This is a genomic window from Ruegeria sp. HKCCD6647-2, from assembly GCF_057221075.1.
The window spans coordinates 1-56,579 of the sequence record NZ_JBWVBD010000011.1 but is presented as its reverse complement, the minus strand read 5'-3'; the positions used below and the strand labels follow the sequence as shown (position 1 = coordinate 56,579).

55 protein-coding genes (1 of these 55 running past the window's edge) are annotated in these 56,579 nt (G+C 57.6%); 31 read left to right on the top strand and 24 right to left on the bottom strand.

What is annotated here, in order from left to right:
* From AC2TDJ_RS20175 to AC2TDJ_RS20160, 4 genes are all read left to right on the top strand, one after another.
* Positions 1-1,009, top strand: the 3' portion of a protein-coding gene (locus tag AC2TDJ_RS20175; protein WP_480844473.1) for an ABC transporter ATP-binding protein. Its footprint begins 65 nt before the window's first position; 1,009 of the gene's 1,074 nt are visible here — the last part of the coding sequence; the start codon falls outside the window, past its left edge; the stop codon is at positions 1,007-1,009.
* 18 nt (positions 1,010-1,027) lie between these two features.
* Positions 1,028-2,023, top strand: a complete 996-nt coding sequence (locus AC2TDJ_RS20170) for a zinc-binding dehydrogenase (RefSeq protein ID WP_480844472.1) — start codon at positions 1,028-1,030, stop codon at positions 2,021-2,023.
* 337 nt (positions 2,024-2,360) lie between these two features.
* Complete coding sequence (locus AC2TDJ_RS20165) at positions 2,361-2,930, top strand: flavodoxin family protein (RefSeq protein ID WP_480844471.1); 570 nt, start codon at positions 2,361-2,363, stop codon at positions 2,928-2,930.
* Positions 2,930-3,226 (top strand): putative quinol monooxygenase, encoded by a 297-nt coding sequence (locus tag AC2TDJ_RS20160; protein ID WP_480844470.1) that lies wholly within the window; start codon positions 2,930-2,932, stop codon positions 3,224-3,226. The genes AC2TDJ_RS20165 and AC2TDJ_RS20160 overlap by 1 nt, the downstream gene beginning before the upstream one ends.
* 171 nt (positions 3,227-3,397) lie before the next feature.
* Here AC2TDJ_RS20160 and AC2TDJ_RS20155 read toward each other — a convergent pair whose 3' ends face one another.
* The 5 genes from AC2TDJ_RS20155 to AC2TDJ_RS20135 form a co-directional block, all read right to left on the bottom strand.
* On the bottom strand, positions 3,398-4,513 hold the full coding sequence (locus AC2TDJ_RS20155) for an ABC transporter ATP-binding protein (protein ID WP_480844469.1): 1,116 nt from the start codon (positions 4,511-4,513) through the stop codon (positions 3,398-3,400).
* A 3-nt stretch (positions 4,514-4,516) separates the two neighbouring features.
* Complete coding sequence (locus AC2TDJ_RS20150; RefSeq protein WP_480844468.1) at positions 4,517-5,398, bottom strand: carbohydrate ABC transporter permease; 882 nt, start codon at positions 5,396-5,398, stop codon at positions 4,517-4,519.
* Positions 5,398-6,315 carry a carbohydrate ABC transporter permease gene (locus AC2TDJ_RS20145; RefSeq protein ID WP_480844467.1) on the bottom strand — a complete coding sequence of 306 codons (918 nt, stop codon included), beginning with the start codon at positions 6,313-6,315 and terminating at the stop codon, positions 5,398-5,400. The genes AC2TDJ_RS20150 and AC2TDJ_RS20145 overlap by 1 nt, the downstream gene beginning before the upstream one ends.
* A gap of 81 nt (positions 6,316-6,396) precedes the next feature.
* Positions 6,397-7,647, bottom strand: a complete 1,251-nt coding sequence (locus tag AC2TDJ_RS20140; RefSeq protein WP_480844466.1) for an ABC transporter substrate-binding protein — start codon at positions 7,645-7,647, stop codon at positions 6,397-6,399.
* A 178-nt stretch (positions 7,648-7,825) separates the two neighbouring features.
* The gene (locus AC2TDJ_RS20135; RefSeq protein WP_480844465.1) at positions 7,826-8,479 is read right to left on the bottom strand and encodes a TetR/AcrR family transcriptional regulator; all 654 of its coding nucleotides are present in this window, start codon (positions 8,477-8,479) and stop codon (positions 7,826-7,828) included.
* 266 nt (positions 8,480-8,745) lie between these two features.
* Here AC2TDJ_RS20135 and AC2TDJ_RS20130 point away from each other — a divergent pair, with 266 nt between their 5' ends.
* From AC2TDJ_RS20130 to AC2TDJ_RS20095, 8 genes are all read left to right on the top strand, one after another.
* Positions 8,746-9,849, top strand: a complete 1,104-nt coding sequence (locus AC2TDJ_RS20130; protein ID WP_480844464.1) for a sugar ABC transporter substrate-binding protein — start codon at positions 8,746-8,748, stop codon at positions 9,847-9,849.
* A 95-nt stretch (positions 9,850-9,944) separates the two neighbouring features.
* Positions 9,945-10,910: an ABC transporter permease gene (locus AC2TDJ_RS20125; RefSeq protein WP_480844463.1), complete on the top strand. Its 966-nt coding sequence runs from the start codon at positions 9,945-9,947 to the stop codon at positions 10,908-10,910.
* A gap of 9 nt (positions 10,911-10,919) precedes the next feature.
* On the top strand, positions 10,920-12,428 hold the full coding sequence (locus tag AC2TDJ_RS20120; RefSeq protein WP_480844462.1) for a sugar ABC transporter ATP-binding protein: 1,509 nt from the start codon (positions 10,920-10,922) through the stop codon (positions 12,426-12,428).
* Positions 12,429-12,438: 10 nt separating this feature from the next.
* Positions 12,439-13,380 (top strand): ABC transporter permease, encoded by a 942-nt coding sequence (locus AC2TDJ_RS20115; protein ID WP_480844461.1) that lies wholly within the window; start codon positions 12,439-12,441, stop codon positions 13,378-13,380.
* Positions 13,377-14,414 (top strand): zinc-dependent alcohol dehydrogenase, encoded by a 1,038-nt coding sequence (locus AC2TDJ_RS20110; RefSeq protein WP_480844460.1) that lies wholly within the window; start codon positions 13,377-13,379, stop codon positions 14,412-14,414. The genes AC2TDJ_RS20115 and AC2TDJ_RS20110 overlap by 4 nt, the downstream gene beginning before the upstream one ends.
* A 20-nt stretch (positions 14,415-14,434) precedes the next feature.
* Entirely contained in the window at positions 14,435-14,992 is a 558-nt protein-coding gene (locus AC2TDJ_RS20105; protein WP_480844459.1) for a hypothetical protein, read from the top strand.
* A gap of 28 nt (positions 14,993-15,020) precedes the next feature.
* Positions 15,021-16,523 (top strand): aldehyde dehydrogenase family protein, encoded by a 1,503-nt coding sequence (locus AC2TDJ_RS20100; RefSeq protein ID WP_480844458.1) that lies wholly within the window; start codon positions 15,021-15,023, stop codon positions 16,521-16,523.
* Positions 16,523-18,124, top strand: a complete 1,602-nt coding sequence (locus AC2TDJ_RS20095) for a GMC family oxidoreductase (RefSeq protein ID WP_480844485.1) — start codon at positions 16,523-16,525, stop codon at positions 18,122-18,124. The genes AC2TDJ_RS20100 and AC2TDJ_RS20095 overlap by 1 nt, the downstream gene beginning before the upstream one ends.
* Before the next feature lie 74 nt (positions 18,125-18,198).
* Here AC2TDJ_RS20095 and AC2TDJ_RS20090 read toward each other — a convergent pair whose 3' ends face one another.
* On the bottom strand, positions 18,199-19,017 hold the full coding sequence (locus tag AC2TDJ_RS20090) for an aldo/keto reductase (protein WP_480844457.1): 819 nt from the start codon (positions 19,015-19,017) through the stop codon (positions 18,199-18,201).
* 146 nt (positions 19,018-19,163) lie between these two features.
* On the opposite strand from AC2TDJ_RS20090, the gene AC2TDJ_RS20085 reads away from it, so the two are divergent.
* The 4 genes from AC2TDJ_RS20085 to AC2TDJ_RS20070 are packed head-to-tail and all read left to right on the top strand — an operon-like array spanning position 19,164 to position 23,102.
* Positions 19,164-20,735, top strand: a complete 1,572-nt coding sequence (locus AC2TDJ_RS20085; RefSeq protein ID WP_480844456.1) for an acyl CoA:acetate/3-ketoacid CoA transferase — start codon at positions 19,164-19,166, stop codon at positions 20,733-20,735.
* A gap of 5 nt (positions 20,736-20,740) precedes the next feature.
* A complete protein-coding gene (locus AC2TDJ_RS20080; protein ID WP_480844455.1) occupies positions 20,741-21,508 on the top strand; it encodes an enoyl-CoA hydratase/isomerase family protein in 768 nt (255 codons plus the stop codon).
* Positions 21,509-21,533: 25 nt separating this feature from the next.
* Positions 21,534-21,845, top strand: a complete 312-nt coding sequence (locus AC2TDJ_RS20075) for a Dabb family protein (RefSeq protein WP_480844453.1) — start codon at positions 21,534-21,536, stop codon at positions 21,843-21,845.
* Positions 21,846-23,102, top strand: a complete 1,257-nt coding sequence (locus AC2TDJ_RS20070; protein ID WP_480844452.1) for a glycerate kinase type-2 family protein — start codon at positions 21,846-21,848, stop codon at positions 23,100-23,102.
* Between the two features lie 21 nt (positions 23,103-23,123).
* Here AC2TDJ_RS20070 and AC2TDJ_RS20065 read toward each other — a convergent pair whose 3' ends face one another.
* The 4 genes from AC2TDJ_RS20065 to AC2TDJ_RS20050 are packed head-to-tail and all read right to left on the bottom strand — an operon-like array spanning position 23,124 to position 27,059.
* On the bottom strand, positions 23,124-23,984 hold the full coding sequence (locus AC2TDJ_RS20065) for a sugar phosphate isomerase/epimerase family protein (RefSeq protein WP_480844451.1): 861 nt from the start codon (positions 23,982-23,984) through the stop codon (positions 23,124-23,126).
* 4 nt (positions 23,985-23,988) lie between these two features.
* Positions 23,989-25,137 (bottom strand): dihydrodipicolinate synthase family protein, encoded by a 1,149-nt coding sequence (locus AC2TDJ_RS20060; RefSeq protein ID WP_480844450.1) that lies wholly within the window; start codon positions 25,135-25,137, stop codon positions 23,989-23,991.
* Between the two features lie 9 nt (positions 25,138-25,146).
* Positions 25,147-25,917, bottom strand: a complete 771-nt coding sequence (locus tag AC2TDJ_RS20055) for a 3-ketoacyl-ACP reductase (protein ID WP_480844449.1) — start codon at positions 25,915-25,917, stop codon at positions 25,147-25,149.
* Positions 25,914-27,059, bottom strand: a complete 1,146-nt coding sequence (locus tag AC2TDJ_RS20050; protein ID WP_480844448.1) for an acyl-CoA dehydrogenase family protein — start codon at positions 27,057-27,059, stop codon at positions 25,914-25,916. Before AC2TDJ_RS20050 ends, AC2TDJ_RS20055 begins: the two co-directional genes overlap by 4 nt.
* Positions 27,060-27,217: 158 nt before the next feature.
* On the opposite strand from AC2TDJ_RS20050, the gene AC2TDJ_RS20045 reads away from it, so the two are divergent.
* From AC2TDJ_RS20045 to AC2TDJ_RS19985, 13 genes are all read left to right on the top strand, one after another.
* The gene (locus tag AC2TDJ_RS20045) at positions 27,218-28,234 is read left to right on the top strand and encodes an aldo/keto reductase (protein ID WP_480844447.1); all 1,017 of its coding nucleotides are present in this window, start codon (positions 27,218-27,220) and stop codon (positions 28,232-28,234) included.
* Entirely contained in the window at positions 28,231-28,701 is a 471-nt protein-coding gene (locus tag AC2TDJ_RS20040; protein WP_480844446.1) for a MaoC family dehydratase, read from the top strand. Before AC2TDJ_RS20045 ends, AC2TDJ_RS20040 begins: the two co-directional genes overlap by 4 nt.
* Positions 28,702-28,711: 10 nt before the next feature.
* Positions 28,712-29,137, top strand: coding sequence for a GlcG/HbpS family heme-binding protein (locus AC2TDJ_RS20035; RefSeq protein ID WP_480844445.1), 426 nt, complete (start codon positions 28,712-28,714; stop codon positions 29,135-29,137).
* Positions 29,138-29,475: 338 nt separating this feature from the next.
* Complete coding sequence (locus tag AC2TDJ_RS20030) at positions 29,476-30,759, top strand: metal-dependent hydrolase family protein (RefSeq protein ID WP_480844444.1); 1,284 nt, start codon at positions 29,476-29,478, stop codon at positions 30,757-30,759.
* Between the two features lie 25 nt (positions 30,760-30,784).
* Entirely contained in the window at positions 30,785-31,915 is a 1,131-nt protein-coding gene (locus tag AC2TDJ_RS20025) for a substrate-binding domain-containing protein (RefSeq protein ID WP_480844443.1), read from the top strand.
* Positions 31,916-31,976: 61 nt separating this feature from the next.
* Complete coding sequence (locus AC2TDJ_RS20020) at positions 31,977-33,494, top strand: sugar ABC transporter ATP-binding protein (protein ID WP_480844442.1); 1,518 nt, start codon at positions 31,977-31,979, stop codon at positions 33,492-33,494.
* Complete coding sequence (locus tag AC2TDJ_RS20015; RefSeq protein ID WP_480844441.1) at positions 33,491-34,435, top strand: ABC transporter permease; 945 nt, start codon at positions 33,491-33,493, stop codon at positions 34,433-34,435. Before AC2TDJ_RS20020 ends, AC2TDJ_RS20015 begins: the two co-directional genes overlap by 4 nt.
* Entirely contained in the window at positions 34,432-35,403 is a 972-nt protein-coding gene (locus AC2TDJ_RS20010) for an ABC transporter permease (protein ID WP_480844440.1), read from the top strand. The genes AC2TDJ_RS20015 and AC2TDJ_RS20010 overlap by 4 nt, the downstream gene beginning before the upstream one ends.
* 15 nt (positions 35,404-35,418) lie before the next feature.
* A complete protein-coding gene (locus AC2TDJ_RS20005) occupies positions 35,419-36,768 on the top strand; it encodes a substrate-binding domain-containing protein (RefSeq protein WP_480844439.1) in 1,350 nt (449 codons plus the stop codon).
* Positions 36,765-37,388 (top strand): helix-turn-helix domain-containing protein, encoded by a 624-nt coding sequence (locus tag AC2TDJ_RS20000; protein ID WP_480844438.1) that lies wholly within the window; start codon positions 36,765-36,767, stop codon positions 37,386-37,388. Before AC2TDJ_RS20005 ends, AC2TDJ_RS20000 begins: the two co-directional genes overlap by 4 nt.
* A gap of 2 nt (positions 37,389-37,390) precedes the next feature.
* Positions 37,391-38,173: an alpha/beta hydrolase gene (locus AC2TDJ_RS19995; RefSeq protein ID WP_480844437.1), complete on the top strand. Its 783-nt coding sequence runs from the start codon at positions 37,391-37,393 to the stop codon at positions 38,171-38,173.
* Entirely contained in the window at positions 38,170-39,318 is a 1,149-nt protein-coding gene (locus AC2TDJ_RS19990; protein ID WP_480844436.1) for a fumarylacetoacetate hydrolase family protein, read from the top strand. The genes AC2TDJ_RS19995 and AC2TDJ_RS19990 overlap by 4 nt, the downstream gene beginning before the upstream one ends.
* Positions 39,319-39,322: 4 nt before the next feature.
* Positions 39,323-40,825 carry an aldehyde dehydrogenase (NADP(+)) gene (locus tag AC2TDJ_RS19985; protein ID WP_480844435.1) on the top strand — a complete coding sequence of 501 codons (1,503 nt, stop codon included), beginning with the start codon at positions 39,323-39,325 and terminating at the stop codon, positions 40,823-40,825.
* A 177-nt stretch (positions 40,826-41,002) separates the two neighbouring features.
* Here AC2TDJ_RS19985 and AC2TDJ_RS19980 read toward each other — a convergent pair whose 3' ends face one another.
* The 14 genes from AC2TDJ_RS19980 to AC2TDJ_RS19915 form a co-directional block, all read right to left on the bottom strand.
* Positions 41,003-41,830, bottom strand: a complete 828-nt coding sequence (locus AC2TDJ_RS19980) for a 3-oxoadipate:acetyl-CoA acetyltransferase (RefSeq protein WP_480844434.1) — start codon at positions 41,828-41,830, stop codon at positions 41,003-41,005.
* Between the two features lie 40 nt (positions 41,831-41,870).
* Positions 41,871-42,863 (bottom strand): AAA family ATPase, encoded by a 993-nt coding sequence (locus tag AC2TDJ_RS19975; RefSeq protein WP_480844433.1) that lies wholly within the window; start codon positions 42,861-42,863, stop codon positions 41,871-41,873.
* A complete protein-coding gene (locus tag AC2TDJ_RS19970) occupies positions 42,848-43,267 on the bottom strand; it encodes a Rieske (2Fe-2S) protein (protein ID WP_480844432.1) in 420 nt (139 codons plus the stop codon). The genes AC2TDJ_RS19975 and AC2TDJ_RS19970 overlap by 16 nt, the downstream gene beginning before the upstream one ends.
* Positions 43,260-43,565 carry a YciI family protein gene (locus tag AC2TDJ_RS19965; protein WP_480844430.1) on the bottom strand — a complete coding sequence of 102 codons (306 nt, stop codon included), beginning with the start codon at positions 43,563-43,565 and terminating at the stop codon, positions 43,260-43,262. Before AC2TDJ_RS19965 ends, AC2TDJ_RS19970 begins: the two co-directional genes overlap by 8 nt.
* The gene (locus AC2TDJ_RS19960; RefSeq protein WP_480844429.1) at positions 43,565-44,395 is read right to left on the bottom strand and encodes an intradiol ring-cleavage dioxygenase; all 831 of its coding nucleotides are present in this window, start codon (positions 44,393-44,395) and stop codon (positions 43,565-43,567) included. The genes AC2TDJ_RS19965 and AC2TDJ_RS19960 overlap by 1 nt, the downstream gene beginning before the upstream one ends.
* Positions 44,392-45,414, bottom strand: a complete 1,023-nt coding sequence (locus tag AC2TDJ_RS19955) for a branched-chain amino acid ABC transporter permease (RefSeq protein ID WP_480844428.1) — start codon at positions 45,412-45,414, stop codon at positions 44,392-44,394. Before AC2TDJ_RS19955 ends, AC2TDJ_RS19960 begins: the two co-directional genes overlap by 4 nt.
* Positions 45,415-45,418: 4 nt before the next feature.
* Complete coding sequence (locus AC2TDJ_RS19950; protein ID WP_480844427.1) at positions 45,419-46,285, bottom strand: branched-chain amino acid ABC transporter permease; 867 nt, start codon at positions 46,283-46,285, stop codon at positions 45,419-45,421.
* Positions 46,285-47,007, bottom strand: a complete 723-nt coding sequence (locus tag AC2TDJ_RS19945; protein WP_480844426.1) for an ABC transporter ATP-binding protein — start codon at positions 47,005-47,007, stop codon at positions 46,285-46,287. Before AC2TDJ_RS19945 ends, AC2TDJ_RS19950 begins: the two co-directional genes overlap by 1 nt.
* The gene (locus tag AC2TDJ_RS19940) at positions 47,000-47,728 is read right to left on the bottom strand and encodes an ABC transporter ATP-binding protein (RefSeq protein WP_480844425.1); all 729 of its coding nucleotides are present in this window, start codon (positions 47,726-47,728) and stop codon (positions 47,000-47,002) included. The genes AC2TDJ_RS19945 and AC2TDJ_RS19940 overlap by 8 nt, the downstream gene beginning before the upstream one ends.
* 67 nt (positions 47,729-47,795) lie before the next feature.
* Entirely contained in the window at positions 47,796-49,085 is a 1,290-nt protein-coding gene (locus tag AC2TDJ_RS19935) for an ABC transporter substrate-binding protein (RefSeq protein ID WP_480844424.1), read from the bottom strand.
* Between the two features lie 27 nt (positions 49,086-49,112).
* Positions 49,113-50,165: a maleylacetate reductase gene (locus tag AC2TDJ_RS19930; protein WP_480844423.1), complete on the bottom strand. Its 1,053-nt coding sequence runs from the start codon at positions 50,163-50,165 to the stop codon at positions 49,113-49,115.
* Between the two features lie 129 nt (positions 50,166-50,294).
* On the bottom strand, positions 50,295-51,803 hold the full coding sequence (locus AC2TDJ_RS19925) for an aldehyde dehydrogenase family protein (protein WP_480844422.1): 1,509 nt from the start codon (positions 51,801-51,803) through the stop codon (positions 50,295-50,297).
* A 110-nt stretch (positions 51,804-51,913) separates the two neighbouring features.
* Positions 51,914-52,948, bottom strand: a complete 1,035-nt coding sequence (locus AC2TDJ_RS19920; RefSeq protein ID WP_480844421.1) for a hypothetical protein — start codon at positions 52,946-52,948, stop codon at positions 51,914-51,916.
* Between the two features lie 22 nt (positions 52,949-52,970).
* Positions 52,971-53,474 (bottom strand): cupin domain-containing protein, encoded by a 504-nt coding sequence (locus tag AC2TDJ_RS19915; RefSeq protein ID WP_480844420.1) that lies wholly within the window; start codon positions 53,472-53,474, stop codon positions 52,971-52,973.
* Positions 53,475-53,659: 185 nt separating this feature from the next.
* On the opposite strand from AC2TDJ_RS19915, the gene AC2TDJ_RS19910 reads away from it, so the two are divergent.
* Both AC2TDJ_RS19910 and AC2TDJ_RS19905 read left to right on the top strand, forming a co-directional pair.
* A complete protein-coding gene (locus AC2TDJ_RS19910) occupies positions 53,660-54,439 on the top strand; it encodes an IclR family transcriptional regulator domain-containing protein (protein ID WP_480844419.1) in 780 nt (259 codons plus the stop codon).
* Positions 54,440-54,442: 3 nt separating this feature from the next.
* Positions 54,443-56,299 carry a cobaltochelatase CobT-related protein gene (locus AC2TDJ_RS19905; protein ID WP_480844418.1) on the top strand — a complete coding sequence of 619 codons (1,857 nt, stop codon included), beginning with the start codon at positions 54,443-54,445 and terminating at the stop codon, positions 56,297-56,299.
* Positions 56,300-56,579 lie beyond the last annotated feature (280 nt).

The following is a 56,579-nucleotide window of genomic DNA, read 5'->3' as shown; positions in this document are numbered from 1 at the left end:
TGATCTAGATGTAGCAGAGGGCGAATTTGTCGTCCTTCTGGGCCCCTCTGGCTGCGGCAAGACCACGACCCTGCGCATGGTTGCGGGGCTTGAGGATGTGTCGGACGGGGACCTCACGATCGGCGAGATTCGCGTGAACGAGGTCGCACCCAAGGATCGCGGCGTGGCGATGGTATTCCAGAATTATGCCCTCTATCCCCACATGACCGTTCGGCAGAACATGGAGTTCGCGCTCAAACCGCTGAGCCTGTCCGCAGACGAGGTTGCCCGCCGCGTTGATGAGGTCGGCAATACGCTGGGCCTGTCAGAGCTTCTTTCGCGCCGCCCTGCGCAACTGTCTGGCGGGCAACGCCAGCGCGTCGCGATGGGCCGTGCTATGGTACGCACACCGGATGTGTTCTTGTTCGACGAGCCTCTGTCCAATTTGGACGCCAAGCTGCGCACGCAGGTCCGGTTGGAAATTGCCAAGCTGCATAATCGTCTGGGCACAACCGTCCTGTACGTGACACACGATCAAGTCGAGGCGATGACCCTTGCCGACAAGATTGTCATCATGCGGGACGGCAATATCGAGCAGGTCGGCACACCGGAGCAGGTTTATACCCAGCCCAACAATATGTTCGTTGCCACCTTCATCGGTTCGCCGCCAATGAACATGATTCCAGCGCGTGCCGAAAAGGGGCTACTATTGGCTGACGGCCTGCACCTTGAAGTGCCAAGCCGCTTCAATGGTGTTGTGAGCGATGGTCAGGCGGTGACCATCGGCATTCGGCCCAATGGCCTGTCGTCAGCAAATCCCGAAGCTCAAAACACGGCCCCCGCCCGTGTCGAGGTTACTGAATATCTGGGCAACGAGGCCCTGCTGGACCTGCGCGCCGGGCCGCATGAGTTGATCGCTGAGGTTCCGGCCATCGGCAGGCCGACTCCAGGGGCTGAAATCACGGTGCATTTCGACCCCAAAGCCATCCATCTGTTTGACAGCAAAAGCGGCGTCAGTCTCTCGCTCTGACGAAAGGACATCAATCCCATGCCTCAGGAAATCATCTTTCCAGCCAAAAACACCTTTACCCTGTCCGACTATCAGGACGCTCCGCTTGCCGCTGACGAGGTCAGAGGCCGGACTGTTGCAACCCTGATCAGCCAGGGGACCGAGCTTGCCTGGGCCAACGGAGATGACTTTCCAATCCGACCAGGATACGCCGCCGTGTTTCGTGTCGATAAGGTTGGCACCGAGGTTGAGGGTGTCAATATCGGGGACCTGTGCTTTTGCATGGGGCATCATCGGTCGACGCAGCAACATCCGGTGCGCCATACTCTGCCCGTGCCGCAAGGCATGAATGCCGAAACAGCGCTGTTGGCCCGGCTGATGGGCGTCTCCATGACAACGCTAATGACAACCAAGGCCCGCCCCGGCGATACGGTCATCATCTGTGGGGCTGGTCCGGTCGGGTTGCTGGCCGCCCAGAACTTCAAAATCGGCGGATTCAACGTTTCGGTGGTCGAACCGGACGCGCAGCGTCGATCTCAAGTTGAACAGTCGGGTATCGGCAGCACATTCGCGTCCATGCCACTGGACGACCCAGCGTATGCCCGCAAAGTCGCTTTGGTGGTTGATTGCTCAGGGCATGAGGCAGCGGTGCTCGATGCGTGTCGCATCGTCCGTCAGGGAGGAGAGGTTGTTCTGGTCGGTGTGCCCTGGCAACAGCGCACCGACATACCCGCCCACGACGTCCTGCACGAGGTCTTCTTCGGTTACGTAAATCTGCGCAGTGGCTGGGAATGGGAGTTGCCGATCCACGGCCGTGATTTCGTTTGGGAGGAGTTGCTGGAAGGCTACAACAACGCCCCACACAGTATCTTTTCGGGTTTTGAAAAAGCCATGTTATGGCTTTCTGACGGACGTCTGGACGTGGGGGGGCTCATGAGCCGACATCCCGTGTCCAATGTGGATACCATTTACTCAAAAATCGCCGACAGGGTAATCGACGCACCTTTAGTCGTGCTGGATTGGACCGATTTCTGAACTTCAGATTTTCTCTGGACTAAACCACGGACTCTTGCCGTTTCAGTAGTTCTTGCAAAAAGTCCGTTCCCACCACGACTCTGCCCATTACGTTAATTCGCGGAGTTAGCCGCTCAACTCACCTGTGCGGCCTGTTTTCTTCTGCCAACCAGAACCGTTCAGCACGCCCAAATTGTCAGTGAAGGACCGATCAATGCCTGTTTGTATCCATATTTCAGAAAACTCCACTATCCGGGACAGTGCTGATCGGTCGGCAATTGTGCGACGAGCATAGGTCGGGAACCTTCCTAAGTTATCACCGCGTGGTTACGCGGACGCGACAGTTAGGGAGAGAACCATGGCAAATATCCTCATTATCTACGATAGTGAAAGCGACCGTAAATTCACCTCAACCACCGTGCCCTTTGTCGAGGAAGGGGTTGAATCCGTACCAGGTATGGAGATTCGTGTACGTCATGTAGATGCGGCCGAAACCGAGGACGTATTTTGGGCGGACGGAATTGCGATTGGCTGCCCGACGCACTTGGGTGGGGTGTCGTGGAAGATGAAGCAATGGTGGGACGAGCGCACTCCCGACATTTGGTTCAAGACCGACGGGAAGTTCGCCGTACCGTTCACTTCAGCCGGTAGCCTAGGTGGCGGTGGCGAACTTGCCTGCATGGCTATGTCGATCATGATGATGAATATGGGCTATTTCGTCTTCGGAATTACCGACTATGTCGCCAAGAAAGAAAGCCTGCACTACGGTGCGGTCGTTGCAGGGGAACCACGTGCGGAACACGCAAAGGAAGCATGTCGACGGGCTGGGCGTCGCTTGGCCGAGTGGGTCGGATATTTCATGGAGGGGCGGAAAGACTTGCACCCGCTTGAAGCAAAATACGAACGTTTTTGGGAGCTTGCGGACTGATGAAGGCACGGTTGTTGGTGGAACTTGACGTCAAACCCGACGAAGCTGAGACCTTCGTTGAAATGTTCCGGCATGAGTTTATGACCCGATCCCGCGGTGAGGAGGGGTGCGAGCAATACGAGCTCTGGCGCGATCCGAAGATGCCGGAGAAAATGACCATAGTAGAGGTTTGGTCGAGTCAGGCCGCGCTGGACGCACATTTGGCACAGGGATGGTTTGCGGATTGGGCTCCCAAAATGGAGGCGGCGCAAGCGACGCCGCTCATCTTGCGCCAATTGATTTCGGTCGAAGACTGAAGCAAGTTTCGCGTCTGCGCGAATGAGGAATCCCAACTCGTTTGATACATTGGCCCCTGTTGACAAAGGTGAGACTCACCTCACTAAACCGCGGCAGAGGTGCTTGGAAATACAGTTTCCTGAGTTGGCCGAAAGATACGGCTCATGCTTCCGTCGGTTTTTCTTGGGCGTTTATAGAATTCTGTTCTCGGAATCTGGGTCGAACACCACGGCCTTTTCCATGTTGAAAGCGAATTCGGCTTCTTGTCCGGGGGCGACCTCCGCATCCGCGCGCATCCGTGCGACACACTCGGCGCCTCCGACGGCCGTGGCCACGAATGTGTCCGAACCCGCAGGTTCTGTCACGGTCACTGTGTTTCGGATCGACACAATGTGCGTTGACCGGTGATCTGCGCCTTCCATATCGGTCAGTGCCTCGGGGCGGATGCCCAGTATCACTTCTTTACCATCATATGTCTTTATCGCGTCCGATGGTGCGCAAAGAGCAAGGCGGATTTCCTCGCCGCGATCATTCTGTGTCATCGCGTCAACCGAAGTCCCTTCGACCCGGATGGTTGTCCGGATCAGGTTCATTGACGGAGAGCCCATGAACGTAGCCACGAACAAGTTCGAAGGTGTGTCATAGATTTCCTTCGGGGTGCCCAGTTGCTGTACATACCCGCCATTCATGACGGCGATCCGGGTTGAAAGGGTCATCGCTTCGATTTGGTCATGGGTTACATAGACGATTGTTGTACCGAGGTTCTGGTGCAGCTTCTTAATCTCGGTGCGCATATCGACCCGAAGTTTGGCATCAAGGTTCGACAAAGGCTCGTCGAAAAGAAACACGTCGGGGTTGCGCACCAGTGCCCGACCCATGGCAACACGCTGACGCTGGCCGCCTGACAGTTGACCCGGTTTGCGATCCAGAAGCTGTTCTATTTGCAGCAGCTTTGCGACATCTGCCATGGCCTTTTCACGTTCAGGCTTGGGAACACCGTGCATTTCAAGGCCGAAGGTGATGTTTTGGCCAACAGTCATGTTCGGATAGAGCGCATAGGATTGGAAGACCATCGCGATATTGCGGTTTGAGGGGTGAACCCCGTTCATGACCGAGTTCTTGATCCGAATTTCGCCCGAAGTGATGTCTTCCAGCCCGGCAATCATGTTCAGTAGGGTGGATTTGCCGCAGCCCGAAGGCCCGACCAAAACAAGGAACTCGCCTTCCTCCACCGCGATGTTGACCTCGTGCAGCACCTCGACGGGGCCATAGGATTTGGTGACGTTGTCTATATCGAGAAAACCCATCGGTTACCCCTTAACAGAGCCCGCCATCAGGCCGCGCACAAAATAGCGTCCGGCAACGATGTAGACGAGCAGGGTTGGCATTGCGGCAAGGATCGCACCTGCAAAATGGACGTTGTATTCCTTTACGCCGGTCGAGCTTTGCACAAGATTGTTCAGGGCGACTGTCATCGGGGCACCATCGCCCGAGGCGAAGGAGGCACCAAACAGGAAGTCGTTCCAGATGTTGGTGAACTGCCAGATCACGCAAACCACGATAATCGGGCCCGAGGAAGGTAACAGGATTCGCCAGAATATCTGAAAGAATCCGGCGCCATCGATTTGAGCAGCCCGAACCAATTCGGTTGGGAACGCCGCGTAGTAGTTTCGGAAATACAGGGTCGAAAATCCGACACCATAAACCACATGGACCAGAACCAGTCCTGCTGTCTTGCCGGACAGGCCAAGAACGCCGAGGATGGCAGCCATGGGGATCAGGACGATCTGGAACGGGATGAAGCAGGAAAACAGCATCAACCCAAACAGGATCGTGTCGCCGCGGAACCTCCATTTTGTCAGGATGTACCCGTTTAAGGCCCCAAGCACCGTAGAAATGGCGACGGCCGGGACGACCATCGAAATCGAATTCCAGAAATAGGGCCGGAGTCCTGTCGGTTCGACCCCGACCTGTGCGGTGGACCACGCTTTTGCCCAGGGCTCCAATGTGAAGGCACTTGGAAGGGACATCATTCCGCCGCCCGTTATTTCGGAAAGCGGTTTCACCGAATTTACCATCATGACGTAAAGCGGAAGCATGTAGAACAACACGAACAGGATCAGCACCACATAGATTAGCGTCCGTGCGAAGCGGCCCGTGCGGATGGCGGTATCTGAGCTTGCGAATGCCATCACTTCTTCTCCTTCAATTCAGCGTACAGGTAGGGGATCATGATCGCTGCGATTGTGATCAGCATGATGACCGCCGAAGACGCGCCTATCCCCATCTGATTGCGGCTGAAGGTATAGGAATACATGAACGTTGCGGGCAGCTCAGTCGCCCTGCCGGGACCGCCCCCGGTCATCGCGATTACAAGGTCGAAAGTCTTGATCGCCAGATGGGCAAGGATCACGAACGCCGAAAGAAACGCGGGCCGGAGCTGCGGAATGATGATGCGCCGATAAAGATTCCAGTTTGACGCGCCGTCCATCTGCGCGGCTTTCAGGATTTCATTGTCGATCCCGCGCAACCCGGCCAGAAACATGGCCATAACAAAACCCGAAGTCTGCCAGACGGCCGCGAGAACGATTGTATAGATTGCGAAGTCGCGGTTTTTGATCCAGTCGAATTGGAAATTCTCCCACCCCCAGGCTTGCACGATGTTTTCAAGCCCGATGCCCGGATCCAGAAACCACTTCCAGGCTGTACCGGTCACAATGAAGCTCAGAGCCATGGGGTAGAGATAAAGTGGGCGTAAAAAACCTTCGCCTCTGATCTTCTGATCCAACAGGATGGCCAGTGTCAGACCGATAATTGTACAGACAACGATATAAAGGCCGGCAAAGACGGCCATGTTGGTCAACGCGATCTCCCAGTGGGACAGTTTGAACAGTTTTTCGTAGTTCGCCAATCCAATCAGGTCGAAGGTGCGCTGCCCGTCCTTGTCGACGAACGGTAGAATACGGCTGTCCGTGAAAGAAACATAGACTGTGAACAGTATGAACCCGTAAACAAAGATCAGGACCATTGCCAGTGACGGCGAAAGGACAAGCTTGGGAATCCAGTTCTGTAGACGGGTTTTGAAATCCGCCTCGGCAGCCGTGGCCATGGCAACTCTCCGAAAGGCAGGTTATGCGAAAATAGCAAGGGCAGGCAGGGCGAGCGATCAGGACCGCCCTACCAGAGTAGATTATTTGGCGATGGAAACCGCGTCGACCAATTCCAGAACTGCCGTTTCGCTGTCGTACTCGCCGTTGAAATGCGCGGTGACCACGTCATAGACCGCATTCTTCACCGAAGCTGGAGCAGCATGGCCGTGTGCCATCGAGCCGAACAGGTTGCCCGACGATGCAGCCGCCGCAAGGTCCTTCATACCCTGCTGGCCACAAGCGTCCAGCTCGCTTCCATCCACGTCTGTGCGTGCAGGGACGGAACCCTTCACCTTGTTGAACGCGATTTGGAAGGATGGTGACAGGATCGCGCTGGCCAGTGCGGCCTGCTCTACAGAAACAGTGCCACCCTGATCGAACATCATGAACTGATCCGCATTGAATGTGACCTGATCCTGAGTGCCCGGGAAACGGAAGCACAGGAAATCTTCGCCGGGAGTTTTACCTGCGTTCAGGAACTCACCCTTCGCCCAGTCACCCATCATTTGGAAGCCGGCCTCACCATTTATGACCATCGCCGTCGCCAGATTCCAGTCGCGGCCCGAGAAATTATCGTCGACGTTTTCGCGAATGAACGCCATCCTGTCGAAGGCTTCTTTCATCGTGTCTGAACCCAGCGCCTCTTCATCTAGATCGATGAAGGCGGCTTTGTAAAACTCTGGCCCGCCCGCGGACATTGCTACCGCGTCGAACACGGTCGCATCCTGCCAGGCCTGGCCACCGTGCGCGATCGGCGTAACGCCTGCTGCATTAAGTGTTTCAACTGCGGCTACAAAATCTTCCCAGGTTTCGGGCACTGCAATTCCGTTGGCGTCGAGCACGGATTTGTTGGCCCAAACCCAGTTGGTAGAATGCACATTGACCGGTGCAGAAATCCACTTGCCATCAACTTTGGCAAAGAATTGCAGCGCTTCGGGCACAACGTCATCCCAACCTTCCTTGGCGGCTAGGTCGTTCAGATTCGCCAGTGCACCTTGGTTACCCCAATCCAGAATGTCGAAGCCCAGTGCCTGAACTGCAGTGGGTGGGTCGCCCGCGGTGACGCGAGCACGCAGAACGGTCATGGCCTCGGTGCCGCCGCCACCTGCAACCGGCATGTCCTGCCAGCCCACACCCTGGCTTTCAAGGTCTTGTTTGAGCACGTTCAGCGCTGCTGCTTCACCACCCGAAGTCCACCAATGCAGAACTTCCACATCTTCGGCATGTGCAGCTGTGATGGAAAGGGCAACGGCCGTTGTCGAAAGTTTAATAATGCTGGTTATCTTGTTCATGCTTTCCTCCCTTATGAAACTGTTGTAACTGTGTGGTTACTTGCTAATATTGGCGCAAGGCTTCATTGAGTCAAGAATACATATCCTGCGAACGACGATCACACCAAATTATTGCCAAAATTCGGAGCGCACGTGGATCAGGAGAATTGCCTTTCAATCTCCCGTTGCGATCAGATCTCTACATTTGAGGGCGTTCATTTTGAACGATCCGCAGAATGCTATCGACGTTGAAGTCCAGGCGCTCGTTTAGTGCCTGCTCGTCCATCATGTCACGTTGAAACAGGAATGAGCCGGTAAACCTGTTCGTCAGGTAATAATACCCGATAGCGGCAATGGTGATGTTTAGCTGCGTGGCGTCAATGCCAGAGCGAAATTCACCACTTTCTTCGCCGCGCTTCAGAATTTTTTCTACCATCTGAACAAGTCCTTTGGTCGATTCTGGAAGACTCGAAAGGGACTTTATGTGTCGTGCTCGGTGCAAGTTCTCACTATTGACGAGCGTAATGAACTCGGGATTTTTGAGGTAGTATTTCCAGGTAAACCGTACCAGTGATTCAAGTGCATCAGATGGCGACAGGCTTTCGAGATTCAACTTGCGTTCTGCGTTTCGGATATCAAGATACGCAGCTTCCAGAACTGTGCGGAATAAATCCTCTTTGCTGCCGAAGTAGTGATAGAGCATGCGCTTGTTCGCATTCGCACGCTCGGCAATTTCATCTACCCGCGCGCCACCCAGACCGTGTTTGGCGAACTCCTTCTTAGCGGCCTGTAGAATCCGCGCTTTTGTCGCCTCAGCATCTCTTTTCTTTTTGTTTTTTGTATTCTCGACCACCGCGAGCTTCCTTTCTTACAGGCTTTTCAGCGCGAAAATATTAGGTCAATGCGTTCCTTATGCCTGACCTTCAGAAATCAAAAAAGCACAGCTTCAGGCTGTACAATGCTGTTTCTACCCCATTCTTAACGCTTGACATAGCCCTTCGTAAAGAAGTAACTAGTTAGTGCATTAAGGGCGCGGCATCCCGCTGCGCGGATATGTGCCGGGGAGGGGCTGAACAAGGATGTCCGCGGTCCCGAGTGCTAATCGAAAGGGAGGACGCTATGTCATTTATCAAGAAGTATATCGAGCAGGAGACTATAACCCGCCGCAACTTTCTGCTGGCCTCTGCCTACGGTGTGGGCGGGGCTGCAGTCTCAAGCATGCTGGGTGGAGTGGCCCGAGCCGCCATAGCGGATCCAACGATTGCGTGGTCATATCGCAACCGCACCAATCCGTATTGGAACGAAATCGTTTCTGGTGGCGAAGCTTTTGTTGAAAGTCTGGGCAAGCCTAAAGACTTCCTGACACATTTGATCAACGAGGGATCGTCAGAGAAGTCGCTTGCAGACGTTAAGGCGTTGCTTTCCAAAACCAACGGTGAGCTGGCGCTGGCCATCGATACCAACGATGCACCAAATGCCCGTCCGGTAGTGGAATCGTGCGTGGAAGCGGGTGCCTATGTTTCGACCCTATGGAACAAAACCGATGATCTGCATCCGTGGGACTTTGGCGACAACTATGTCAGCCACATGAGCTGGTCAGACGAAGGCCCGGCAGAACAAACAGCCCGCATACTGTTGGACGCAATGGGTGGGTCTGGAGGCGTTGTGCATCTGGGCGGTATTGCATCGAATAACCCGGCTATCGAGCGTCTGGCAGGCCTCAAGACCGCACTGAAAGACTATCCCAACGCCGAGCTGTTGGCCGCCGAACCGGCGGATTGGGACACGCAGAAAGCCAACCAAGTCATGAGTGCTTTCCTGACGCGTTACGGCGACGAGATCAAAGGCGTCCACTGCGCCAACGACACCATAGCTTACGGCGTGCTCGAAGCTCTACGCGCCGAGGGTATCGAAGACATGCCGATCGTGTCCTATGACGGCAACCCCCAAGCTGTGCAACTGGTGGGCGAAGGCAAGATTCTGGCCACTGTATTCACAAACCCACATTGGGGTGGCGGTATCACCGCGGCACTCGCATATTACGCGGCAACTGGTCATTTCAAACCGTCTGAAGAACCGCACGAACACCGTGAATTCTACGGTCCGACCATCATGGTCCGTCCTGAGGATGCGCTGGCGTTCAAAGCAGAGTATCTGGACAGCGTTCCGACCTATGACTGGAAAGACTTCTGGTCCACGTCGAACGGTCAGATTCAGTACTAGCAAGGCGTCGCGGGCCGGTGTTCGCACCGGTCCGTCCGTCTGAGCTGGGTACACTCACCAGGCGGCTATGCAATTCACTCAGTGGGAGGAAGCACATGAGTAATGTGCTGAAACGGGATGTTCTGATCAAATGGGCGCCCCTGATTGTCCTTATCGTCCTGATTTTGTTCTTTACCGCAATGGAGCCGCGTTTCTTCTCGCTGCGAAATTTTGCGCGGATCGGTATCTCGTCCACACCGGCGCTGATGGTCGCCATCGGCGTGACTTTCATCATCATCATGGGGTCTATTGACCTGTCGATGGAGGGCACTGTTTCCGTCTGCGCGGTTGTGTTCGCCTTTGCGTTTATCGCCATGGGCGGGACGCTGGCCTCATGGGGATGGCTGGCCCTTCCGCTTGCTCTGCTGGTTGGTGCCTCAATCGGGTTGGTGAACGGTCTTGTCCATGTTTTGCTCAAAATTCCGTCCTTCATGGCCTCTTTGGCGATGGGTTTTGTTGGCACCGGGTTTGCATTGCTGCTGACCGGCGGAGACCGGATCAGGGTCGAGGATGATCTGTTCCGCTCGCTTCTGACCGAGCGCTGGTTTGGCTTCCCGATCATGTGCTACGTGGCGCTGATCTTCCTATTGATTGCTTGGTTCATCCAGTCTCGCACAACGCTGGGGCGCAACTTCTATGCCGTGGGCGGGGGTGAGGAACTGGCCCATGCTTCGGGCCTGAACGTCAATCGTGTGCGGATCATGGGCTTTGCGCTGGCTGGCGTGTTTTATGCGGTAGGCGCGCTGCTGGCCGTCGGCCGGATCGGGATTGCCGAAACCGCAACAGGGTCGAACTTCATGTTTGTGTCGATCACTTCAGTCGTCGTGGGTGGCACCGCGCTGTGGGGTGGCATTGGCGGTGTCTGGAACACCTTGGTGGGTGTTCTGATCGTGAACGTCATTAACAACGGCATGGTTGTGATCGGGTTACCCGGCTACGTGCAAGACGGCGTTCTGGGCGTTCTGGTCATTGCTGCGGTGGTTCTGTCGACCGACCGTAAATCCGTGACCTTCGTTAAATAGGGGCGGCAGATGTACGAACTTATAAACGTTGACAAGAAATTCCCCGGGGTCCACGCACTGAAATCCGTCGATTTCAAGATTGGACGGGGCGAAATCGTCGGGCTGGTCGGTGAAAACGGTGCCGGGAAATCGACCCTGATGAAGGTCATCTATGGCGCCTATCAGCCCGATGGCGGCGATATCACCATCGATGGCACAAAGGTTCGCTTTCAGAACCCGCGTCAGGCGATGGATCACGGCATCGGCATGGTGTTTCAGGAACAATCCCTGATCACCAACCTGACCGTGATGGAGAACATCTTTCTGGGGTTCGAGCAGCAATTCGTCAACTATGGCGTGATCAATTGGAAAGCCATGGCCGATGCCGCGCGCCAACAACTGGCCAAGGTCAAACTGGATATCGACCCCGGTATGGTCACCTCAAAGCTGTCTTTCGCGCAACGGCAACTGGTCGAACTGGCCAAGGTTCTGACGCTGGAGGAGCGGATCGACGGCGATCTGGTCATCCTGCTGGACGAGCCGACCTCGGTTCTGGCCAAGGAAGAGGTTGAACTGTTGTTCAGTTTGGTGCGCGAACTCACCAACCGCGCGTCGTTCATCTTTGTCAGCCACCGTATGGATGAGGTTCTTGATCTGTCCGACCGCATCTATGTGATGAAAGATGGTGAGGTTGTCGACGTAGTCACTAAGGGCGAGGCCAATGTAGATGCGATCCAGCACAAGATGGTCGGCCGGGATGTGGACAAGGAATACTATCGCGAGCAGAAACAGAAGCCCTATCAGGCCGAAGCAAACCCGCTGGTAGCCTTCGATAGCGTTTCACTGAACGGAAAGTACTCGGACATTTCCTTTGAATTGCGTCCGGGAGAGGTGCTGTGCCTTGTCGGGACCGAAGGATCAGGTCGCGAAGCGATCCTGCGCACGATTTTCGGGCTTGAGACGCCATCATTGGGAACCGTGACGCTCAAGGGTGAGGCTGTTGGCAGGTTCAACGCGCAAGCAGGTGTCGCGGGGGGCGTGGGTTACATCCCGCGCGAACGTAAAGTCGAAGGCATCGTCGCGGGAATGAATGTCTATGAAAACATGACGCTCAGCCAGATGGGAAACTATGCCAATTCCGGTGTGCTGCGGATTGGTGAGGAAAAATCGCTGGCCCGCCAATGGATAGATCGCCTCGCGATCAAGACGCCGGATGTCTACAAGGATTGCGGCGGGCTGTCCGGGGGCAACCAGCAAAAAGTTGTTCTGGCCAAATGGCGATCCGCCGGATCCGATATCATTCTGCTCGACCATCCGACGCGCGGTCTGGATATCGGCGCGAAAGAGGATGTCTATGACATGGTACGCGAAATGTCGGATGACGGCGTCGGCATCATTCTGGTCGCGGATACGCTGGAAGAAGCCATTGGGCTTAGCCACACGATCATCGTTCTCAAGGACGGTGTCGCACAGAAACGTTTCGATTGCAGCCCGGGGGACAAGCCGTCGCTGTATGACCTTGTCCACCACATGATCTGAGGCCCGCGCCATGAGTTTTGAACGCATCAAACCCCATCTGCCCTGGATCACCTTGCTGGCGCTTGTGCTGGTGGTTGGTCTTGCCGACGCGAATTTCCTGCGCCCGGCCAATCTGATTTCGATGATGGCGGATATCGTGCCGCTGTTCATCATGGCGCTTGGCATGACCTTTGCGATCTATATCGGCGGTATCGATCTGTCGGCCCAATCAATTGCAAATATGACAACCGTTGTGGCCACCATCGCTTTGCCAACCTTTGGCATTGGAGCGGCGCTGATCTGCATTCTGTCGGGCGTGGTTCTGGGCAGTGTCTCGGGCTATGTGACGACGCGACTGTTCGTGCCATCCTTCATTTCAACGCTGGCTGTTGGCGGTATCGCGTTTTCGACGGCGCAATACCTGTCGGGCCAGCGCGCCCTGTTCATGGATGCGACGCTGCGGGATGCGACCTTCGGCTGGATGACCGGGACAGTTTTTGGTCTGCCAAGTGAGCTGATCATTGCCGCGATCCTAGTTCTGGGCGCGTGGTTTCTGCAATCGCGAACAACATTTGGACGCGCTCTCAAGGCGGTTGGTGCGGGTGAACCTGCAGCTGTCGCCTCGGGTCTTAATGTCAACCGGATCAAGATCATGGCATTTGCCTTGTCCGGTGGACTTGCGGCGATTGCGGGTTTGCTGTTCTCGGTCAAGCTGTCCGGTGGCTCTCCCACACTGGCGAACGGATTCCTGCTGCCTGCAATCGTTGCGGTTCTGGTTGGTGGGACACCCCTGACCGGTGGCGTTGGCGGCGTAATCAACACCCTGATCGGTACGCTGATCGTTGCGGTGATCCGCTCCTCGATGCTGTATTTCGAGGTGGATGCCACGCAACAGCAGATGGTTTTTGGCCTGATCCTGATTGCGGCAATTGCCCTGACGATCGATCGATCAAAACTCAGAGTCGTGAAATGACCGGGACCATGAAAGCCGCAGTCCTGATCAGGCCGGGACAATTCGAGGTGCGAGACGTGCCCCGCCCCGAGCCCGGCCGGGACGAGGTGTTGGTCCGCATATCGCGGGTCGGCATATGCGGCACGGACATGCATATCTTCAATGGCCACTATGCGGCGGAAAACCTGCCGATGATCCCGGGCCACGAGTTCACCGGCGCCATAGCGGCAATCGGGGAAGATGTCACAGGTCTTGACGTTGGTACGCCGGTCGTAGTGGACATGAACATTGGTTGCGGAACCTGTTATTGGTGCAGGCGCAACGAAATCCTGAATTGCCCCGAAATGAAGCAAATGGGCATATCAATGGATGGCGCATTTGCCGAATATATCTCGGTTCCTGCACGATTGGTCATTTCGACCCCCGACGATGTCCCTGCGGATATTCTGGCATTGACCGAACCGTTGGCCTGCGTTGTCCGCTGCGCCCGCAAGGCAAATGTTACCTTTGGTCAGTCCGTTGTGGTTTTGGGCGCCGGTCCGATCGGCAATCTGCATGTGCAGCTATTGCGCGCGATTGGTGCCGCTCCGATCATTGTGGCTGACGTATCGGAAGACCGTGTGCACATGGCCCTGCAGAATGGTGCGGATGCCGGTGTTTCCGATCCTTCGGAGCTGAAACAGACGGTTTTGCACCATACTGACGGGCGCGGTGCGGATATCGTCATCGAAAGCGTTGGATTGCCGATCCTGTATGAGCAGGCGATGCAACTGATCCGCAAAGGCGGCCACATCGCGGCCTTCGGCTTGACCGGAGCCGGTGAGACGTTGCCCGTCGATATCCTGCAGACAATCCTGCAGGAAAACTCGATCAAAGGGTCTGTCGCAGGTATGGGCCAGGACATGCACGATGCCCTGATTTTGCTGACGCATGGCCGGATCAATACCGACCTTTTTACGCGTGCCGCTTACCCGCTGGATCGCATTCAGGAGGCGTTCGATAGCTTCCCTGACCGGCCAATGGATTTGAAGACCCAGATTGTCATGGCGCACTAGTCAAACGGGAGGAACTGCAAATGACCGTTGAAGTCTATATGTCGAAACCCGAAGGCATGATCCCCAACAGCCGCTTCCCGCTGTTGATCCATCGCGGAGCGATGCCCGGGGGCGGGGTGGATGCGGTCAAGGCGCGGTTCCGCGCAAATGGCTGGGGCAACAACTGGGAGTATCCCGGCGTTTACGAATACCCACATTTTCATTCGACCTCACACGAATGCCTAGGCTGCGCCGCCGGTTGGATGGAATTCAACCTGTCTGTGGAAGGCTGGACCAAAGTGCGGATCGAAGCCGGTGACGTGATCGTCATGCCCGCCGGTGTCAGCCATGAGATGGTTGGACGCTCGGACGACATCATGATGTGCGGCGGCTATGCCGGAGGCCGCGACTGGGACAACATTCAGGAAGCATTCCTGACGCCCGAGATGTATCAGGCCGCCGTCAAACGGATCATGATGCTGCCAATCCCGGACAAGGATCCCGCGACCGGAGAGATCTTGCACCAATGGCATGATGCGCCGTCTTCGGTTGATAGCGGATGGAATGAATTTCGCGACAGGCTGGATGCGTCAGCCTGAGTCGTAACGCAATGATGGAGCACATCAAATGGATCAAAAGAGCCACATTCTGAAACCGCCGTCTGAGCCGCGGGAGTTTGGTTTCTTCGTGGACGGGCAATGGGTGCCTGCCGGAGACCGGGAAGTATTCGAACGATCCTCGCCCGGTCACGGTGTTCCCGTAACCCGTATCCCCCGCTGCACCGAGGACGATCTGAACAATATCGTTGCCTCGGCCAGGGCGGCCTTCGATGATCGCCGCTGGTGCGGGTTGTCCGGCGCTGATCGTGCCGCGATTCTTCTGAAGACAGCAGAGCTGATCCGTGCCCGCACGGATGAGATCGCCTATTGGGAAACTCTGGAAAACGGCAAGCCCATAAGTCAGGCGCGGGCCGAGGTTCAGGGCACCGTTGGCATGTTCGAGTTTGCCTCGGGTCTTGCGCGCGCGTTGCATGGAGAGAGCTTCAACAACAGCGGTGACGGGGCAATGGGAGTCGTCACCCGTGAACCCGTTGGCGTTGTAGGTCTGATCACGCCCTGGAACTTTCCGTTTCTGATCCTGTGTGAACGGGTGCCGTATATCCTTGCCTCGGGGTGTACGATTGTCGCCAAACCTTCCGAAGTGACCAGCGCGACAACACTGTTGCTTGCGGAGATTCTCAGTGAAGCCGGGCTGCCTGATGGTGTGTTCAATGTGGTCACCGGATCGGGCAGTGTGATTGGCCAGAAACTGGCCGAGCATATGGATGTCGACATGCTGTCATTCACCGGCTCGACTGCTGTGGGCCGGTCGGTGGTTGCGGCTGCGGGCCAGAGCAACTTCAAGAAGCTGGGGTTGGAACTTGGCGGAAAGAATCCGCAGATCGTGTTTGCGGATGCCGATCTTGAGGATGCCGCCGATGGCGTCGCTTTTGGCATCGCATTCAATACCGGGCAGTGCTGTGTCTCCGGCGCGCGGCTGCTGGTGGAACGCTCTGTCGCTGATGAGTTTTCAAAGATGGTGGCAGACAAGCTGCGCAATGTGCGCGTCGGTGACCCGCTGGACGAACGCACGCAAGCTGGAGCGATCACCACGGATGCGCAGAACCGCACTATCCTGTCCTATGTCGCCAAAGGTCAGGAAGAGGGTGCGACCCTGCTGACCGGCGGGACTACGCCCGAGATATCCGGCGGGCAATACATAGATCCGGTCGTCTTCACCGATGTCACAATGGATATGGCGATTGCTCGGGAAGAGATTTTTGGGCCGGTTCTGGTTGTGATCCCGTTCGATACGATTGACGATGCCATCGCCATTGCCAACGATACGGAATACGGTTTGGCCGCCAGTGTCTGGACCAAGAATATCGACAAGGCTTTGACTATCTCGCGCCGGGTTCAGGCGGGTCGGTTCTGGGTTAACACCACGTTGGCCGGAGGACCGGAACTGCCGATTGGCGGCTTCAAGGCTTCGGGCTGGGGTCGCGAGGCCGGGATGCATGGGGTTGAGGAATATACGCAGGTCAAATCGATCCATGTCGAGATTGGCAAGCGGACGCATTGGGTGGAATGATGGCGCAGAGCGGTTACGATTATGTGATTGTCGGGGGTGGCGCAGCCGGGTGTGTTCTGGCCTACCGTCTCAGCGAAGACAGCAGCGCGCAGGTATTGCTGCTGGAAGCAGGCGGCAAGGACAGTCATCCGCTGATCCATATGCCGGTCGGATTCGCCAAGATGACAGACGGACCGCACACTTGGGGGTTTACAACCGTACCGCAGGTGAACGCCAACAATCGCGAAATCCCCTATGCCCAAGGCCGGGTCATCGGTGGCGGCAGTTCGATAAACGCCGAGGTCTTCACCCGCGGCCACCCGTTGGACTATGACCGCTGGGCCAACGAAGAAGGTTGCGAGGGCTGGTCATTCCAGGAGATCCAGAAATACTTCGTTCGCTCGGAACGCAACGCAATCCTGTCCGGTGACTGGCACGGAACCGAAGGCCCCTTGGGCGTTTCGAATATCGCCGCACCGCAGGAGATGACGCGCGCCTTTGTGCGTTCGTGTCAGGAGGCGGGCATCCCCTACAACCCCGACTTCAACGGGCCGGTTCAAGAAGGGGCTGGGGTCTATCAGACCACAATCTGGAACGCGAAACGCTGTTCGGCTGCGGTGGGTTATCTGAAACCCGCCTTGTCGCGCCCCAACCTGACGGTCGAAACAGGATGTCAGGTGCATCGCGTTTTGATCGAAGGTGGACGCGCAACAGGGGTCGAGTACGACAAGGGCGGGCAGGTCCGGACAGTGATTGCCGATAAAGAGGTTCTGGTGACGTCCGGTGCGATCGGAACGCCCAAGCTGATGATGCTGTCGGGCGTTGGCCCTGCTGCGCATCTGCGCGAGCATGGGATCGAGGTCAAACAGGATCTGCCGGGCGTCGGCGAAAATCTGAATGACCATTTCGGCATCGACATCGTGGCGGAGTTGAACGGGCATCAAAGCCTCGACAAATACAATAAACCGCATTGGGCGGCGTGGGCCGGAATTCAATATTTCCTTTTCGGGTCGGGGCCGGTGGCATCGAACGTGGTAGAAGGCGGTGCGTTCTGGTATGGCGACACATCCGCACCCGTGCCCGACTTGCAATTTCATTTCCTGGCAGGCGCTGGAGCCGAAGCCGGTGTGCCAAGTGTCCCCAAAGGCAGCTCGGGCATCACTCTGAATTCCTACACTGTACGCCCCAAAGCACGTGGAACCGTTCGGTTGAGGTCAAACCGGGTTGAGGATATGCCGTTGGTTGACCCCAATTTCCTCGGGCATCCGGATGATCTGAAAACCTCGGTCGAGGGTGTGCAACACAGTGTCGAGATTTTCCGGCAGAAAAGCCTACAAAAATACATCCGCCAAATCCGTTTTCCGGATGACAACGTCAAGACACAGGCTGATTTCGAAGCCTATGCGCGGCAATATGGTCGAACGTCTTATCACCCCACATGCACCTGCAAAATGGGCGTGGACGATATGGCGGTCGTCGATCCGCAGATGCGGGTGCATGGGGTTGACGGGTTGCGCATTTGCGACAGCTCGGCCATGCCCAGCCTGATTGGATCAAACACCAATGCGCCAACAATAATGATGGCAGAAAAAGCTTCTGACATGATCAGGGGTAATCACTAAGCTATTCCGCTCTCAAAGGCTTGGATAACTCCCCGAACTGGCGGTGCCAACTGATGGCACCGCCGTTTTTTTGTTCAGTCCCACTCAGGCGCCCAGGGCACCAGATCTTCGGTGACGATCCTGTAGCCGGTATGGGTCAATACATCGATCCGGTCCATGTCGATGCCGGATAGGGTGAAATCCATTACGTCGAAATTGGCTTGGATATTGGCACGTTTGGTCGACATCGTGTTGATCGAGACACCTTTTTGCAGAATCCACCGCAACACGACCTGACCTGCAGTTTTTCCATAGCCCTCGCCGATTTCGGCAAAGATCGGATTCTTGAAGACTTCACCACGTGCAACCGAGCAGTAGGACGACAGCGGAATCCCGGTTTCGCTAGCTGCGGCAAGTAAGGTGTCTTGATTCAGCAAGGGGTGAAATTCTACCTGGTTCGTTACCAGCTGAGTGTCGATGATCCTGGTTGCATCCCGCATCATCTGCGCCGTGTAATTCGAAACGCCGATATTCTTGGCTAGCCCTTTCGCGTGTGCTTGTTCCAACAGCTTCAGAGATGGCGCGATGTCGCCGCCAACTGGGGGCCAGTGCAAAAGCAGCACATCAACATAATCCAGTCTCAGTTTCTTTAGGCTTTCTTCAACGGAGGGCAAAAAAGCCGCCTCGCTGAAACTGTCGGGATGGACTTTGGTGGTGACACAAATCTCGTTGCGGGCAAGGTTAAGTTCAGCCAATGCATCGCCGGTTTCCTTTTCGTTTTCATACATTTGCGCAGTGTCGAACGAACGGTATCCGACCTCTGCCGCGATCATCATGGCATCCCGAAGTTCCTTCTCAGTCAGTGGGAATGTGCCAAAAGTGCGCTGATTGGTGTTTTGAAAGTAGATATTCATAGCGTTCCTCCCTGATATTAGCCTTGTAAGTAACTTATTGGTTACTTGCTGCCGGGTCAATTCTGCAGTGTGACTAATTCTGGTTGATTTTGGTCGTCTATCGGGGCATAAACATATAACCAGTTAGTTACTTTCGTGAGAATCGCATGACAAAGCAGATGACGGCGCGCGAAGCAGCAAGCCTTGTTCCTGACGGGGCGACAGTGGCAGTGAATTCGTCGAGTGGTCTGTGCTGCCCCGATGCGGTACTCAAGGGGTTAGGCGAACGCTTTGATGAGGAAGGTGCGCCAAAGAATCTGACGACGATCCATCCCATTGCTGCTGGTGATATGTTTGGCACCAAAGGCGTGGATCACATCTCCAAGCCCGGTCTTTTGACGCGGATCATTGGCGGGTCGTACCCGTCGGGTCCCAGCAAGGCTGAGCCACCGCTGATCTGGCAGATGATCACAGGTGAACAGGTGCGCGCCTATAATGTCCCGTCGGGTATCATCTTTGACATGTTGCGCGAAGCGGCGGCCAAGCGGCCTGGTGTGTTGACGAAAGTCGGGATGGACACATTTGTCGATCCCGATATCGAAGGTTGCGCCATGAACGATGCGGCCCGTGCCGAACCGATCGTCAAACGCATGGAGTTCGAAGGTGAGGATTGGCTGTATTTCAAATCCAAGGCCCCAAACGTGGCGATCATCCGAGCTACCACCGCTGACGAAAAGGGTAATCTGAGTTTCGAGCACGAAGGCGCCTATTTGGGTGCAATGGAGATGGCACTGGCCGCCCGGAACAACGGTGGTGTCGTGATCGCTCAGGCCAAGCGCATCGCCGCCGCCGGCAGCATTCGCCCCCACGACGTCCATGTGCCGGGCATTCTGGTTGACGCGATTGTCGAGGCCCCGGATCAGTTGCAGACGACGGCGACAGAATACGATCCAGCAATATCTGGTGAATTGACTCGTCCAATCGACAGTTTCCGCACGGCGGAATTTAACGTCGGCAAAGTCATCGCCCGCCGGGTTGCGAAAGAACTGAAAGATGGCTGGGCCGTGAACATTGGGTTTGGTATCTCGGCCAATGTCCCCCGCATTCTCGTCGAGGAGGGGCTGCATGGTTCAGTCACCTGGATGATCGAGCAGGGCGCAGTCGGCGGCGTGCCATTGCTGGATTTCAAATTCGGCTGCTCGGCCAATGCCGAGGCGTTCGTCCCGTCACCTCATCAGTTCTGCTATTTTCAGGCCGGCGGGTTTGACGCCTCGCTCCTGTCATTTCTTGAAGTCGACAGGAACGGTTCGGTGAATGTGTCACGTCTTTCCGCCATACCCCACAGAACGGCCGGGGCGGGCGGCTTTGTGGATATTACGGCGCGGGCCCGGAAGATTGTATTCTCCGGCAATTTTAATGCCGGGGCAAAAATGACCATTGAAGACAGTCAGTTGAACATCCTGCAGGAAGGAAAAGTTGCCAAATTCGTCGATGAGGTCGATCAGATTTCATTCTCCGGTACGCGTGCAAAAGCGCAGGGGCAGGACGTAACCTATGTGACCGAGCGCTGTGTGATCAAACTGACGGAACGTGGCCTGACGGTGACCGAGATCGCACCAGGCGTGGACCTGCAGCAAGACATTCTGGATCAGGCGGCGACCCCGTTGTTGGTGGCGGATGATTTGGTGATGATGGACGCGGAACTGTTTGATCCGGCCCCCATGGGTCTGCAATTGTAGACAGCATGATGGAACACTTTCTGCTGGATATCAAAGACGGCATTGCGCGGCTGACCATCAACCGGCCCGACCGGCTGAATGCGATAGACGAAGCCATGATGGATGACCTTCTGTCCATCTGCCGTCAGATCGAACATACCGACGATGCGCATGTTGTCATCCTGACCGGCGCGGGTAAGGCGTTCTGTGCGGGCGGCGACATTGATGCGTGGGCAAGCCGCTCTCCCGACGGGTTTGGCCGACACTGGTTACGGGATGGGCATCAGGCGTTGGACGCGCTTACGCGTTTGCGTCAACCGGTCATCGCCGTCCTCAACGGCCATGTTTTGGGCGGTGGACTTGAGTTGGCAGCATGCGCGGATTACCGCATCGCAGAATCCCACATCCGGATCGGACAACCCGAGCCCGCGCTGGGAATTATCCCCGGCTGGTCCGGAACTCAGCGGGCGGTGCGTCGGTTTGGCGCCCAGCTCGTGCGGCGCATGGCTATCTTCGGCGAAGAGTTTTCGGCCGAAGCGGCACTGGCGGCAGGGATCGTCGATCAAGTAGTTGAAAAGGGACGGGGTCTGGCTACGGTTGACGATCTGGTCGAACGGATGCGCCATCGCGGACCTGTCGCGATTGAACTGGCAAAAATGCTGATCAATGCCGCCGAAGGAGAAGAGCGCGAACGTGTCTTTGAGGCGCTCGCCGGTCGTATTGCTGCCGCACAGCCCGAGTTGCAAACCGGCCTGTCCGCATTCAAGGACCGCAAAAAAGCAAAATTCTGGTAACATCTCGCTGAAAGGTAAGCTCAATATGATACGTCACCTTGTTCACCTGCGTTTCAAAGCAAACACAAGCGATGCAGAGAAGGCGGCATTGTATTCCGACCTGGGCGGACTTTCCGGGCATATCGACGGGATATTGGACTTTCAGCATCGCAAGAACGTCTCGATCGAAACGCCGCTTGTGCGGGATTTCAACGATATGTTCTGGTTCGACTTTCAGGATGCGGCAGTGCGCGAGGTTTATCTGAACGACAGCACCCATCAGGAAATCGGCGGGCGAATCGTTGAAAAGCTGAAAGGTGGCGCGGAGGGTGTCTTTGTCTGCGACATCGAGCTGTGAATGAAAGACACAGTGTTTCTGACCTCGCTGTTTGACGCGGCCGTCGAGGCTGCCGACCCGCTTGCGGCGCTGAAAACCCAACTTCCCGGCCCGCCCAAAGGACGCACCGTTGTGATCGGCGCAGGCAAGGGCGCAGCGCAACTGGCGCAGGCGTTCGAAACATTGTGGAACGGTCCATTGTCCGGTGTGGTCGTTACCCGTTATGGCTATGGGGCCGCGTGTTCCGGGATCGAAGTGCTTGAAGCTTCGCACCCGGTTCCCGATGAAGCCGGGGTACAAGCCAGTCAGGCTTTGATGCAGGCGGTGTCCGGCTTGGGACCGGATGATCTGGTTGTGGCGCTGATTTGTGGAGGTGGTTCATCGTTGCTGCCGTGCCCGCCCAACGGGTTGTCGCTTGCGGATGAACAGGCCCTCAACCGGGCACTTCTGACATCAGGGGCACAGATCTCGGTCATGAACGCCATTCGAAAGCATGTCAGCGGCATCAAGGGCGGTCGACTGGCGGCGCTTGCGCATCCTGCCCGGGTGGTTTCCCTTGTGGTCTCGGATGTGCCAGGAGACGATCCCGCGCAGGTGGCCTCGGGCCCGACGGTGCCGGACGGGGTGTCGCGCGATGACGCACTGCGCCTGATCACCGATTACCGTATCGAGTTGCCCGGGTCGGTTTTGGCCCACCTTAATACACCTGCCGCCGCAGCCCCTGAACCAGGGGATGTGCGGTTCTTTGGCAACGAGGTGCGTGTCATCGCCTCGGCCGGGTTGTCTTTGGACGCGGCCGCCCGCGCTGCCAAAGCGCAGGGTGTTCCCGCCGTGATCCTGTCGGACGCCATCGAGGGTGAAGCTCGGGACGTGGCCCGTGTGCACGCAGCGATCGCCCGCGAAGTGGCGGGCAAGGACCGGCCCTTCAGAAAGCCGGTCGTGATCCTTTCGGGCGGAGAGACCACGGTCACCTTGCGCGGAAAAGGAAAAGGCGGGCGCAACACCGAATTCCTGCTGTCTCTGGCGCAGGAAATTGACGGGATGGATGGAATTGTGGTGCTGGCGGCGGATACCGATGGTATCGATGGCTCGGAAGACAATGCTGGCGCATTTGTGGATGGAACAAGCTGCGCCCGGATGCGTGCCGCCGGTCGCAACCCGGCAGCGGATCTTGCCGAAAACGACGCCTTTTCGACCTTTGAGTCAATTGGAGATCTGTTCTCACCGGGTCCCACGGGTACAAACGTCAATGATTTTCGCGCCATTCTGGTGCGATGACCCGACAGGCTCGCAGGCCTTTCAGCAACAGTTTCGAAAGCGGTCAACTATCGTGTCCAGAACGTCGTTCGGGTCGCGCTTCCACCAGTTTTGGGCCGAGAAAATCTCGACCTCGCACAGTCCAGCATACCCGGCAGCTTCGACCGCGGTGCGCAAGGAACGCAAATCCGCAACCCCGTCACCCATCATGCCCCGGTCCAGCAACACGTCCGTCGTATCGGCCAGCCAGTCACACAGATGATATCCCAGTATGCGGCCCTGCGCGCGGGTCGCCAGTGTTTCGGCAAGCGTCGTGTCCCACCAGACATGGTAGACATCGATCGCCACGCCTACATTGTCGGCCCCCACCGCGTCGCAGACATTCAGCGCATCGGCGGCGGTCATCAGGCAGGTGCGGTTGCCTGCAGTTGCCGGGTTGAGCGGCTCCAGTGCCAGATGGATCCCGCGCTCCGCCGCATAAGGGGCTGCGCGGGCAACGCGGTCGGTCAGGATTTTCTGGCTTTCCAGAACGCCTTTAGTGCCCGGTTCCGGGCCACCAGTGACGATGGTCAGCACCGAGGTCCCCAAGGCCGCAGCCTGATCAATGGACAGGTGGAAATCATCCATGATCTCCTGATCGGTGGGTAAAGCCAGAGGGCCGGTCAGAAAAGGTGTTCGGCACAGACCTACAATCTGCATTTCCGCATCGTGAACGCGCTGCCCGATCTCGGCCTCGCGCCCGTCCAGCTCGCGCCGCCAGAAAGTGATGCCGCCATATCCCCGCTCGGCGCAGGCATAGATGACACGCTCGGGGGACCATCCAGCGCCATGGCCTTCAAGGTTGTGACCAAGGGTCGCCGTATTCAGGGCCAGCGCGGAATGGTCCTGCGAGAAATCGCGCATCCGCTCAGACCCCGTAAAGTTTCAGCAAATTACCCATCCGCTCAACCGCCAGATCCGGATTACGCAGCAAGCCACATTCATCCGCCATTTTGAAGCAGTCGGTGAAATAGGGCAGGGACCGCGTTGCTTGCGCGCCGTTCAGCATGATGAAATGGTCCTGAAAGCCGTTCAGCCAGGCTAGAAACACCACGCCGGTTTTGTAATATTGCGTTGGTGCACGGAAGATATGGCGCGCCAGCGGCACGGTGGGATCAAGCGTGGCGCGGAATGTTTTGGCGTCACCCTCGCTCAGCTTGCTGACGGCATAGGCTGCCGCCGGGGCCAGTGGGTCAAAGATGCCAAGCAGCGCGTGAGAATAGCCCTGATCGTCGCCTTGGATCAATTCCGGATAGTTGAAATCATCGCCCGTATACATTTTCACGCCGTCGGGCAGACGACGGCGCATGACAACCTCTTTTTCCGCTTCCAGCAGAGATACCTTGATGCCATCCACTTTGGCGGCGTTTTCCTCGATGATCGCAAGGGCTGTTTCCAGCGCGGCCTCGAAGCTGTCTGATCCCCAATAGCCAGCCAATTGCGGGTCAAACATCTCGCCCAGCCAGTGCAGGATCACGGGTTGATCACAGGCGGCCAGAACATCGCGGTATACGGCGATGTAATCTTCGGGGCCTCTGGCCACTTTCGCCAGCGCGCGCGAGGCCATCAGGATCAGGCGACCACCCACCTTCTGGATGGCTTCGACCTGATCCAGATAAGCGCGGCGCACATCGTCCAGAGTGCGTGCATCGGCAGGATCAAGATGATCGGTGCCACAGCCATTGGCGACCAGCGCATCCGGCAGTTCTTCCCTGGTGCGCCGGATCAGTTCTAATGCGCCCTCCCAGTCCAGCCCCATGCCGCGCTGAGCGGTATCCATCGCCTCGGCGATGCCCATGCCCATGCCTGCTAGATAGTGACGAAACTCCATCGTCTTGCCCCAGTCGACATGGGCGTGGCCGGTCGGGTCGTGGTCTCCAAACGGATCGACCACCACATGCGCGGCAGAATACAATACGCGGGCAGAATTGGGTGTCAGCTTCGAGGGAGCAACGGGTGTTCCGACCAATGTGTAATCATGCAATTTGCCTGTGGTGTCGGGAAGCTTGATCTTCATCGGGTGACCTCAGAAACGGGGAACAAGCATTCCGGCATCTGCCGAGATTGCCTGTCCGGTTGTATAGGGAAGTTTGCCGCTGGCCAGAGAAGCGATGATTGTACCCATCTCATCAGGCTGGCCCAGGCGGGGGAATAGGGTCAGCCCATCTTTAGCGCGCTGGTCGTATTGATCGATCACCGGGGCTGTCATGTCGGTGGCAATCAGGCCGGGCTGCACGTCGTATACAGCGATGTTTTCTGGTCCAAGCCGCACGGCAAATGTTTTGGAAATCATCGCAGCTGCCGCTTTGGAGGCGCAATACTCTGCACGAGGGGTAGCGACTGCCACAGCGTTCGATGAGGTCACGTTGACGATACTATGAAAGGTCGCCGCGTCCCGATCCCGCGCCAAAAGGCGTCTGGCAAAAGCTTGCGACAGGAAGAACATCGCCTTTGTGTTCACGGACATGCAGCGATCATAGCTTTCTTCGGACACGTCCAGCAGATCCCCACGCTGCATCACGCCGACGCCGGCATTGTTGACCAGTGTTGTAAGGGGCCCGATTTCGGCCTCAATGGCCGCCAATTGCTCATCGTGGATGGCAGTGTCCGAAACGTCAAAAGCGGCGGCGACAACCGGAACGCCGAATTCGCGGACCTTGTCCACGGCGGCGCTCAGTTCATCATCCAATTGGGGACCGTTGACGGCTATGGCAAAGCCTTCGCGCGCCAAAGCCACGGCTGCCGCAAGGCCGATCCCCCGGGAGGACCCGGTTACAAGTGCTGCGCTGATGCTCATGTTGCTGCCCCTTTTGTCAGCAATTCCCGAGCTATGATCATACGTTGAATCTGGTTTGTGCCCTCATAAATCTGAGTGATTTTCGCATCTCGATACAGGCGTTCCACTTCGAATCCGCGGATATATCCGGACCCGCCAAATACCTGCACAGCGTCCGAAGAGCGCTGTACCGCCATATCTCCGGCAAAACACTTAGCCATTGAACAGGCCTTGGTTGCATCTTGCCCGTTATCGATCTTGTAGGCGGCAGAATGAACCAGCAGTCTGGCCGCTTCGACATCCTTGGCGATGTCGGCCAGCAACCACTGAACCCCCTGGAAGTCTGAGATGGGTTTGTTGAATTGTTTGCGCTGCTGCGCGTAATCGGTGGCGGCTTCAAGGCCTGCCTGACCTATTCCAACGGCCAGAGCTGCGATGCCTACCCGTCCTTTGTCGAGTACGCTCATCATCATGTGAAAGCCTCGCCCTTCTGTGCCCAGCAACGCATAAGCGGGCAGGCGTACATCGTCGAATGACAATGGCCCAACCTGACTGGCGCGCTGGCCCATCTTGAGCTCTTTCGGACCACGCGAAACGCCGTCGGCGTGCAGGTCGACTACAAAGATGGACATGCCGCGATGTCCCGCTTCGGGGTCTGTTTTGGCCAGAACAAACCCCAGATCCGCAACGGGTGCGTTGTGAATCCAGATCTTGCCGCCGTTCAGAACCCAACCATCGCCATCGCGTTTGGCAGTGGTGCGAATACCCGACACGTCTGTGCCCGCCTCGGGTTCGGTGATGCAATACGCGGGGCGCAGTTTCGCGGCCAGCAGATCGCCCAGCCATTTCTGTTGCTGATCCGCCGTTCCGTGACGCACCAGTAGGGTTGTGACCAGTTCAAGCAGGCCGCACTGATCCGCGATCGAGGCGTAGCCGCGCGACAGTTCCTCCATCACCAGCGCATATGTCACCGTGTCGAAACCGGGTCCGCCCAGTTCTTCGGGGACGCCGATGCCGAACAGGCCAAGTTCGGCCATTTGATCATAGATTTCTGCGGGAAAGCGCGAGTCGCGATCCAGTTCTTCCGCCGCAGGGCGGATGACATCTTCTGCGAATTGTCGGGTCATATCGCGGACTTGAATATGGGTTTCCGTCAGAAACATAGCTGTGCCCCAAGATGTAACTAATCAGTTACTAATACGCGTGCCCGAGGCGGTTCGTCAAGTGGGTTGATCGGTTTTGCCACATGAGGTAAATAACCAACCAGTTACTTAATGACTGCGTAATTATCGGCGATCCGGTTTGCATATGGGAGGCTTGCATGAATCCGAATACACTGAACAAGTTTGGCCGGGTGGATCTGAACGTATCCGCCTTTGGTTTTGGCACTGCGCCGATTGGCAACATCTTTCGCGAGATCGACGAGGCAACGTCGGACGCGATGATCCAGCACGCCTGGGACAAAGGCGTTCGGTATTTCGACACCGCTCCGATGTATGGGCATGGCCTGTCCGAAATGCGGACGGGGCACAGCCTGCGCTGGAAGGACCGCGGTGATTTCATCCTGTCGTCCAAGGTTGGCCGGGTGCTGAAACCTGCGCGCCGTCAGGACATCAATTTCGAGCCCTGGACCAACGCCGCGCCCTTCACCATGCATTTCGACTATAGCTATGATGGGATCATGCGGTCATTCGAGGACAGCCTGCAGCGCATGGCGCTGGAGCATATGGATATCTGTTTTATCCACGACATCGACGTTTTCACGCGCGGCGCCGAGCAACCCGAGGTATTCAAGCAGGCCATGGATGAGGCCTGGAAAGCGTTGGAAAGCCTGCGTGATCAGGGTGTTGTCAAAGCTATCGGCGTCGGCGTGAACGAGTGGGAAGTGTGCCATGCCGCACTTGAACAGCGCGATTTCGACTGCTTCCTGCTGGCCGGGCGCTATACGTTGCTGGAACAGGACGCTTTGGACAAGTTCCTGCCGCTTTGTGAAGAGCGCGGCGCCGCAGTGGTCGTCGGTGGCGGCTTCAACTCGGGCATTCTGGCTACGGGTGCAAAGGAAGGAGCCAAGTACAACTATGCTCCGGCCCCTGCTGATATCATGGACAAGGTTCGCAACATCGAAGCTGTCTGTGCCGAATACAACGTGCCGCTGCCCGCCGCCGCGCTGCAATTCGTGGTCGCGCACCCGGCGGTGCCGACTTTCATGGCGGGCACTCGCACGGTCGAGCAGCTGGATCAAAACCTGAACTGGTTCAGCCATGACATCCCGACCGAGTTCTGGGCAGACCTGAAAACCAAGGGTTTGCTGCGCGAAGATGCTCCGGTTCCGGAATGACCGCTGATCCCCTGGCTGCAGGGACCTATGGCTATCACGATCTGCAGGTCGGGGATGTGATGAAAACCGGGTCTGCCGAGATAACGGCAGACCTGATTGCCGCTTTTGCTGAACTGACCGGCGACAAATACCCGCTGCATCTGGATGATGATGTGGCCCGACAGCTTGGCTACAAGGCGCGAGTGGCGCATGGGCTGCTGGTCCTATCTGTTGTCGATGGGTTGAAGTTCCAGTCCGATGCACGGCCTGACGGGCTGGCCTCGCTGGGGTGGAACTGGCGCTTCAAAATGCCCGTCTTCGCGGGTGATACGATTCGGGCTGAGCTAATCGTCGTCTCAAAACGCATTACGGCATCGGGAAAACGCGGGATCACTGAGTTTCAGTTTGATGTTTTCAATCAGGATGATCTGAGAGTTCAGCACGGAACCAATGAGTTGATTTTTGACCTGCAACTTCAACAGGACTGACGAGGGGTACATGTCGATATCAATCACCAAACGAGTCATCACGCATAAGGCGGCCAATGCGGCGGTTCTGGCAGCGCTGGATCATGCGGCGCTGAACGCATGGTCTGTTGCCGCAATTGTGGTCGATCCGGGTGGGCAAATGGTTGCCGCCGGACGGATGAACACGGCGCCCGCCGCCGTGGCCGAATTCGCGCAGGACAAAGCGCGCACAGCCGTTCTGGGAAAATCCACGCGGGCGTTTGCCGAACGCATGTCCTCGCATCCGAACTTGAAAATGGGTTTGCTGAACCGCCGGGGATTGTGCGCCTGGGATGGCGGTGTTCCTATCTATGAAGACGGTGTGTTGATCGGTGCAATGGGTGTATCGGGTGCAGCCGGTCCTGACGACATTCAGTGTGCTAAGGCTGGCCTGACGGCGATTGGTTCGGGCGATTGAATTGAGTTTGACCGTTGTTGCGTTGAAGGGCGTTGGCGGCAACGGTTACATGATCCAGCGCCGAAGACCTGATACTGTCTCGGTCTGAAGAGTATTTTCCTGACAAAACGTTTCTTTGCTGCCTCTGCATCCAAGTGGACGGCGGGAACGGGTGGCGAGCTGCAGTCAATCTGGCATCAACCTATTCCGCCCTTTCGATTGCATTCAAATCAAGCACCATAAAGTGAACTAATACAAAATATGAGAAACATCCCGTGAATCACACCGGTATTTGATGGGAAACTGATGCATCTTTTTTCACGTCGCATCGGCAAACGTATGCGCACTGGGAGGAGACAATGTCACAGTTCAGTATTACAGGTGCGAATATTTGGGATGGCGTTTCGGACGACTGTTATCCGGGCACCGTTATCGTAACGGACAACAAAATTACAACGGTCACCAGAGGGGAAAGCCGTTCCGCCGAAAATGTCGGCGAGACGATAGACGGCACCGGTCACACATTGATGCCAGGTATGGTCGAGGGTCATTGCCATCCCAGTTTCACCGGAGTGGGCGAACCTTGGGAACTCGGCCAGCTTTGCCCGGAACAGCATATGCTGTTGACGGCTCAGAATTTGCGACTGCTTTTAAGCCATGGGTTCACTTCGATATTTGAAGCTGCCTCCGCAAAGCCAATGCTGGGTGTGACCGCGCGGGACGCAATTAATGCCGGTATGCTGGCCGGACCCCGGATGCGCGCCTCAAGCCCCGAAATTACAACAACCGCCGGTTTGGGCGACGAGAGAAAGCGCCACATCTATCAGGAAAGCTTCGGTCTGGTCGCGGACGGTCCAATCGAGATGCGCCGCGTGGCACGTGAATGCGTTCGCGACAATGTCGACAATATGAAGATCAATATCTCGGGGGATGAGTTCGTCTCATTCGCGCGCGCCGAAATCACACCGCTGGAAGATGATGAGCTGGCCGCCTTCATGGCAGTGGCCCGGAAGTACGGGAAGACGGTTGCGGCACATGCCCGGTCGTCGGAGTCGGTAAAAATGGCAGTGCGTCACGGCGTAGATTGCATCTACCACTGTGACTTCGCAGACGAAGAAGCGCTGGACATGCTGGAAGAGGCCAAGGATCGCGTCATCCTCGGCCCCGCCTTTGGTCTGGTTCACAACGCGACCCGCGAAGGTGAGGCGGTGGGCATCACCAAAGAAGTGGCCGAAGACCTGAACCTTTTCCGCAAATTCGACGCCACCTGCGCCACGTATCACGAAATCCGCAAACGCGGTCTGCGCGTGGCCGTTGGTGGAGACTATGGTTTTGCTGTGACGCCGATGGGTCAGAACGCCCGAGATCTCGAACATTTCGTGCGCTATTTCGGCTACACACCCATCGAGGCGCTGCGCTGTGCCACAATGGTTGGTGCTCAGCTGATGCAGATGGAGGATCAGATCGGTCAGGTCAAAGAGGGCTTTCTGGCTGATCTGCTGCTGGTCAAAGGCGACGTTACCAAGGATGTGAGCCTCGTGCAGCATCAGGACAACTTGTCGATGATCATGAAGGACGGGGTGATGTTCAAAGACCCTCGAACCGGCATCAATGCAAGCGGCTTGATCCGCGCTGCCGAATAAAATCAATACGTTAAGGAGGAAACGCATGCGTATTCTGAAAACCGCGGCCGCGGCCGCGACTCTGGGGCTGTTTGTCGGATCGGCGATGGCGGATGGATATCAAGGGGTGCCGCGCACCTTTCTGTGGAACCCCGGCGCGTTGGAAATCTATGACGCGGCCGAGTACAAGAAAGAAGGGCCCTATACGATCGGGTTCTCGAACGCTTCGATCTCGAACCCATGGCGCGTGGCAATGCTGCATGGGATCGAAGCTGCAGCCGAGCGCAACGCTGACAAGCTGAGCCGCTTCATCATCACCGATGCAAATGACGACCCCAGCAAACAGGCTGCCGATGTGCAGGATCTGATCGCACAGGGCGTTGACATTCTGCTGATCTCGCCAGCAACAGCCGAAGCGATGGACCCGGTCATTCGCCGCGCCAAGCGGCAGGGTCTTCCGGTGGTTCTGGTCGACCGTTCGGTGCCCTCGGACGAGAACTTCATCAGCTTTGTTACTGCCTCGGATCAGGCGCTGGGTCGGATTTCGGCTCAATGGCTGGCTGAGAAGCTGGACGGTAAAGGCAAGGTCGTGATGTTGGGCGGTTTGGCCGGGGCGTCCCCTGCCGAAGCACGCATTCAGGCCGCAATGGAGGTGTTCAACCAGTTTCCCAAGTTGGAAGTGTTGGAGACGCAATACACCAGTTGGTCACCCGCCAACGGTAAAACCATCATGTCCGCACTGATCCAGAAATACGGTGATGAGATTTCGGGCGTCTGGGCAGACTCGGGCCTGCAAGGCTCGGGCTCGATCGAAGCCTTCCTTGCTGCCGGATATGAGGCCGGAACTATCCCGCCGCATACGGGTGGCGACTTCAACGCGATGTATCAGCTGTCGGTGAATAACGACGTGCCGATGGTCGGCATTGACTACCCCCCAGCCATGGGCGCGCGCGCGTTTGAGGTTCTGTTCGACGTTCTGGACGGAAAGGGCATCCCAAAGCGGATCGAAGTAAATCAGCAGGTTGTTGTGTCTGAAGGGCACGAGACGCCTTCCGTGCAGGCGGACGTGTTCGTCGCGGATTATGCGCTGATGGACAAGCCGGGCTCAGTCATCATGTCCTCGGGCGTTGGGGACGACTACGATCCGGCCACCTTCTCGGCGGTCTATCCCAAGTAACCGGGATCAAAACAGGCAGGGGCGGTATTGCATCGCCCCGCCACCACGGGAGGAGAGAACAATGGCACAGCCATATCTGGCCGCGCGCGGTCTCAGCAAGTCATTTGGCCCCAACGAGGTGCTCAAGGGGATCGAGTTCGAAGTCCATGGTCACCATGCCGTTGCGCTGTGCGGTGAAAATGGAGCCGGAAAATCGACGCTGATCAAACTGCTGACCGGGTTGTATGTCCCAACGGGCGGGCATGTGGAGTTCAAAGGCCGGGAAGCGGGTTGGTCCGATCCGCGCCAGAGCCTTGCCGCCGGGATTGCAGTTGTGCATCAGGAGTTCTCAGTGCTGGGGGCCTTGTCGATTGCCGAAAACATCTATCTTGGCGCCGAACCACGCACCAAATTGGGTTTGATCGATCGCAAGGCTTTGAAGCGTGACGCGCAGGCTCTGCTGGATGATCTGGGGATTTCTCTGAACCCGGACAATCTTGTTGAAACCCTGTCGGTTGCCGACAAGCAGATGGTCGAGATTGCCAAAGCTCTAAGGGTTGAAGCTAAGGTTCTGATCCTGGACGAACCGACAGCCGTGCTGAGCCAGAACGAAACCAAGCACCTATTCCGCATCATCAACGACCTGCGGGAACGGGGGATGGGGCTGGTTTACGTCTCGCACCGGCTGGATGAGATTTTCGAGATATGCACCGACATCACGGTGATCAAGGACGGGGTCGTTACCTCGAGAGGGCCGACTACGGACTATACCCATGACAGCGTGATTGCTGCCATGGTGGGGCGCGAGCTTGGTGACCTCTTCCCGCACAAGGCCGCGAACCCAACGGCGGGCGAGAAGGTGCTGGAGGTGGAGAACCTTGTTGTGGCTCCGCACCTTCCGCCCGCCAATCTGGACGTCCACGCGGGTGAGATTGTTGGGCTGGCCGGTCTGGTCGGCTCGGGCCGGACCGAACTGGCACTGGCATTGTTCGGGGCCGCACCGGCCACCGGGCAAGTAACCCTGATGGGTGAGCCAATACCACATCGCGATCCGGCGGGCTGTATCGAGGCGGGCATACTGATGCTGACCGAATCCCGCAAAGATGACGGGTTGTTCCTGAACTCCTCGGTCGCGCGAAACTTCGCGGCAACGACACCGGGCTTCGGCGTGCACCACAACGCCATCCCACCGGGGCATGAGGAGCGTCGCGCCGCGGTTCTGAAAGAACGCCGTGGCGTGGTGGTGGATCACGTTGGCCTGCCGATCTCGGCGCTGTCGGGTGGTAACCAGCAAAAGGTCCTGATCGCGCGATTGCTTGAGAACCGGCCCAAACTGCTGATCCTGGACGAGCCCACCAGGGGCGTCGATGTCGGTGCAAAATCAGAGATCTACAAGACCCTGCGTGAGTTGGCGGATGAAGGTATGGCCCTGCTGGTCATCTCGTCCGAACTGATCGAGATCGTTGGGCTTTGTGACCGCGTGCACGTTATGCGCGACGGAGAACTGGCGAAAGAGCTGGTCGGTGATGAGATCACCGAAGAGGCAATCATCACCGTCGCCGCTGCCGAAACCTCAACCCATCACGGAGTAGCGGCATGAGCACGATCGCCCGCGCCACACGCGCCCAGCCCGTTCATCTAGTCGTTGTTGCACTGATTGCCATCGTCTTCGTGATTGGCATATCGGCCTCAGACCGTTTCGCGACGCCGCTCAACATAGCCAATGTACAGGACCAGATGGTTGCCCTAGCTATTGTCGCATTGGCGCAGACCGTCGTGATCCTTTCTGGTGGCATCGACCTCAGCTATGCCGGGGCGCTAAGCTTCCTCTGTGTGGTTTTCGCAGCCATAGCCGGGGACACAACGGGGACCTTGTTGTTGGCGGTGGCTGCTGTGGTCGCCCTTGGCATCCTCATCGGTATGATTAACGGAGGCATTACCGCCTATGTCGGCGTGCATCCCCTGATTACTACGCTTGGTACCTCGACCATCCTTGCGGGTGCGGCGCTGTTGATCACCCGGCAGCCATCGGGCTCGGTGCCGTTGTTCTTCGAAGATTTCGCCTATGGCCGTCTCGGCGTGATGCCCTACGGCATGATGTTCGTCATCGCGTTGTACCTGCTGATCGGCTTCATGCTGTGGCGCACGAGTTTCGGAACCCGCATCTATGCGATTGGTGACAATGAGAACGCCGCCGCTGTCTCCGGCCTGCCGGTGAAGCAGACCAAAGTGGCAATTTATGCCTTGTCCGGGCTGCTCTGCGCCGTGGCCGCCATGTATATGACGGGACGGTTCGGGGTCGGCGATCCGCGCGCGGGTGTCGGGTTCGATCTGCGCTCAATTACACCAGTGATTGTCGGCGGTACGCTTCTGGCCGGGGGTAAAGGCGGCGTTCTGGGAACCGCGCTGGCCGTGATATTACTGGCGTTTCTGGCAAATGTTCTGAATTTCATGAACATCTCCAGTTACTACCAGTGGATCGCCGAAGGTCTGATCATCATCGCCGCTGTTTCATTTTTTGCAGGAAAGTGCAAGTCATGACCACGACGGCCACCAACCCCGCAAACACTAAACCCAATCGCAATACGGTCCGCGCGACCCAGCGCCGAGAGTTGCTGATCCTATTGGGATTCCTAGCCGTGATCTGGGCGGTGACCACCATGCTGTCTCCCCGGTTCCTGACACCGGCAAACCTGAAGGACATTCTGATCCAGACCGCACCGTTAGGCTTTGTTGTTATTGGTCAGATGATCGTCATTATCGTCCGAGGGCTCGACCTGTCTGTCGCGTCGATCATGGCAACGGTCGCGGTTTTGTCGACCTCACTGATCGACTCGACGCCTGTCATCTTCATCGTCGGCCTGCTGCTGGGCGGGTTTATCGGAGCGATCAACGGCTATCTCGTCGCCTACCGAAAGGTGACTCCGTTCCTTGCGACGTTGGCCACCATGATCGTGCTGCAAGGGGTGCGTTTTGCCTATACCAAGGGCGCTCCGGGCGGGACCTTGCCGGATACCTTCCGATGGCTCGCGAGCGGCGACATTCTTGGAATACCCGTTGCGCTGATCGCCTTGGCCATCGTTGGTTTCGGGATGCACTGGCTGCTGGAACGGACTGTCTTTGGCCGCCGCCTGAAACTCTATGGCGACAGCCCGGAGGCCGCCTATATGACCGGCGCACCGACCCGATTTTTGGTTGTTATGGCCTTTGTCATCTCTGGCGTACTTGCGGCCATCGCAGGACTGTTTCTGGTGGGCTATGTCGGCATTGTCGACAACTGGACCGGACGTGGATACGAGCTGGACAGCATCGCCGCAGCCGTAATCGGCGGCGCGACACTCTCGGGTGGCAAGGGCTCTGTCCCTGGCGTTTTGCTGGCCGCGTTGATCCTTGTATCTTTGTTCAACATCGTGGTGATCCTTGGTCTGTCCATCGAGTTGCAGTTGGTGATCAAGGGCACGCTGATTATCCTCGCCGCAGCCGTTTACATGAAACGGTCGCAAGGCTGATCCGGAAAGGCGCCCATGTCTCAGGATGAGAAATCAAACGTGCAACGCATTGCGGCGGTCCTGAAAGGGTTCGACGCCGGCAATACGCCGCGCCGCACGCATGACATCCTCGAAGATCTGGGCGTTACCCGCTCTACCGGCTTTGGCCTGCTGAGGGCGATGGTGGCAGCGGGTTGGCTGGAGCGTTTCGACCACGGATTTCTGCGTCTAGGGCCAAAAGCCCGGCAGATGATATTCGCCGCACTTGAGGTGCCTGAAACCATGGAAGGGAAGAAGCTATCGGCGCGACTGGGAAATCCAGGGGCAGAGATAAAAAGCAACGTCCCAGATCTGGAATGGGACCCGGCGCTGGTGCGAACCGTAGACGCCAGCCGGTATCGGCGCGCAACCCCATTTCGTATCGGTTTTTCAAACGCATCAACAAGCAACGCCTGGCGCCGCGCAATGCTACAAAGCCTGTATTATGCAGAGCGGATTGCGCAATCTCAGATCGAAGCGCTAATCGTGCTGGATGCGCAGGATGACCCGGCCTTGCAGCTTGAACAGATAGATGAGCTTGTTGCTCAGGGCATTGATCTTCTGCTGATATCCATCACCTCGGTCAACGATCAGGCCCTCAGCGACCGTTTAGGAGAGCTGGCCCATGAGGGCCTGCCGATTGTCGCAGTCGACCGGCGACCGAATGACCGGTCATCGCTCGTTTCATTTGTCACGGCATCGGACAGCCGGATCGGGCGCATTAGCGCCCAGTGGATGGCTGAGACGTTGTCCGGTCAAGGCCGCGTCTGGATGCTGAGCGGGCTCGATGGGGCGAGCCCGGCCTTGCGCAGACAACAGGCGGCGCTGGCGGTATTTTCCGAATTTCCAGGCATCAGGGTTGAGAATGTCAGCTACACCGATTGGACCGAAGCAGGTGGTTATGACGCAATTGACAACGTATTGGCCGAGGCGCGCCGACCACCGGACGGGGTTTGGTGTGACAGCGGCTTGCAGGGCGTAGGCTCGGTCCGACGGTTTCTGGATGGCGGCTTCAATATTCCTGCCCATACCGGTGGGGACCTGAACGAGATGTACAAACTGTGCCTCCATCACAAGGTGCCGATGGCCGCACTCGACTATCCGGCAAGCATGGGCGCAAGGGCGCTGGGGTTGGCACTGGATATTCTGGGAGGCAACACGGTTCCGCAACGCGTGGAAGAGCCTGTGCAGATCGTTTTGCCGCGGGGCTTGGAGACGACTTCGGTCAAGGCTGACAGCTGGGCTGAACTGCATGTCGCCTGGGATTTGCCGGACGATGCAATCCTTTCGCAAGGCCCGGCCTTGCGTCGAGACAAACGATCCATCAAAGGGAGTGCCACAGGATGACCCATTCTGCCTATGCTCGCGCCGTCGACGTTTTTGAAGCGCTCATAACGGCGCCGGGGCACGACGCATTTGCGTCTCCGGCGGGACTGATCCGAGCAGCGGGCGTGCCCGCCAGCAGTGGGTACCGTCACACCGCCACGCTTGAAGCCGAGGGGATGCTGCGTCGCGACGCTCAGGGCCACTACCTGTCCGGCATGTCCGCTATCCGGGTTGGTCTGCATGGTTTTGGCATTGGCCGAATGGCACCGCCGGTGCAGCCCATTCTTCTGCAACTGCGCCAGAGCACTCAGCTTACGTCCTTTCTGGCTGTCGCGCAGGATATGGAATTGCGCATGGGTCCGCACACGGTCGGTCGCGAGACGCGTGGCATTCCGGTGCAACCGTCATACGGGTTCGAAACCATCCCCGATCTTGCCATCGGCGATGTTTCCGAGATCGGCTTGCGTTGGTTTGAAGGTTCGGTCGCCCGTCGTACGACTGTGGCCTTGATCCCTGTCGAAAGCTCGACCAGCAGCATTGCGCTGTTGGGGCTGGTTCTGAGTGCGGCACGCGGTACCAGCGACGTGGAGACCCGGGTTTTGCGACAGGCATACGAGCAGATCAAAGAGCAAGAGATCTGAACATGCAGGCTTTCTGGGATCGTCAATTCAAGTTTTCCGAGGTCATTCCTGATTTTTACGATGCGTTGAACCGCATGGCGAAGGACAGTGAGGCCGTCGCCAAACAGGTGCAGTTTTTGCGTGCCACCTATGGCGACCATCCGCGGCAATGGGTGGAATGGGTCGAGGGCACGGGACCTCAGTCCGTGTTGCCAGTGATCATCCACGGCGGCTATTGGCGGGCGCTTCAGGCGGAAACGCATCGCTTCATGATGCCGGGATTTCTGTCCGCCGGGGCGGCCGTCGCCAACACAGAATACCGTCTGATACCCGAGGTTCGGCTGACCGATGTCGTGGAAGACGTCAAATCGGCTCTGCGCACGCTGGCCGAGGCTTTCCCCACCGCGAGGTTCGTTTTGATTGGCCATTCCGCCGGGGCGCATCTTGCCTTATCCGCCCTAACCGATGATGCGCTTGCAGAGCGGACATTGGGCGTTCTGTCGATCAGCGGAGTGTATGACCTGGCCCCGGTGCGGCTTTCCTTTTTGCAATCGGAATTGGCCTTGTCCACGGAGGAGGTGTCAGAATTCACTCTGTCACCGCAAGCGGACCGTCCGCCCGTTCTCTATATCAACGGCGGCGCAGAAACGCCCGAATACCTGCGGGGTGGAGCGCTGATGTCGCAACCCGAAAACGCCGATTGGCATATAATCGACGATGCGGACCACTTGTCTCTGACCTGGGCCACCTGCGATCAGGCTGATGCGCTTCTGTCCAAACTCTTTTCTCTGGGAAACACCAAATGACACTGAACTTACCCGACATTGGAACGTTCGTTGGCCGGATCTGGCTGCCTCAAGCGCAAGGTCCTGCGCTTGTGGTGCGAAGGGGAGAACGTCTGCTCGACATCACCTCACCGGTCGTGCCGACCATGCAGGCGTTGCTGGAATTGGACGACGCGGCTTCGACCGTTCAAGCTATTGACGGCACGGATGTTGGCCGCATTGACGATATCGCCGCCAATTCGAGCGAGTCTCCGAACGCCTCCAAGCCCTATTTCCTGGCACCATCCGACCTACAACCGATTAAAGCCTGTGGCGTGACTTTTGTGTCGTCGATGCTGGAACGTGTGATCGAAGAGAAAGCCAAGGGCGATCCGGCCAAAGCCGACGCAATCCGTGCCCGCTGTACCGAAATTCTGGGCGATAGCCTGCGCGCGGTGGTTCCCGGTTCAGACAAGGCAATGGCATTGAAAGTCGCGCTAATCGCGGAAGACGTGTGGTCGCAATACCTTGAGGTTGGGATTGGCCCGGACGCCGAGGTGTTCACCAAATCGCAGGCCATGTCCGCAGTTGGCTTTGGGGCCAGCATCGGACTACATCCGATTTCAACCTGGAACAATCCGGAACCTGAAATTGTCCTGGCCGTCGACAGCGAGGCCCGTATCAAAGGCGCGACCCTTGGCAATGACGTGAACCTGCGCGATGTCGAAGGGCGCTCGGCCCTGTTACTGGGCAAAGCCAAAGACAATAATGCCTCTTGCGCGATAGGCCCAATGTTGCGGCTGTTCGATGACAGCTTTGATCTTGATGACGTCAGGCAGGCTGAACTGACATTGCAGGTAACTGGTGAAGAGGGTTTTGAGTTGCATGGTACCAGTTCGATGGCTGAGATCAGCCGGGACCCGGAAGACCTTGTGGGACAGGCGCGTGGGGCGCATCATCAATACCCTGACGGGTTTTTTCTTATGCTTGGCACGCTCTTTGCGCCGACGCAGGACCGTGACACGCCAGGTGGCGGTTTCACTCATAAGATGGGTGATCGCGTCGAAATATCGAACCCGATGCTGGGTTCATTGGCCAACACCGTCCGCCTTTCAACTGAATGCCCACCTTGGGTTTTCGGCACGAGCGCATTGATGAAAAATCTTGCCGCGCGCAAACTAATCTAAGGAAATGGACATGAACGGAAACAGCCTAGTTGCCGGAGAATGGATCGCAGGTGAAGGCAGCTTTCAATCCAGCCCTGCAACCGGCGATGCCAAAACCTATTCCGCAGGTACTCCGGCGCTGGTCGAGAATGCCTGCGCGGCGGCAGAAGACGCTTTTTGGTCGTACGGTTATTCTACGCGCGAGACGCGCGCTGTATTTCTGGAACGCATCGCTGATGAGATCGAAAAGCGCGGCGCAGAAATCACCGAAATTGGCTGCTCTGAAACAGGTTTGCCAGCTGGTAGACTGGAAGGTGAGCGGGGTCGCACCACGGGGCAGCTGCGCCTGTTCGCCGACCATATCCGCGAAGGTACCTATCTGGACTATCGTCATGACCCTGCTTTGCCGGATCGCCAGCCGTTGCCACGCCCGGATCTGAAGATGGTCCAACGCCCGATCGGTCCTGTGGCTGTATTCGGCGCGTCGAATTTTCCTTTGGCCTTTTCCACCGCTGGCGGTGATACCGCAGCGGCTCTGGCTGCGGGGTGTCCTGTGGTGGTCAAAGGCCATCCAGCGCATCCAGGCACGGGCGAGATCGTGGCTGAGGCTATCGACGCCGCCCGGCAGGCCCTGGAACTGCATCCGGGCGTTTTCAGCTTTGTGCAAGATGGTGGTATCGCTGTAGGAGGTGCACTGGTTCAGAACCCGTTCATCAAAGCGGTCGGTTTTACGGGGTCGTTGCGCGGTGGCCGCGCCTTGTTCGATCTATGCGCGGCGAGGGTTGAGCCTATCCCGTTTTTTGGTGAGTTGGGATCGGTCAACCCAATGTTCCTGTTGCCCGGAGCGCTTAAGTCGCGCGGCACCGAGATCGCAAAAGGTTGGGCTGCCTCTTTGACCATGGGCGCGGGTCAGTTCTGTACCAATCCTGGAATTACCTTTGTGCCCGAAGGACCGGACGCTGAGGCATTCATTGACGAGGCCGCCGCTTCGTTGCAGGAAACGGCCCCCCAAACCATGCTGACAGATGGCATTGCCCAGGCGTTTTGTGAGGGCCGGGATCGGATTGCATCGACTCCAGATGTGACGACAGTGGTCTCTGGAACAACAGAGAACCGGGCTGCGGGAGCCTATCTTTTCAGGGTTTCGGCTGATGCTTTCGAAGCCAAGCCGGTCTTGTCGCATGAGGTCTTCGGACCCTTGGGAGTAGTGGTCGTTGCCAAAAATGTCAGTGCTTTCACCTCTATCGCACGTGCGCTGAAAGGTCAGTTGACTGCAACGATGCATATGGACTCCCAAGACACCGAGTATGCGGCTCAGCTAATGCCGATACTGGAACGCAAAGCCGGACGTGTTTTGTTCAATGGGTTTCCGACCGGAGTCGAAGTCGCCGACAGTATGGTGCATGGCGGCCCTTATCCAGCATCGACCAATTTCGGGGCAACAAGTGTTGGTACACTCTCGATCCGCCGTTTCTTGCGACCGGTATGTTATCAGAATGTGCCCGCAGAGATCAGAATTGGCACTTGATACCCTGTATGTAAGAGGTCGTCTGGGCTTTTTTGCCAATACGCTCCGCAACGGGCAGGAAACGAGGCGATCAACGCATCGGTGTTGAAATACACTGGCGGCCATTCACTATCTGCATTCCCGGGCGTCAACGGTCAAAGTTTGCAAAAGATCCGGTTGTGCTCGTGAACACCAATCTCAACCAGCAAGGCCCAGCAGTTGTCTGGCTTCTTGCCACGTTGCAACAGGGCGATCGTGTTTTGCACAAAGTTTTGCGGTGCGTGCCACAAGGGCTGCGTTGGAGGGGGCGAGCGTGTCCTTGTCCAACCGCACATTGTCCTCAAGCCCGGTGCGGGCATGGCCTCCGGCGGCAATGCACCATTCATTCAGGGTCAGTTGATGTGGTCCGATACCCGCACCGCACCATTCCGCATCGGGTGCCAGACGCTCAACCGTGCGCACGTAATAGTCGAACACGTCCCGATCCACGGGCATCGCGTTTTTCACACCCATGACGAACTGCACGTAGAGCGAACCCTGGATACGGCCATCTTTGTTCATGGCCACCGCCTGATGGATGTGCGACAGGTCGAAAGCCTCGATCTCGGGCTTTACGTTGTAGGTCCGCATTTCCACGGCCAACCAATCCACCAGATCTGGGCTGTTTTCATAGACACGGGTCGGAAAATTGTTGGAGCCAACCGCCAAGCTCGCCATATCGGGTTTGAGCGGCAGCATTCCACCACGTTCTCTCTCCGCTCCCGAACGCCCACCAGTTGACAGTTGAATGATCATGCCAGGGCAGTGTTTTTTGATACCTTCCATAAGCTTCGCGAATTTTTCCGGGTCGCTTGTTGGCGTTTCGTCGTCGTTGCGGACATGAGCGTGCACAATGGATGCTCCGGCCTCGAAGGCTTCTTGCGTGCTTTCGATCTGTTCCTCAACGGTGATCGGTACCGCCGGATTGTTCTTCTTGGTTGGAAGCGATCCGGTGATGGCAACGCAGATGATGCAGGGTTTGGGCATGGGTTTCTCCGAATTTTGGGCGCGCGTCTGAACAGCGGGTTCAGGTCGCGCGTCCCCAGGGCGCGGGATCGCTATCTTTCAGGTCCCGGCCGAAACAACGTTGATAATATTCACAGAAGATGCCGCGCTCTGTCTCGTCGCAGCGGTTGAGGAAGGCTGTGCGGAAAGCGTAGTCGATATCGCCAAACAGGCGGATATTTTCGGCCCAGGCCAGCACTGTTCGCGGGCTCATGACTGTGGACACATCGCCCGTGCGAAAGCCGTTGCGGGTCAGTCCGGCCATGCGCACCATCAGTGGCAGGTTCTCATCCTTAGCCATCCACGCTGCCTTGCCTTGGACCATGCAGATCTCATCCGCTTCGTCGAGGTAATCGAGCCGCTGGGTCACGGTCCAGCGGTCCAGCTGCGCCTGGTTCAGCTGTTGGGTGCCGTGATACAGCCCCGTCAGGTCACCCAGACCAATGGTGTTGGCAGTGGCGAACAAGCGGAAGAACGGGTGCGGGTGCAAGACCCGGTTCTGGTCCAGAATGGTCAGGCGGCCTTCGGCCTCCAACACCCTTTGTATGACGAACATGACGTCGGGCCGTCCGGCATCATATTCGTCGAACACCAGCGCCACGGGGTGCTGATAGGCCCAGGGAAGCATGCCCTCGCGGAACTCGGTCACCTGCAAGTTGTCGCGTAGCACGATGGCGTCCTTGCCCAGAAGGTCGATCCGGCTGATATGGCTGTCGAGATTGATCCGCACGCAGGGCCAGTTCAGACGGGCCGCGACTTGTTCGATATGGCTTGATTTCCCGGTCCCGTGAGGACCCTGAATCAGAACGCGCCGGTTGCCGGAGAACCCCGAAAGGATCGCCATGGTAGCCGCCGGATCGAACAGGTAGCCGGGGTCGATCGTGGGGACATGATCGCAGGGATCGGAGAATGCCGCGGCCGTCGCGTCCGTGTCGATCCCGAACACTTCGCGGATCGATACATCCCTGTCAGGACGGGCAGGCAGATCCTCGATGTTGATCACTTTGCCTCCCATTCATCGGGCGTGGCGATATGAAGGATACCGTCCTTGACCAGAACCGGCACCGGGTCCAGCCAGCACCGTTCAGCCGCGCCCGAGACGCCATATCCGTCCTCGACCCGGAATTCGGCAAAATGCATGGTGCAGCGGATGCGGCTGCCATCATCGTTCATGAACATGCCCTTGCGGTAGTTCAGCGGTTGCGAGTAATGCGGGCACAGGTTGAGATAGCCATAGACGCGGTCGCCGCCCTGCCGCACGACAAACATCGAAAACACCGTCGTGCCGCGGCCAAAAACATATTCCTTGGCCGAACCGACCGCGATCTCATCCAGCGGACCCAGCTCGGCACCGGGCATCGGCGCTCGCGGTCGTGTTCGCCAAAGCCAGGGGTCCGGCTTGCTTAATGCATCAGCCATGATTTTCCTCCGGTTGTCCAAGCCCCCAGTTGAAGCCGTGGATCGATATCTGATCGTAGACGTCGGCCAGAATATACGGGTCGCCCGCCAGATAGGCCTCGACATCGGCACGTGCGGCGGCCTCGATCACAAGCATGGAGCCACACATCTGGTCGCTGTCGTCCAGCAACGGCCCGCCGATCCTGACGGTCACTGGATGGTCATGCTGGCGCAGGCGGGCGCGATGGGCAGGCCGGTTCGCGGCTCGCGCCTCGGCCTTGCCCGGTGCATCCAGCGCATGAACGACGAAATAGGGCATTAGCCGACCTTTTTGAGCTTCACGTCAAACCGGGCAGAGATACTGCCGCCTTCGTCCACGAAATCGACGATCAGGCTTTCCTTGACCCCGAACACCGCGTCGCTGTCCAGATAGGGATCGCCCTTTGGAAAAATATGCGTCACAAGTGTTTCGTAACCCGGCGCCGAGACGATGTAGTGGATATGGGCCGGGCGCATCGCATGCCGTCCCATTGCCTCCAGCAATTCGCCCACTGGTCCATCTGTCGGGATGGAATAGGGCAGGGGCTTGACAGTCGTATAGTGGTAGTGGCCGCTTTCATCGGTGGTGAACAGGCCGCGCATGTTCATATCCGGTTGCACGCCCGGCTGTTGGACGTCGTAGAAGCCTTCGTTGTTGGTTTGCCAAACATCCAACTTGGCCCCAGCAATCGGCGCGCCGTTTTCATCCGTCACGGTTCCCGACACCACGCAGAGCGCGCCCTTGCCGTCTAGACAGATATTGTCCCCCAGCGCCCGTTCGGGCGCGCCGCTTACGTGGAAAGGGCCGAGGACAGTATTCTCGGTGGCGCCATCCGGGCGGCGGTGGTTGATGGCGTCGACCAGCATCGAAACACCCAGCGTGTCTGAGGCGAGAATCCATTCCTGCCGCTTGTCGTCGCACATCTTGCCCGTAGCGGTCAGGAATTGAATGGCCTGAAACCATTCATCCATGGTCGGCTCGACCTCTTTGACAAAGCCGTGCAGATGCTTGACCGCGCTTTCCATGATCTGGCGGAACCTTGGGTCTACGTCATCGCCCAGACGGTTGATGACGGCGGCTTCCGAATTGTCTTCGGTGAAATAGCTCATTTGCGGTCCTCCTCATTGACAATCAGGCGGCGTCCGACCGGGAACAGGTGGATATCGTAGCGCGTGCTGATCAAGCCCCAGATGCCCTTGGGTGCAAACAGCATAACCGACACAGCGATGCCGCCCAGCACGATCAGGTACCAGCTGCCCCAATCCGCCGCGATCTCACGCAGGATGAAGAAGATGATTGTGCCAAGGATCGGGCCCTCGATGGTTCCGATGCCGCCGATCACGACGATAAAGATGACCAGTGCGGTCCAGTCCTGAACTGAAAATGCCGCGTCGGGCGAGATCCGCAGCTTCTGCAGGAAGATCAGCGCGCCGACCAGCCCCGTCATTCCGGCAGCCACAACATAGACGATGAATTTGGTGCGATAGGTTTCGACGCCCAGGCTTTCGGACGCGGGCTCGCTGTCGCGAATGGCGGTCATCGCAAGCCCCCAACGCGACCTCAGCAGGAAGAACACCAGCGCGACGGCACCGACCGCGATGCCGAGGGCGACCCAATAAACCAGATGTTCCCTCCCCGCCCGGCTGGCGGCGATGGATTTGACAATGGTCGCAGGCAGCGACATGCCCGAACCGCCGCCAAGTGCCGAGACCTGCGCAAAGCCTAGTCGGAACACCTCGGCAATGACCCAGGTCCCGATGGCGAAATAGGCCCCCTGCAGCCGGAAGGCGACAAGTGCCGTAGGCATGGCCACCAGCGCGGTCAGCACACCCGCCAGCACCAGCGCCATGATCGGATGCACGCCGCCAAAGGCCGCCAGAGCGAACAACAAATAGCCGCCCAGACCAACAAAGGCCTGCTGCCCGACCGAGACAAGACCGCCATAACCTGCCAGCAGTGACCACATCTGCGCCAGCGCGAGATAGTAGAAGATTTCGACCATCAGGCGCAGCTCGGCCCGTCCGGCCCACCAGGGCGCGGCGATCAGGACGATCAGAACGATGGCGGCAACGCTCATGGAAATCTGGCTGGCGCGGGTCGAGCGTTGGACCGTGTAGTTCAGGCTCATCGGATTACCCTTTCATCTTCGGAAACAGGCCCTGCGGTTTGACCACCAGCAGGACAAGAAAGGCCAGATGGCCCGCAAGGATCTGGAGCCCCGGATCAATCTGAGCACCGATGGCCTGCGCCACGCCCAGAATGATGCCACCCGCAAGCGTCCCCCAGAGGTTGCCCAGCCCGCCGATGATCACGGCTTCGAAGGCAAACAGCAGGCGCGCGGGTCCAACCGAAGGGTCAAAATTCGTGCGCATCGCCAGATAGACACCGGCAATCCCGACCACGGCCGAGGCGATCGCCGTGGCATAGCCGAAGATCCTGGCATTGTTGGCCCCCATCAGGCGCACCGTATCCTGATCATCGGACGTGGCGCGCAGCACCCGGCCCAGCGAGGTTTTGTAGAAGAACGCCTGCAATCCGGAGATCACGATCAACGCCGAAGCGAAGATCAGCAGCGGCATGACCCCGATGGAAATGCTCTGGTTGATCGGAATCGAGGCGGTTTCCAGCCATCCCGCCTGCAATTTCTGACTGTCGGCCGAAAACACCTCAAGCAGCACATTCTGGATGATGATCGAAAACCCGAAGGTCACCAGCAATGGCGGCAGGATATCTTCGCCCAGCGTTCGGTTCAGCAGCACCCGCTGGCCCACATATCCGATCAGGGCCATCCCTGGCACCACGACAAGCATGGCCCACAGCGGGTGAACCCCGGAGGCCGCGACAACGATCAGCGCGCCATAGGCCGCCACCACGATAAAATCACCATGTGCGATATTGACGAAGCGCATCACGCCGAACATGAGGCTCAGCCCCGCGGCGAAGAGCGCATAGAGCCCGCCCAGCAGGATCCCCTGTATGATTGCATTTACCCAGTCCATTAGGCAGCCTCCCCATCCTCAAGGCCGAAATAGGCGGCCGATATCTGTTCGCGGGTCAGGTCCCCGGGTTTACCGGTCAGCGAGACGTGACCTTCCTGAAAGCAGTAGACCCGATCCGCGACGGCCATCGCTTGATTTACGTCCTGCTCGACCACGATCATGGTCGCGCCATGCGCTTTGATCTTGGGGACGGCCTCGTAAATGTCCTTGATGACGATGGGCGCCAGGCCAAGGCTGATTTCGTCACACAACAGCAACTTCGGGTTCGACATCAGTGCCCGTCCGATTGCCACCATCTGCTGTTGACCGCCGGACAGGTCGGTGCCACCGTGATGGCGGCGCTCAGCCAGGATTGGGAACAGCTCGTAGATCGTTTCCAGCGTCCATTCCGATCCGCTGCGGCCATAGGCTCCGATCAGCAGGTTTTCTTCGACCGTGAGAGAGGGAAACAGCCTGCGCCCCTCGGGCACCATTGCCAGCCCCTGTTTGACAAGCCTGTGCGCCGCAGTGCCACCGACCGGACGGCCCAGAAAGGCAATATCCTGACCAGTGGTATCCAGCATACCGGTGATCGATCGCAGGAAAGTTGATTTTCCAGCCCCGTTCGAGCCGATGATGGCAACCGTTTCGCCCTCGTGGATCTCGAAGTCGATCCCGAACAGGGCTTGAAAGTCGCCGTAATGAGCGGTCAGCCCGCGGGTTTGCAGAACCGGATCAGCCATCGCCTTCTATCCCCATGTAGATTTCCTTGACTTGGGGTGAGTTCATCACCTCCTTCGGATCGCCCTCGGCGATCTTGGCGCCGAAATTTATCACGATCAGCCGGTCGACCACGGCCAGAAGCGCATGCACGATGTGTTCGATCCAGATGATCGAGACGCCTGATTTGTGGATGCTTTTGATGGTATCAACCAGTTCGTGGCATTCATGCTCGGTCAGACCGCCGGCGATTTCGTCCAGCAACAGCAGCTTGGGATTGGTGGCCAGCGCGCGCGCCATTTCCAGACGCTTGCGTTCCAGTAGCGTCAGAGCTGCGGCGCGGACATTGGCTTTGGGCAGCAGACCGGTCCGGTCCAGCACGTCGACGCAGCGGTCATAACATTCGCTTTCGCGAACCGAGTCACCGAAGGCACCGCCCACAAGCAGGTTCTCAAAAACTGTCATCCCGGCGAAGGGGTGCGGAATCTGGTAGCTGCGCCCGACGCCCAGACGGCATCGTTTCGACGCGGAAAAGGCGGTCACGTCACTGCCCTGATAGTTCACGCGCCCGGCATCAGGTTTCACGCCACCCGCGATCAGATTGAACATGGTGCTTTTACCGGCACCGTTTGGACCGATGACGCCAAGCGCCTCACCATCTTTCAGCGTGAAGCTCAGATCGTCTGTCACCTTGAGCTTGCCATAGCTCTTAGACACTGACTCCAATGTCAGGATGTCGCTCATGAAGCGTCCTCCGGAATACAGGTTGTGCCCCGAGCGGGGGAGAGATGCCCGGAGCGGAACATGTGGATCAGGAAATAGCCTCCATAGACCCACCGGTCGGTACCTCTGGAGCGATCCCGTTGGCGGTGATCACCATGTCGTATTTGAATGGTCCGCCCAGACGCCACTGACCGCCTACCAAGGGGGTCTTGGACACGTTTGGCACCGGCCCGGCGCTGAAGTCGATATGGCCGACGACGGTGTCCAGCTTGGTTTCTGCAACAGCATCGCGCACCTTGTCATAGTCGAACGGATCGCCCGAGCGCGACAAGGCGTTGGCGGCCACCTCGAAAAGGGCATGGGCAAAACCGATGGGTTGAGTCCACTGGCGGCCGGTTGCCTCTGTGTAGCCGTCCGCAACCTGCGCGGCGCTTTGACCTGTCAGCGAGGATGAGAACGGGTGGTTTGGCGTCCACCAAACCTCGGAACTGAGGTTCTGCCCCGCGTCGCCAAGTTGCTCGACCACCACCGGGAACAGGATGGCCTTGCCCATCGAAGCGATTTTCGGCGTGTAACCCTGTTGCCGGGCCTGGGTCCAGAAAGTGGTGAAATCCGGAGGGATCATGACCCCTGTGACAATATCAGCAGTGCCATTTTTGAAGGCGGAAATCTGGGCTGAGAAATCATCGCTCAGGTTCTGATAGCGGCCCGGATCGATCAGGTCATAGCCAAGTTCTGAAAGTGGTTTGGGAAAGCCCAGTTCCGTATCACCCCAGGCATTGCCGTCGCCGTCATTGGGGAACATGCCACCCACGACCTTTGAGGTGTCAAGTTGCCCCCACATCTCGGTAAAGACGGCAATGACGTCCTCAAGGCCCCAGAAGAAGTGGTAAGTGTATTCGAACCCGGTTTCCGGCTCGCCGCCACGGGTGAAGAACCAAGGCTGCCACGGTGCTACGGTTGAGATACAGGGCACCCCGTTGATTTCGCACTGGTCTGAGACCGGGTTTGTGGTTTCCGGGGTTGATGAGACGACCATCAGATTGACCTCGTCTTCGAGGATCAACTGCGCCGCTACATCCGCTGCGCGATTGGGGTTCGACTGGCTGTCCTTGACGATCACCTCAACACCATAGGTGCTGCCATCAATGGTGATACCTTCGCTGAACGCGGCGTTTATCCCGGCAAGGATGTATTCGTCTGATTCCGCGAATGCCGCCAACGGCCCGGTTCGGGGGCTGACATAGCCGATCTTGATCACGCCGTCGGCTGCGTGGGCGCGGCGGGTGAAGGACAGGCTGGATGTCAGCGCGGCGCTGGCAAGCGTGGTTTTAATAAGAGTTCTGCGGTCGATGAGACCGGGTTGGCGAATTAACATTACTTCCTCCCTTAGCAAGTTTGTTGGTTACGGGCGGGTTCCGTCAAAGGCCGCCTGCAGCATCTCGCGTACCCCATCGCGGGTGACGGGGCGCGGATTGTAATAGGGGTTCTGCACCGCCAGATCGGCGGCCTTGTTCAGCCCGGCCTCGGTCATGCCAAGCTCGGCCAGCGATTTGACTCGGCCGACCGATTGCAACAGATCATACAGGGCTGAAGGCGCATCCTCGGCCCCCAACGCGCGCGCAGTGCGCGCCATTGCGTCGGGTGCTGCCTCGCGGTTATAGGCCGCAGAGTAGGCAATCATCAGGCAATGCACATCGGCATGAGGCAGGTCGAATGAGCCGCCCAGCGTATGGCAAATCTTGTGATGGATCGCCATGCCGACTGAACCGAGACAAGCCCCGGCCAGCCAGGCACCGTATAGAGCCTCGGCACGGGCGTCGACGTTGCTGCCGTCGTCCATCACTTTTGGCAGCGCCGCGCCGAGGGCGCGAATACTCTCTTCTGCCATCATCGAGATGATCGGGTTGGCATCTTGCGCGTAAAGCGCTTCGACCGAATGGGCGATGGCGTTCATACCGGACGGGCCCGAGATGAAATCCGGCAAGGTTAACGTCAGCTCGGGGTCGTAGATAACGGTCTCGGGCAGAACCCTGGGCGAGCGCAGCGTGGTTTTCACACCGCCTTCGGTCTGGCCGAGAATCGGTGTCATTTCCGACCCTGCATAGGTGGTGGGCACCACGACCTGCGGCAGATCCGTGCGGTAGGCGATGGCCTTGCCCAGACCGATGGTCGATCCACCGCCAACAGACAGGATACCGTCGCAGTTCATCTGCTCCATCTGATGCATCGCGGATTCCGTAACCTGCACCGGCGTATGCATGACCGCGCCAGGATAGAGCGCGCCCACCCGGTCGCCGATCATGGCAGCAAAAGTCGCGCAGGCCTCGGACTGATCGGCGGTAGACAGGACCAGCGCCCGTTTGATGCCCAGCCGGTCGAGCTCCTCGCCCACTTCGGCGCAGCGTCCGGCACCGAAGATCACGCGTGAGGACAAGCTGTCATAGTCAAACTGCACGGGTTTTCTCCTTAGCCGGAGGTTTCAGCGCGGCCAGCATCTTTTCCAGCTTCGTGCACGTGCCGAGTTCGGCCTTTTTGCATTTTCCGCAGCAGACGGAGTCGTTACTCTTAGTCATCGCAGCCTCCCTCAGCGCTCGTAATGAGGTGGGATTTGTGCATCGACATTGACCCAGACCGATTTCGGTTGGGTGTATTCGCGCATCACTTCGAACCCCATTTCCCGGCCGTAGCCGCTTTCGCCGATGCCGCCAAAAGGCGAGGCCGGGTGGACAACTTTGTAGGAGTTGATCCAGACCATGCCGGCCTGAATATCCCGTGCAAAACGGTGCGCACGGGACAGGTTCTGCGTCCACAAGCCCGATCCCAGCCCGTAGATCACACCATTGGCCATCTTCAGCGCCTCTTCTTCCTCGCGGAAGGTCGAGACAGTGACGAAAGGGCCGAACACCTCTTCCTGGCAAACGCGACTGTCGATTGTGGCGCGCACCACGGTGGGCTCGACGAAGCAGCCTTCCTTCAGCTCGGCTGAGTCGGGGGCCTTGCCGCCGGTGACAATCTCGCCGCCTTCATCGACGGCGATCCTGGAATACTCCAACACCCGTTGTTGATGCATCTTCGATGTCAGCGGACCCATTTCGGTATTTGTATCCAGCGGATTGCCGAGACGGATGGATTTGGCCAGCGCAGTAAATTTTTCCGTAAATTCATCGGCCACATCCTCGTGAATGATGATGCGGGAACCGGCGATACAGGCCTGACCCTGGTTGTGGAAAATCGCCCAGGCCGATCCGCCGACAGCGGCTGGCAGGAAAGCATCTTTGAAGATGATATTGGGTCCTTTGCCGCCCAGCTCCAGCTGCACCTTCTTCAGATTACCGGCCGAGGCTTGTACGATGCGGCGGCCGGTGGCGGTGGAGCCGGTAAAGGCGATCTTTTTCACATCGGGGTGTTCCGCCAGGCGAGCGCCGGCGGCGTGGCCGTAACCGGGCACCACATTGACCACGCCGTCAGGGATACCGACCTCTTTCATTAGCTCCGCAACACGCAGCGTCGACAGCGGCGTGATTTCGGCAGGCTTGATGACAATCGTGTTCCCGGCGGCCAGCGCCGGCGCCATCTTCCAGCTGGTGAACATCAGCGGGAAGTTCCAAGGCACGATCTGCCCCACCACGCCAAGCGGTTCGCGCTGCACATAGTTGATGAAGCCCGGATAGACTGGCGGCAGCGAGCCTTCGACCTTGTCTGCCATACCGCCGAAATAACGGAAACAGCGGGCGGTGCGTGGAACGTCGAGCTTGCGTGCATCGCGCACCGGGTGGCCAGTGTCCAGCGCCTCAAGCCGGATCAGCTCTTCGGCATTGGCTTCGATGGCATCCGCCAGTTTCAGCAGAAGCTGGCCACGATCGGCGGGGTCCATGCGCGACCAGGCCGGGAACGCGGCCTTTGCCGTTTCCACTGCGCGATCCACGTCTTCCTCGCGGGCTTCGGCTATCTCGCAAATCTTGGAGTTGTCGAAAGGGTTCAGAACGTCGATCGTGCCGCCGCCGACGGCGTCGACGAATTCACCGCCAATAAACAGCTTGGTCTGGATCGGCCGGGTCAACCCAGCGTTCTTGAAGGCGGGCAGGATGGTCATCGCGCAAATCTCCTCCGTTCATGGAAAGCGGGCATTCCACGGGTAGCGCTTATCGCGTGTCTCGAGGTTGCTCCGGGCAAAGCGGTTCCCTGCCCGGAAATTTGTTCAGATCAGAAATCGACGGCTACGTTGGGTGCTTTGCCGTCACGGATAAGATCCGGGATTTTGGGCGAGCCGTTTTCCCAAACCAGAAGCATGGACCGCTTCGGCGAAAACCCCTGATGGCGGACATCGGCAGGCATGCAGGCCACGTCGCCGGCCTTCATGTGCACCACCGCCTTGGGGCGGCCTCGCTCACCGTCCTTTATGTTCCAGGTGATCTGGTCGGACATCTGAATGAACCACTCGCAGCGGTCATTGCCATGCTCGACAGGCAGGATGTATTCCTCGGTTGTCGGGCAGAACAGGCTGTCCTTGACTACCGAGCAAACCGACGGGTTCCAGGTCACGTCCGAGCGGCTGAGATAGCCGAACAGGTTATAGGCCTGAACCTCATGCTCGAAACCCGGCTCTGCATCCACCTCGGGCTGACCCTGATCGACATCATCGAACATGACGTTGACGGGATAGCCGTTCACATCGGTACGCAGCGGTGTGTCTCCGGGGACGCCGACCATTCGGCGAGCGGTGACGCGCTGGCGGCTGACTGCATCGTCATTATCTCCGTTCTTGATGCCCCAGGGCGTGCCGGTTTCACGAGGCGCCGCGAAGGGATCGAACCCTTCGATGGTCCAGTCCGAGATCATGCCTTTGAAGATCTCCATCAGCTCATCAGCCTTGAACCGCTCGATATAGTCGTTTCCATCGGCGACATAGGCTTCGTTCAGCGTGCCGTAGAACATCTCGACCTCACCATAATAGTTGGTGGTGCCGAAGACCGGGTCGAAATTCACGGTGCCGTAGAAAAAGCCCCATGCCACGTCGCGCATCAATGCGCGCAGAAATACGTCCACCGACATGGTGTGGGTGCCCTTCGGGGTTTCGATATAGGCGAAATACTCGTCCCGGCGGAAATTGAACTTGCCTGCCTTGAAGGATTTGTATCCGGTCACGTTATCGGCAGGGTCGACCGAGAACCCGCCGGACAGCGGCAGCCCGCGGGGATTGCTGATTTCGGTGTTGCCGAGATCTTCTTTCATAGCCATTTTGGTGTCTCCTCCGCGAAACTTACTGTTGACAGAACTCGGCCCATTTGTGCTGGGTCACGGGTCCGTCTATTGTTTGGATCATAAGGGTGGCTGGGCTTTCGGCGCTAAAACGGTATGCCGCACCGACCGGCAGCAGGGCCATATGGCCGCGGCTCAGTTTGATCGTGCCCATTTTGGGGCCTTGCGGATCACCGGATAGCTTATGCGCGCCTTCGCTTTCGGGATCGACAACGGCATCGGGGTCTTCGAGTTTTACCAGTTCGACCGTAACCGGGTAGTCCATCGCAACGGCGAACTCGTCATGGGCGGCCGTGTACCAGGGAGATGTGCCTTCGGCGCGCGTAGACTCGATCACGTATTCGAAATTCTTGGCCACAGCGACGCGCTCGTATGGGGCGGATTTTGCGGCAACCTCGTACATGTTCGAGAAGACATAGTTCTTCTTGTTGTCCTCGCTGATAACGGTGATTGATCCGCTGTCATACTCGTCGATCGAGGCGAAATCTGTGGTGTACTGGCTCACGGCCTATCTCCTCCTAGCATTTCAGCCGATCCATGTGTTCGCATTCCGAACGGCTGTTCATATTGCGAACTGTGCTCATGTTCGTTATTTTACGTCAACAGAGTGACCCGGGAAATGTTCGCAATACGCCCATTTGTTCGGTATGCGGTTAAATTTGAGGCGAATCGAGAGGAAAAAGCGCCAAAATGACGGTTCTGGAGCCAATAGAACACACGAATCGGGATTTCGTTGGATCGCTCGCCAAGGGACTTCGCGTGCTGCGATCCTTTAAGGAGGGGACCGAAAAGATGACGGTTTCCGACGTGGCTCGCGTCACGGAACTCCCACGCGCGGGCGCACGACGACTGCTTCTGACCATGCACGCACTAGGCTACATGTATACTGATGGCAAGTATTACAGTCTGTCGCCCAAGGTGCTTGAGCTTGGCTTTTCCTATCTCAGCTCGCAAAACTGGCTGTCGCTGGCGTCACCTATCCTCGAAAAACTGCGGGATGAATTGAATGAGGCAGTGTCGGTCACGGTGCTGGAGGGCGTGGACGTGGTCTACGTTGCACGGTTTCAGACCGACCGTGTGATGACGATGGCAATGGATATTGGCTCGCAGAAACCGGCCTATTGTACGGCAATGGGACGCGTTCTGCTTGGTGCTTTACCGGAAACCAAGGTGCGAGAAGTCCTTCTGGCCTCGCACATTGAAGCGCATACAGAAAATACGTTGACTGATATCAACGACATTACTGCCGCGATATGCCGTGTGCGATCACAGGGCTATTGCCTGATCGACCGCGAACTTGAAAACTCGTTGGTCGCCATTTCGGTACCGTTAAAGAACTATCACGGCGAAACGCTGGCGGCGGTGAATGTGTGCGGCCATCCTGGAAACTTATCGCTGGACGATCTGGAAACGCGCTGCCTGACGGCGCTTGAGGCCGCCACCGACAAGATATCCCAGCTTCTGGTCTGATAGGTGACGAAAGAGGTCCGCAGCACCATCCAGAAGCGCGACGACAAAGGTGTCGTGCGTCATGGTGGTGAGTGGCTGACGATCTGGTCCGATCCTGACAGCCTGAAATCCGAAAGCGAGAAGCGCGAAGAGGCAAACCGGGATCAGGCGTTGCGCGACATCGAGGCCAGCCTGGCGGCCACCGCGCGATCCATGGTCGGGCAGGATGTCGAGGTGCGTTTTGGACCAGGTGCCGGCGCCGACACGAATTGTATCGTACTGCCGAAACTCGAACCGGACGCCGCAAATCTGGTGGCACTACGGGGGCAATGCGATGCCAGCGCAAGCTTTCTGGTGCATCATGACCCCGATCTGCATCTGACACTGTCGCCCAAGGACTCGACCCGGGCACGGCTGTTCCTTCTTCTCGAACACCTGCGCTGCGAGGCGCTGGAAGCCTCGGCTTTTCCCGGCGTGGTCAACAATCTTGTCGCCCTGCAGGTCGACCGCCTGAAGCGCGCGCAATTGTTGCATGCTCATCTCGCTTCGCTGCTGCCTTTGGCCGAGGCGTTGCGCATGGTTTGCCGCGACAGTTTCTTGGGCACCCCCGAGCCAAGCCTGCAAACCGCAGGGTTCCGTATGTGGGACAGGTGGCTGCGCGAACGGTATCAGATGCAATTTACCAAGATGGCGAGCGAGATCGACGACCAACGGGCTTTTGCCGAGCAATCCAAATCTTTCCTTGCAGCTTTGTTGGCCGAGTTGCCCTCGGCCGGTGAACGTGAACGGCGCGCCTTGACGGATCAGGATGATGATTCAGGAACGGATAGCAGCGAACGGCGCGTGTCCGACAACCTGGCCGATGCTCCGCTGTTTGAGCCGGGCGAGGTCGAAAACGACATCAACGACCTACAACAACCGGTTTCGGCAAGCCCATCAGTGAAACCCAGGCCCTATCGCGTGTTTACGACGCAACATGATCGCGTGGTTCACGCCAACGACCTTGCTCCCTCTGCCAGTCTGCGTGAGGCGCGGCTCAGGCTCGATGCGCGCATGTCAGAATACCGTACCGAAGTCACGCGCCTTGTCAGTCGGCTCCAACGTCGAATTCTCGCGCAGCAAACGCGACAATGGGAGTTTGATCTGGAAGAAGGGCTGATCGACGCGGCAAAACTGGACCGTGTGGTCATCAACCCGGGCTTCGAACACGCTTACAAACAGGAAACCGACAGCCCATTTCGAGATACCGCCGTGACTCTACTGATCGACAATTCCGGTTCGATGAGGGGTAAGCAGGTGGAAACCGCCTGCATTGTCGCCGAACTTCTGGTGGCTGCACTGGAGCGTTGCACAATCTCGACCGAGATCCTCGGCTTTACCACCTCGGCCTGGAAGGGAGGAAAATCGTACAAGGATTGGTTGAGAGCGGGGAAGCCAACGTCGCCGGGTCGCCTAAATGACGTGCTGCACATCGTTTACAAGGATGCTGCTACGCCCCTACGCCGCGCGCGCGACAGTATTTGTGCGATGTTGATGCCTTCCATCTTGAAGGAAAACATCGACGGGGAAGCACTGGATTGGGCGGTCAGGCGATTGGCGCAACGGTCGGAAAGGCGCAAAGTGCTTATAGTGCTGTCTGATGGCGCGCCGGTTGATCAGGCTACATTGGAGAAAAATGAAGACAAGACTATTCTAGATAAGCACTTGCGGCAGGTCATAGCGCGGGTTCAGTCAAATATGAACATTGAACTTTGTGCCATCGGGATAAGGCACGATGTGTCGAACTACTATCCTATCAACCGGCGTATTGATCAAATCGAGGATCTAGCCGATGCAGTTGTCGAGGTGATGGACAATTTCTTGTTACCGGGTCGGTGGTGAGTTCCCGGCATATTTTATTGTCGCAACCAAAAGGCGGGCTCGGAACTTACAGACCTAGGGCCGGTGCCGCTTGCAGAAGAAGATGAAAAACACTTTAGGCCGAGTTCTGACTGTATCCTACGCTTGATGAAACGTCGGTCCTTCTCAATTGCGTTGTTGAGAATTTCGGCTCAACATCTCGATTGGGATTGGACAGCCAAAGCTACCAACAAAAGCGTTTTTGACGGATCTGTTGCAAACTTTTGGCTGTTGACGATGTCAGATGCCGCGGGTGAATGAC

Coding starts and splice junctions, on each gene's coding strand:
- AC2TDJ_RS20170 (WP_480844472.1), top strand. CDS start 1,028: ATGCCTCAGGAAATCATCTTTCCAGCCAAAAACACCTTTACCCTGTCC.
- AC2TDJ_RS20165 (WP_480844471.1), top strand. CDS start 2,361: ATGGCAAATATCCTCATTATCTACGATAGTGAAAGCGACCGTAAATTC.
- AC2TDJ_RS20160 (WP_480844470.1), top strand. CDS start 2,930: ATGAAGGCACGGTTGTTGGTGGAACTTGACGTCAAACCCGACGAAGCT.
- AC2TDJ_RS20155 (WP_480844469.1), bottom strand. CDS start 4,513: ATGGGTTTTCTCGATATAGACAACGTCACCAAATCCTATGGCCCCGTC.
- AC2TDJ_RS20150 (WP_480844468.1), bottom strand. CDS start 5,398: ATGGCATTCGCAAGCTCAGATACCGCCATCCGCACGGGCCGCTTCGCA.
- AC2TDJ_RS20145 (WP_480844467.1), bottom strand. CDS start 6,315: ATGGCCACGGCTGCCGAGGCGGATTTCAAAACCCGTCTACAGAACTGG.
- AC2TDJ_RS20140 (WP_480844466.1), bottom strand. CDS start 7,647: ATGAACAAGATAACCAGCATTATTAAACTTTCGACAACGGCCGTTGCC.
- AC2TDJ_RS20130 (WP_480844464.1), top strand. CDS start 8,746: ATGTCATTTATCAAGAAGTATATCGAGCAGGAGACTATAACCCGCCGC.
- AC2TDJ_RS20125 (WP_480844463.1), top strand. CDS start 9,945: ATGAGTAATGTGCTGAAACGGGATGTTCTGATCAAATGGGCGCCCCTG.
- AC2TDJ_RS20120 (WP_480844462.1), top strand. CDS start 10,920: ATGTACGAACTTATAAACGTTGACAAGAAATTCCCCGGGGTCCACGCA.
- AC2TDJ_RS20115 (WP_480844461.1), top strand. CDS start 12,439: ATGAGTTTTGAACGCATCAAACCCCATCTGCCCTGGATCACCTTGCTG.
- AC2TDJ_RS20110 (WP_480844460.1), top strand. CDS start 13,377: ATGACCGGGACCATGAAAGCCGCAGTCCTGATCAGGCCGGGACAATTC.
- AC2TDJ_RS20105 (WP_480844459.1), top strand. CDS start 14,435: ATGACCGTTGAAGTCTATATGTCGAAACCCGAAGGCATGATCCCCAAC.
- AC2TDJ_RS20100 (WP_480844458.1), top strand. CDS start 15,021: ATGGATCAAAAGAGCCACATTCTGAAACCGCCGTCTGAGCCGCGGGAG.
- AC2TDJ_RS20095 (WP_480844485.1), top strand. CDS start 16,523: ATGGCGCAGAGCGGTTACGATTATGTGATTGTCGGGGGTGGCGCAGCC.
- AC2TDJ_RS20090 (WP_480844457.1), bottom strand. CDS start 19,017: ATGAATATCTACTTTCAAAACACCAATCAGCGCACTTTTGGCACATTC.
- AC2TDJ_RS20085 (WP_480844456.1), top strand. CDS start 19,164: ATGACAAAGCAGATGACGGCGCGCGAAGCAGCAAGCCTTGTTCCTGAC.
- AC2TDJ_RS20080 (WP_480844455.1), top strand. CDS start 20,741: ATGATGGAACACTTTCTGCTGGATATCAAAGACGGCATTGCGCGGCTG.
- AC2TDJ_RS20075 (WP_480844453.1), top strand. CDS start 21,534: ATGATACGTCACCTTGTTCACCTGCGTTTCAAAGCAAACACAAGCGAT.
- AC2TDJ_RS20070 (WP_480844452.1), top strand. CDS start 21,846: ATGAAAGACACAGTGTTTCTGACCTCGCTGTTTGACGCGGCCGTCGAG.
- AC2TDJ_RS20065 (WP_480844451.1), bottom strand. CDS start 23,984: ATGCGCGATTTCTCGCAGGACCATTCCGCGCTGGCCCTGAATACGGCG.
- AC2TDJ_RS20060 (WP_480844450.1), bottom strand. CDS start 25,137: ATGAAGATCAAGCTTCCCGACACCACAGGCAAATTGCATGATTACACA.
- AC2TDJ_RS20055 (WP_480844449.1), bottom strand. CDS start 25,917: ATGAGCATCAGCGCAGCACTTGTAACCGGGTCCTCCCGGGGGATCGGC.
- AC2TDJ_RS20050 (WP_480844448.1), bottom strand. CDS start 27,059: ATGTTTCTGACGGAAACCCATATTCAAGTCCGCGATATGACCCGACAA.
- AC2TDJ_RS20045 (WP_480844447.1), top strand. CDS start 27,218: ATGAATCCGAATACACTGAACAAGTTTGGCCGGGTGGATCTGAACGTA.
- AC2TDJ_RS20040 (WP_480844446.1), top strand. CDS start 28,231: ATGACCGCTGATCCCCTGGCTGCAGGGACCTATGGCTATCACGATCTG.
- AC2TDJ_RS20035 (WP_480844445.1), top strand. CDS start 28,712: ATGTCGATATCAATCACCAAACGAGTCATCACGCATAAGGCGGCCAAT.
- AC2TDJ_RS20030 (WP_480844444.1), top strand. CDS start 29,476: ATGTCACAGTTCAGTATTACAGGTGCGAATATTTGGGATGGCGTTTCG.
- AC2TDJ_RS20025 (WP_480844443.1), top strand. CDS start 30,785: ATGCGTATTCTGAAAACCGCGGCCGCGGCCGCGACTCTGGGGCTGTTT.
- AC2TDJ_RS20020 (WP_480844442.1), top strand. CDS start 31,977: ATGGCACAGCCATATCTGGCCGCGCGCGGTCTCAGCAAGTCATTTGGC.
- AC2TDJ_RS20015 (WP_480844441.1), top strand. CDS start 33,491: ATGAGCACGATCGCCCGCGCCACACGCGCCCAGCCCGTTCATCTAGTC.
- AC2TDJ_RS20010 (WP_480844440.1), top strand. CDS start 34,432: ATGACCACGACGGCCACCAACCCCGCAAACACTAAACCCAATCGCAAT.
- AC2TDJ_RS20005 (WP_480844439.1), top strand. CDS start 35,419: ATGTCTCAGGATGAGAAATCAAACGTGCAACGCATTGCGGCGGTCCTG.
- AC2TDJ_RS20000 (WP_480844438.1), top strand. CDS start 36,765: ATGACCCATTCTGCCTATGCTCGCGCCGTCGACGTTTTTGAAGCGCTC.
- AC2TDJ_RS19995 (WP_480844437.1), top strand. CDS start 37,391: ATGCAGGCTTTCTGGGATCGTCAATTCAAGTTTTCCGAGGTCATTCCT.
- AC2TDJ_RS19990 (WP_480844436.1), top strand. CDS start 38,170: ATGACACTGAACTTACCCGACATTGGAACGTTCGTTGGCCGGATCTGG.
- AC2TDJ_RS19985 (WP_480844435.1), top strand. CDS start 39,323: ATGGACATGAACGGAAACAGCCTAGTTGCCGGAGAATGGATCGCAGGT.
- AC2TDJ_RS19980 (WP_480844434.1), bottom strand. CDS start 41,830: ATGCCCAAACCCTGCATCATCTGCGTTGCCATCACCGGATCGCTTCCA.
- AC2TDJ_RS19975 (WP_480844433.1), bottom strand. CDS start 42,863: ATGGGAGGCAAAGTGATCAACATCGAGGATCTGCCTGCCCGTCCTGAC.
- AC2TDJ_RS19970 (WP_480844432.1), bottom strand. CDS start 43,267: ATGGCTGATGCATTAAGCAAGCCGGACCCCTGGCTTTGGCGAACACGA.
- AC2TDJ_RS19965 (WP_480844430.1), bottom strand. CDS start 43,565: ATGCCCTATTTCGTCGTTCATGCGCTGGATGCACCGGGCAAGGCCGAG.
- AC2TDJ_RS19960 (WP_480844429.1), bottom strand. CDS start 44,395: ATGAGCTATTTCACCGAAGACAATTCGGAAGCCGCCGTCATCAACCGT.
- AC2TDJ_RS19955 (WP_480844428.1), bottom strand. CDS start 45,414: ATGAGCCTGAACTACACGGTCCAACGCTCGACCCGCGCCAGCCAGATT.
- AC2TDJ_RS19950 (WP_480844427.1), bottom strand. CDS start 46,285: ATGGACTGGGTAAATGCAATCATACAGGGGATCCTGCTGGGCGGGCTC.
- AC2TDJ_RS19945 (WP_480844426.1), bottom strand. CDS start 47,007: ATGGCTGATCCGGTTCTGCAAACCCGCGGGCTGACCGCTCATTACGGC.
- AC2TDJ_RS19940 (WP_480844425.1), bottom strand. CDS start 47,728: ATGAGCGACATCCTGACATTGGAGTCAGTGTCTAAGAGCTATGGCAAG.
- AC2TDJ_RS19935 (WP_480844424.1), bottom strand. CDS start 49,085: ATGTTAATTCGCCAACCCGGTCTCATCGACCGCAGAACTCTTATTAAA.
- AC2TDJ_RS19925 (WP_480844422.1), bottom strand. CDS start 51,803: ATGACCATCCTGCCCGCCTTCAAGAACGCTGGGTTGACCCGGCCGATC.
- AC2TDJ_RS19920 (WP_480844421.1), bottom strand. CDS start 52,948: ATGGCTATGAAAGAAGATCTCGGCAACACCGAAATCAGCAATCCCCGC.
- AC2TDJ_RS19910 (WP_480844419.1), top strand. CDS start 53,660: ATGACGGTTCTGGAGCCAATAGAACACACGAATCGGGATTTCGTTGGA.